The sequence below is a fragment of the Nocardioides sp. T5 genome (genome assembly GCF_048161455.1).
GTDB lineage: Bacteria > Actinomycetota > Actinomycetes > Propionibacteriales > Nocardioidaceae > Nocardioides.
This window is the reverse complement of the sequence record NZ_CP182415.1, coordinates 338,123-394,697: the sequence shown is the minus strand read 5'-3', so window position 1 is coordinate 394,697 and position 56,575 is coordinate 338,123. Positions and strand designations below refer to the sequence as shown.

Genomic DNA, 56,575 nt, shown 5'->3' with positions numbered 1-56,575 from the left:
CATCGCCCGGTCAGTCCTTGCGGTCGCCCTTTGCCTGCTCGTCGTCCTGCTTCGGGGCGTCCTCCTCGAGCTGGTGGTACTGCTCCGCGCTCAGGTAGCGCCGCATCGCGGACTCGATCGCCGCCGCGGAGGACCCGCGGGACGACCCAGCGGTCTCCCTGGCCTCGCGGGCAGCGCGCATCGACTCCGCCTTCGCCATGTCGTTCATGACGTCACCTCCTCCATGTCCCAGCACACCGCTGGCGGGGGCGCGCGAGAAGTGCCGTTGTGCCTTGGGCACAGGGACCTCGGGGCCGGTGGTCCCGGGACGGGTCTCACCCCACGAGCAGCACGTGAAGCGTCCGCGGACCGTGGACGCCCTCGACGCGGTCGAGCTCGATGTCGCTCGTGGCCGACGGCCCGCTGATCCAGGTCGTCGGACGCGCTGGGTCGAGGAGCGCGATCGCGTCGGGGACGTCGGGGACGACCTGGCTCACGTCGACGATGCACACGTGGAGGTCGGGCACGAGGCTGATCGCTCGGCGCCCCTGGTCGGGCGCGTGGTCGAGCACGATCGTGCCGGTCTCGGCGATGCCGACGCGGGCGCGGGTGACGACGGCGTCGATGCGGTCGAGCTCGGCGGCCGTGAGTCCGTCGTCGACGACCGCACCGTCGATCTCGAGATCGAGACCGGGAGGTACGACGACGCTGGCGCCGGCGAGCGCCCCCGCCACCGCGGCCGCCAGGTCGGCGGCGGCGCACCGCGTGACGACCGCGCGGTAGTCGGCCACCCGTTCGTCGAACAGCGCAACCAGGTCCCCGCGGTCGGGGACGCGGGGGGCGGCCGGGACGGCGACGGCGGGCGACGCCTCGGCGAGCGCGGCACGCACCCGGCCGAGGATCTCGTCGCGGGCGCTCATCGGGCGCTCCCGTCCCGGCCGCCGTCTGTGCGGTCCCACCACTCGCGGAAGGACTCGGGGGGCGGCGCTGGCAGGGCTCGTGCGCCCGTCCAGCCGGCGGCCGGCCCGGGCAGGCGACCGGCGGCGGTGCGGCCGCCGGGCAGCGTCGTACGGGAGAAGCGGCCGAGGACGCGGCCGGCCAGACCGGAGGCCTTCTCCGCCCACGCGAGCCGCCGGGAGTCGGAGAACGCCCAGGCTGCGGTCTTCATGGCGACGGCCTCGGCCTTGGGCACCCGGTCGCCGCGGTGCGAGTCGACGACGGCGGCGCGCTGGTCGACCAGCACCGACGGGATGTCGATGCGGACCGGGCAGACCTCGAAGCAGGCGCCGCACAGCGACGAGGCGTAGGGCAGGGACGCGGTCTGCTCGTCGGCGACGCCGTTGAGGAGGGGGTTGAGGATCGCGCCGATCGGGCCCGGGTAGACCGAGCCGTAGGCGTGGCCGCCGACCCGCTCGTAGACCGGGCAGACGTTGAGGCAGGCCGAGCAGCGGATGCAGCGCAGCGCCTGCCGCCCGACGTCGTCGGCCAGGGCGCGGGTGCGGCCGTTGTCGAGCAGGACGACGTGCACCTCCTGCGGACCGTCTCCGGGCGTCACGCCGGACCAGGTCGAGGTGTAGGGGTTCATCCGCTCCCCCGTCGACGAGCGCGGCAGGAGCCGCAGCATCGGGTCGAGGTCGGACCAGGTGGCGACGACCTTCTCGATGCCGACGACGCTGACCAGCACCTCGGGCAGGGTCAGGCACATGCGGCCGTTGCCCTCGGACTCCACCACGACCAGGGTGCCCGTGTCGGCGACAGCGAAGTTGGCGCCGCTGACCGCGACCTTGGCGCGCAGGAACTTCTCGCGCAGGTGCTCGCGGGCAGCACCGGCCAACACCGCCGGCTCGTCGGTCAGGTCGTCGGGCGCGGGCCGCCCGACGTCGCCCATCCGGCGGCGGAAGATCTCGCGCACCTCAGCGCGGTTGCGGTGGATCGCCGGCACCAGGATGTGCGAGGGCAGGTCGTCGCCGAGCTGGACGATCAGCTCGGCCAGATCGGTCTCCCACGCAGCGATGCCCTCGACCTCGAGGGCTTCGTTGAGGCCGATCTCCCCGGTGGCCATCGACTTCACCTTCACCACCTCGTCGACGCCGTGGCCGCGCGCGACCGACGCGACGATCGCGCACGCCTCCTCGGCGTCGCGGGCCCAGTGCACGGTCGCGCCGGCCCGGGTCAGCGACTCCTCCAGGGTCTCGAGGTGGGTGGCCAGGTCGCGGAGCGCCGCCTCCTTCACGGCCGCTCCCGCGAGCCGCAGCTCCTCCCAGTCCTCGACCTCGGCGACGACCGCGGCCCGCTTGTCGCGGATGGTGCGGGTGGCGTGGGCGAGGTTGCGGCGCAGCTGGGTGTCGCCCAGCGCCTCGCGGGCGGCGGTCGGGAAGGCCGGCATGCCGACGAACGTGCCACTCATGCGTCGTCCTCCTCGGTCGACGCCAGGACCTCAGCGAGGTGCATGACGCGTACGCCGGCGCGCTGGCGCGACAGCAGCCCGCCGACGTGCATCAGGCAGGAGTTGTCACCGGCGACCAGCACCTCGGCGCCCGTGTCGCGCACGTGGCGGGCCTTGTCGGCGCCCATCGCCACCGACGTGTCGGCGTTCTTGAGGGCGAAGGTGCCGCCGAAGCCGCAGCACTCGGTGGCCATCGGCAGCTCGACCAGCTCGATGCCACGCACCGCCTCCAGCAGCCGGGTCGGGCGGTCACCGACCCCGAGCATCCGCAGGCTGTGGCAGGTCGGGTGGTAGGTCACCCGGTGCGGGAAGTAGGCGCCGACGTCGGTCACCCCGAGCACGTCGACGAGGAACTCGCTCAGCTCGTAGGTCCGGGGCGCGGTCTCCGCGACCGCCGCCGCAAGCGCGGGGTCGCCGGACCGCTCGGCGACGATCGAGTGCTGGTGCCGCGCCGACCCGGCGCACGAGCCCGACGGCGTGACGATGGCGTCGTACCCCGCGAACGCGCCGACGAAGGTGCGGACCACCGGCACGGCCTCGTCGAGGTAGCCGGTGTTGACCATGGGCTGGCCGCAGCAGGTCTGTGCCTGCGGGAAGTCGACGTCCACCCCGAGACGGCGCAGCAGCCTCACGACGGCCTTCCCCGTGTCGGGGAACATGGCGTCGTTGACGCAGGTGACCTGGAAGGCGACCCTCACGCTGGCGATCCTTGCACGCGGGCTCGGCGCACCGACGTATCAGATCCCTCCGTCCGGCCTCCTGAACAGGTGGACGAGAAACCGACGGCACGAGCCTCGGCCGTGCTCGGGAGGGACCATGCAGGTGGTGTACCGCGTCGCCTACGCGCCGGGGCCGGACGACCCACCCGAGCGCGACCGGATCGTGCGGGACTTCGCCGGCCCGACCGGCCGCGAGGCCCAGGAAGAGGCACACCGGTGGGCGGCCAGCCGCAACCGGCAGCGGCCACCCGAGCTCCGGAGCCAGTGGCCCTGGGTGCTGGAGCGCTGGAACGCGCGGACGCGGGACTGGGAGCACGTCAGTCACCTCCGCTAGGTCACCGGCTTCCCTATCATCGGATCTCTGGCCCGCCTCGGGCTGCAACGGGCCCCGTGCGGGGAGAGAGGTTCGACATGACGGAGACCGGACCCGGGACGGACGTCGAGCCGTGGTGGAAGTCCGCGGTGGTCTACCAGATCTATCCCCGCAGCTTCGCTGACTCCAACGGTGACGGCGTCGGGGACATCCGCGGCATCATCGACCACCTCGACCACCTCGAGGAGCTCGGTGTCGACGTCATCTGGCTCTCACCGGTCTTCAGGTCGCCGCACGACGACAACGGCTACGACATCAGCGACTACCAGGACATCGATCCTGTCTTCGGCACCCTCTCCGACGTCGACGAGCTGATCGCCGACGTCCACGGCAGGGGAATGCGCCTCATCATGGACCTGGTCGTCAACCACACCTCCGACGAGCACCCCTGGTTCGTCGCCTCGCGCCAGTCCCGGTCCGTGCCCACCTCCGACTGGTACATCTGGCGGGACGCCCGACCCGGCACCGTGGGAGGTCAGCCGGGGGCCGAGCCCAACAACTGGGGGTCCTTCTTCTCGGGCTCGGCGTGGGAGTGGGTGCCGGCGCGCGAGCAGTACTACCTCCACCTCTTCAGCAAGAAGCAACCCGACCTCAACTGGGAGAACCCAGACCTGCGCGCGGCCGTCTTCGACATGATGAGCTGGTGGCTCGATCGTGGGGTCGACGGTTTCCGCATGGACGTCATCAACTTCATCTCCAAGGATCCGTCCCTCCCCGACGGGGAGCTGATGAGCACCGGCTACGGCGACGGCACACCGTCGTTCAGCTACGGGCCGCGGGTCCACGAGTACCTGGCCGAGATGCAGGCGGAGGTGTTCGCCCCGCGTCCCGGCGTCTACCTCACGGTCGGAGAGATGCCGGCCGTCACCCCGGAGCAGGCGCTCGCCTTCACCGACGAGACCTACGGCCAGCTGTCGATGGTCTTCCAGTTCGAGCACGTCGACCTCGACTCCGACGGCGAAAAATGGGCGCCGCGGCCGGTCACCGTCCTCGACGTGAAGGAGTCTCTCGGGCGCTGGCAGTCGGCCATGGGGAGCAGAGGTTGGAACAGCCTCTACTGGAACAACCACGACCAGCCTCGCGCGGTGTCGCGGTTCGGGGACGACCGCACGTACTGGTACGAGTCGGCCACGGCGCTCGCCACCGTCCTGCACCTGCACCGAGGCACCCCGTACGTCTACCAGGGCGAAGAGCTCGGCATGACGAACGTCCCCTTCGACACCATCGACGACTTCCGCGACATCGAGTCCCTGAACTACTACGACGCCGAGGTCCACGGTCGCGGACGCGCGCCTGACGACGTACTGGCCTCGCTGCGGCGCAAGAGCCGTGACAACGCCCGCACGCCCATGCAGTGGACCGCCGACGAGCACGCAGGCTTCACCCACGGCACTCCGTGGATGCCGGTCAACCCGAACGCCCGGCACATCAACGCCGACGCGCAGCGGCACGACGACAGGTCTGTCTACGCCCACTACCGTCGCCTCATCGCCCTGCGCCACCAGGAACCGGTCGTCGTCGACGGGGACTTCGAGATGATCCTCGCTCGCCACCCGCAGCTGTACGCGTTCCGGCGCACGAGCCCGGAGAGCCAGCTCACCGTCTACGCGAACCTCAGCTCACAGCCGGTCACAGTCCCGTCGGCTGAGCCCGGTGCCACCCTTCTCCTGGGCAACTACCACGACGGCGCCGACGGCTCGGACCTGCGGCCGTGGGAGGCCCGCGTCCTCATCCGGCGCACCAGCTCGACGTAGAAGACTCCCCCAGGGTCTCGGGTCCCCGGGGGAGTCAGAGCCGCCTGTCGGAATCGAACCGACGACCTAGTCATTACGAGTGACTCGCTCTACCGACTGAGCTAAGGCGGCGTGGCCTGCCGAGCGTGCTCGGTGGACCGCGGGCGAGTATACGGAGGCGGTCGGGCCGGACTGAAATCACGGCCCACCGACTAGGTTCGAAGACGACCGCACAACCTTTGTCTCAGGAGGCACGATGCCCACTCGCACCGCACGCACTGCTTGGAACGGCGGACTCCAGGACGGCTCCGGCCAGGTCGAGCTGACCAGCTCCGGCGTCGGGACGTACGACGTCAGCTTCCCCAAGCGCGCCGCGGAGGACGCCGGCGGGACAACGAGCCCCGAGGAGCTCGTCGCCGCGGCCCACTCGTCCTGCTATGCCATGCAGCTGTCCAACCTCGTCGCCGAGGCCGGCGGCACTCCGCAGGCCCTCGACGTGACGGCCGACGTGACCCTGGGCGAGGACAAGGAGGCCGGCGGCTTCAAGATCACCGGCATCAAGCTCACCGTCCGCGGAGAGGTCGACGGTCTCGACGAGGCCGGCTTCAAGGACGCCGCCGAGAAGGCCAAGGCCGGCTGCCCGATCAGCAAGGCGCTCGCTGCCGTCGACATCACGCTCGACGCCGCCCTCGAGGGCTGAGCACCGCCGCTGTCGAGGGCCCGTTCCGTCACCGCGAGGCGACGGGGCGGGCCTTCGTCGTGTCGAGAGCCTCGCGCCGCAGCTCGGCGAGCCGTTCGCGCAACGCCGGGTCGCGCATCACCTCGGCGACGGTCGGGCAGTCCTGCGGCCCGGTGGCCCCGGGCACGCACAGGCTGCACATGTCACCCGGTCGCAGCGGGCACCGCGCGTCGACGTACGCCATGCCTCGACGGTAGGCAGCCGCTGGCGGGGCGCCACAGGGCCGAAGGTCCCGCGGAGGGTCATACGAACCCGCACCGGTGGGTCTCGACCCGTATGACGCTGGGCCGAGCCAGGCCCAGCGTCATGCGAAAGCGCACCTATGAACGCCGATCGGGATGACGCAGCCGGGCGGCGACCCGAGGAACGGTGCGGGCACTCAGCAGGAGGTGCCGTCGGCGGGCACGGTGCCGTCGAGGAGGTAGTCCTCGACCAGGGTGTCGATGCACGCGTTGCCCGCGTTGTACGCCGTGTGGCCGTCGCCGTCGCGCTCGACGAGCACGCCGGAGTCGAGCTGGGTCGACAGGGCCTGCGCCCACTTCAGCGGCGTCGCCGGGTCGCGGCTGGTGCCGAGCACGACGATCGGCGCCGCGCCCTCGCCGCGGATGGTCAGCGGCTCCTCGCTCGACGTGACGTCGATGCCGCGGCAGGTCGTCATCCCCCAGGCGAAGATCCGGCCGAAGGTCGGCGACGCCTCCTCGAACTCGGGGAACAGCGACGGCACCTGGCCGAACGGCACTGACGACGGGTCGTCGAGGCAGTTGATCGAGTAGTTGGCCTCGACCGAGTTGTCGGCGTAGCTGCCGTCGGTGTTGCGCGAGGCGTAGGCGTCGGCGAGCGACATCAGCGCCGAGCCCTTGCCATCCAGCGCCGAGGCGAGGGCCGTGCTGAGCAGGAACCAGTAGTCCCGGTTGTAGAGCGGCGTGATGATCCCGTAGAACGCGTTGCCGACCGTCAGCTCGCGATCGCCCGCGGGCAGCGGCTCCTCCTCGATCGAGTCGAGCAGGTCGCTGATGGTGGCCATGCCCTCGTCGAGGGTGTCGCCCAGGAAGCAGTTGTCGGTGGAGTCGAGGCAGTTCTGCACGTAGGCGCGCAGCGCGGTCTCGAAGCCGGTGGCCTGCTCGAGCGCCAGCGACTTGGCGTCGAGGGAGACGTCGACCGCACCGTCGAGGACGAACCGGCCGACCTCGTCGGGGAAGAGCTCGGCATAGGTCGCTCCGAGCTTGGTGCCGTAGGAGGCGCCGAAGTAGCTCAGCTTCTCCTCCCCCAGCGCCGCGCGCAGCACGTCCATGTCGCGGGCCGCCTCGGTCGTGGTCACGTGGCCGACGACCGGCCCGGAGCCGGCGACGCACCCCGGGCCGAAGGACAGCACCGAGTCCTCGAAGTAGTCGACCTCCAGCGCGGTGTCGGGCGTCGGGTCGCCGGCGAGGTAGGCGTCGAGCTTGCCGTCGCTGAGGCAGTCGACCGGCGCCGAGGCCCCGACGCCGCGGGGGTCGAAGCCGACGATGTCGAAGCCGTCGAGCAACGGCTCGCGGAACACCTGCGCACCCGCGGCGGCGTACGTCGTCCCGCGGGCGCCGGGGCCGCCGGGGTTCACCACCAGGGAGCCGACGCGCGACCCCTTGGCCGGGATCCGAAGGAGCGCCAGGTCGATCGTCTCCCCCTGCGGGTCGGCGTAGTCGACCGGGACGGTGAGGAAGCCGCAATCGTGGTCGTCGTTGCTCTCGCAGGGCTGCCAGTCGATGCGCTGGGAGTAGACCTCCTCGAGCTCCTCCGACGGCGCCTCGGTGACGGCCGCCGGCGGCGGTGTCGTCGGCGAGGGCGTCGGCTCCACGACCGGGGAGCCGGAAGTGGATCCCTGGAGGGCGAGCCCGACCGCGACGAAGGCGGTGAGCGCCAGTGCGAGCACGGCGACCACCGCGACGACCTTCTTCATCCACGTCCTCCGGGCAGTCGCAGCGCGACCGTCATCGACTCCAGGGCCAGCTGGGGCGGCACGTTGAACTCGAGCATCTGCTCGCGGGCGGTGAAGATCGAGTCGATCATCCGCAACAGCTCCTCCGGGGAGGCGGCGCGGGCGACGACCGTGACGTCGCCACGCAGCTCCTCGTTGACGAGCAGGCCGGGAGCGCCCACGGACAGCGCGATGGCGTCTCGGTAGACCGAGACCAGGTCCATCAGCGCGCGGTCGATCACGTCGAGCACGCGGCGCTTGGCCTTCTGCTTCTGCAGCTTCTCCAGCCCCGCGAGGGCGGCGCGGTAGGAGCGGCTGGCGGTGTCCTTGCGCTCGCTGCCGAAGATCGACTGCAGCTCGGCCAGCTCGCGCCGCTCGGCGTCGGCCGTGATCGCCTCGGTCTCCTGCTTGGCGAGCTCGGCGAGGGTGGTCGCCGCAGTCATGCAGGAGCCCAGCGACGTCAGGCGGGCCGGGATGCTGACCACCTCGCGGCGGCGGTTGCGGGTCTCCTCGTCGAGCGCCAGCGCGCGGGCGCGGCCGATGTGTCCCTGGCTGGCCCGCGCAGCGAAGCCGGCCATCGCCTCGGAGATGTCGTCGTTGCCGGTCAGGAAGGCGGCGACGTCACGGGTGCCGGGCGTCGCCAGGGTCAGCGTGCGGCAACGCGAGCGGATCGTCGGCAGCACGTCCTGCACGGTCGGCGCGCACAGCAGCCACAGCGTCTTGGGAGTCGGCTCCTCGATCGCCTTGAGGAGGGCGTTGCCGGTGCGGGGGTTCTCCGGGGTGCCGAGCCGGTCGGCGTCCTCGATGACGACGATCTGCCAGCGCCCGATCGCGGGGAACTTCGCCGCCGACAGCACCAGGTCGCGCATGTCGTCGACGTAGAGGACCGACGTCTCCGACTTCACCCACGTGATGTCGGGGTGCGATCCGCTCATGCCGAGCCGGCACGCCTCGCACTCGCCGCAGCCGGTCTGCCGCTCGCACTGGAGCGCCGCGGCGAAGGCACGCGCCACGTTGGAGCGGCCCGAGCCGGGCGGGCCGGTGAACAGCCACGCGTGGGTCATGCCCACCCCCGCGGCCGCGTGCTGGAGCACCTCGATCGTCGGACGCTGGCCGACGAGGTCGGACCAGACGGTCCGGGTCGCTGGACTGGTCGGGGTGGTCACGGGCGCTCCAGGAGGGGGGCGACCCGCTGCTGGATCGCCTCGGCGATGTCCTCGATCGGCGCCCGCGCGTCCAGTACGACGTAGTGGTCGGGGTCGGCGGCCGCGAGCCCGAGGAAGCCCTGCCGCACCCGCTGGTGGAACTCCAGTGACTGCCCCTCGATCCGGTCGCGGCCGGTGAACCGGCCGAACCCGGCCTCCGGCTCGAGGTCGAGGACGACGGTCAGGTGGGGGCGCAGGTCGCCGGTGGCCCACCGCGCGACGGCCTCGACCTCCGCGACGTCGAGGGTGCGGCCGGCCCCCTGGTAGGCCAGCGTCGAGTCGACGTAGCGGTCGGTGATCACGACCTCGCCGCGCGCGAGCGCAGGCAGGACGACGTGGTCGACGTGCTCGGCCTTGTCGGCGGCGTAGAGCAGGGCCTCGGTGCGGTCGGAGAGGTCGCCGGTCGCCGGGTCGAGCACGATGCGCCGCAGCTCCTTGCCGACCGAGGTGTCACCGGGCTCGAAGGTGAGCAGGACGGTCTCGCCGCGCTCGCCTAGCCAGTCGCGCAGCAGGCGCGACTGCGTGGACTTGCCCGCCCCCTCGCCGCCCTCGAAGCACACGAAGAGCCCGGTCTCCGAATACACGCCTGCGCTCACGGGATCACCCTACGGGCGGGGTGGGACACCAGGACCGGTGACATCGGTCCGATCGAACGTCTAGGCTCCGACCAGCCGAGGGGGTGGGCGTGACGACCGAGCTGGTCTCGTCCGAGCCTGCGCGCCTAGCGACGCAACCGCCGCCCCGCCTCGACCGCATCGCCGCCTGGGTCCTGCTCGCCGGTGTCCTCGTGATGTATGCCGCCGCCGCTGTGGTCGGTGAGCGTGAGACCGACCTCCGGCACCTGCGCGAGGCCATCGCCTCGGGCGAGGTCACCGAGGTCCGGCTGTCGGAGGGCCTGGAGGACAGCTCCCGCGGCTACGTCGGCGTGCAGATCGCCTGGGAGCAGCACGGTATCTCCTACTCGACGACCGTCACCCAGGCCTCCGACGAGCGCCAGGCACGCCAGGCACGGCGCGGGAACGCGTCGACCCCTGTCGCGGTGGGTGATGTCGCGGAATTCCTCACCACCGACGGGCAGCAGGTGCGGGTCACCGGTGCGACGGACCCTCCCTACGGGACGTCCACCGAGGTGCTGGGGTTCACCGTCCCGGGCGGGTTCTTCGTCGCGCAGCTCGTCATCACCTGCGCGACCCTGCTGCTGATCGGCGCCCGCGAGCCGTGGCGCGCCACACGGTGGGCGTGGGCCTGGCTCGTGCTCCTGACGCCGGTCGGCGTACCCGCGTTCCTCGTTCTCGGCGGGAGCACAGGCCTGCTGCGCCCCCGGAAGCCGCACCGGCGGCTGACCGCCGGCTGGGCCTTCCTCCTGGCGCTGCTGATCTTCACGCCTGGGTCCTGAGCCGACAGTGGAGCCGGGGGCCCGACCTAAGGGCTCCCGGCTCCACTGTCGCGTCAGGACTTCTTGGCGGTCTTCTTCGCAGCCGTCTTCTTGGCCGTGGTCTTCTTCGCGGCGGTCTTCTTGGCAGCCGTCTTCTTGGCGGGGGCCTTCTTAGCGCCCTTCTTGGCCGCCTTCTTGGCCGGGCCGCGCTCGCGGCGCTCGGCGAGCAGCTCGGCCGCGCGCTCGAGGGTGATCGACTCGACGGTGTCGTCCTTGCGGAGGGTGGCGTTGTACTCGCCGTCGGTGACGTACTCGCCGAAGCGACCCGCCTTGACGATCACCGGCTGGCCGGAGACGGGGTCGTTGCCGAGCTCCTTGAGCGGCGGGGTGGCCGCACCGCGACCGCGCTGCTTGGGCTGGGCGTAGATCGCCTTGGCCTGGTCGAGGGTGATGTCGAAGATCTGGTCCTCGGACGTCAGGCTGCGGGAGTCGGTGCCCTTCTTGAGGTAGGGCCCGTAGCGACCGTTCTGCGCGGTGATCTCGGTGCCGTCCTCGTCGACGCCGACGATGCGCGGCAGGTCGAGCAGCCGGACCGCCTGCTCGAGCGTGACGGTGTCGAGCGTCATCGACTTGAAGAGCGAGCCGGTGCGCGGCTTGGCGCTCTTCGGGGCGTCCTCGGGCAGCAGCTCGGTGACGTAGGGGCCGAAGCGGCCGTTCTTGGCCACGATCTGCAGGCCGGTGTCGGGATGGTTGCCGACCACCTGCTCCTCGCCGGCCGGGTTGGCCAGCAGCTCCTTGGCCTTGGCCACGGTCAGCTCGTCGGGCGGCAGGTCGTCGGGGACGTTGGCGCGCACCGGGGCACCGTCGCCGTCCTCGGGCGCGGGGCCCTCGACGTAGGGGCCGTAGCGACCCACGCGGAGGTCGATGCCCTCGCCGATCGGGAAGGTCGCCATCTCCTTGGCGTCGATCTCGCCGAGCTCGGTGACGAGCGTCTTGAGGCCGACGACGTCACCGGCACCGTAGTAGAACTCGCCGAGCTCGGTGGCCCGGTCCTTCCGACCGCCGGCGATCTCGTCGAGGACGTCCTCCATGTCGGCGGTGAACTCGTAGGACACCTGCCGCGGGAAGTGCGCCTCCAGCAGGCGGATCACCGAGAAGGCCAGCCACGCCGGCACCAGCGCGGTGCCCTTCTTGTAGACGTAGCCGCGGTTGAGGATCGTGCCGATGATCGAGGCGTACGTCGACGGGCGGCCGATCTCGCGGTCCTCGAGCTCCTTGATCAGCGTCGCCTCGGTGTAGCGCGACGGCGGCTTGGTCTCGTGGCCCTCGGGGCTCAGCGTCGCAGCCGACACGGCCGCACCCTGGGTGAGGTTGGGCAGGCGGGTCTCGGCGTCGTCGCGGCGCTTGGACGCGTCGTCGATGTCCTCGACGTAGGCCTTGAGGAAGCCGTGGAAGGTGATGGTGCGACCGCTCGCGCTGAAGACGACGTCGCGACCGTCGGCGGCCGCGCCGCCGATGCGGATCGTCACCGAGTTGCCGGTGGCGTCCTTCATCTGCGAGGCGACGGTGCGCATCCAGATCAGCTCGTAGAGACGGAACTGCTCGCCGGACAGGCCCGTCTGGGCCGGGGTGCGGAACGTGTCACCGGCCGGTCGGATCGCCTCGTGCGCCTCCTGGGCGTTCTTCACCTTGGAGGCATAGGTCCGCGGGGAGTCGGGCAGGTACTCGGCGCCGTACAGCTCACGCACCTGGTCGCGCGCGGCACCCACCGCGGCGTCCGAGAGCGTCGTGGAGTCCGTACGCATGTAGGTGATGAAGCCGTTCTCGTAGAGCCGCTGCGCGACCGACATCGTCACGCTGGCGCTCATCCCGAGCTTGCGGCTGGCCTCCTGCTGCAGCGTGGTCGTGCGGAAGGGGGCGTACGGCGAGCGGCGGTAGGGCTTGGACTCGACCGAGCGGACGTCGTACGCCGTCTCGCCCAGGCCGGCGGCGAGCGCCTCGGCGTCGGCGCGGCTGAGGTGGACGCGCTCGCTCTTGCCCTTGAGCTCGCCGGTGTCGTCGAAGTCGGCACCGCGCGCGACGCGGACGTCGTCGAGGCTGTAGAGCTTGGCCGGGAACATCCGCGGGTCGTGGCCGGTGCCGGCGTCGAAGGTGGCGTCGAGGTCCCAGTAGGAGGCGACGCGGAACTTCATCCGCGCCCGCTCACGGTCGACCACCAGGCGGGTGGCCACCGACTGCACGCGGCCGGCGGAGAGGCCGGACATGACCTTCTTCCACAGCACCGGGGAGACCTCGTAGCCGTAGAGGCGGTCGAGGATGCGACGCGCCTCCTGGGCCTCGACGAGGTCGTCGTTGATCTCGCGGGGGTTCTCGACCGCGGCGAGGATCGCGGGCTTGGTGATCTCGTGGAAGACCATCCGGTGGACCGGCAGGCCCTTCGGCGGCTTGAGCTCGTCGAGGAGGTGCCAGGCGATCGCCTCGCCCTCGCGGTCCTCATCGGTGGCGAGGTAGAGGGCGTCGGCGTCCTTGACCAGCTTCTTCAGCTTGGCGATGTGGCTCTTCTTGTCGCGCGGCACGACGTAGTAGGGCTCGAACCCGTTGTCGACGTCGACCGCGAGCCGGCCCCACGGCTTGTCCTTGATCTTGGCCGGGGTGTCCGCGGCGTTGTTGGGCAGGTCGCGGATGTGACCGATCGACGACTCGACGACGTAGTCCGCGCCGAGGTAGCCGCCGATGGTGCGGGCCTTGGCCGGCGACTCGACGATGACGAGCTTTGCCACGTGTGTTTGCTCCCTCAACTTGTGCGCTGCAATGTTGCTCAGCGCCGCAACGGTAGCGCCAGTTCCCGAGATCGCCACTCCTCGCCGTCCACAGGAGCCGCCGGACGGCCCCCGGCACGGCTCGGGCCCCACGTCACGAGGACGTGGGGCCCGAGCGGGTCAGGCTGCCGGACGGGTCAGAAGTCGAGACCCTCGAGGTAGCGGAACCCCGTGTTGGCGGTCGCCGCCGGCTGGAAGTCCGGGGTGTCGTTCTCGACGATGTACTCCTCGGCCTGGTGGGCCTTGAAGATCGCCGGGAAGTCGATGACACCGAGGCCGAGGTCGGCCATGTCGCCGGGCTGCTGGTTGTAGAGCGCGACGGCGTCGTCACCGTGACGGTCCTTGACGTGGTACTGCCGGACCTCGAGCGGGGAGGACCGGACCACGTCGATGGCGAACTGGAGCGGGTCGGCCGCACCCGTGTTCACGCCACCGGTGTAGGCCCAGTAGAGGTCGATCTCGAAGTGGACCAGCTTGGGGTCGAGCTCGCTGGTGAGGACGTCCCACGGGGTCTCCCCGCCACCGAGGTCGATCGTGAACTCGTGGGCGTGGTTGTGGTAGCCGTAGCGCAGTCCGCGCTTGCGGGCGGCGGCCGCCTCGGTGTTCATCTCCTCGGCCCACCGCTGCCAGTCGCTCTTGTTGGGCGAGTTGAGGTAGGCGACGTTGATGTACTTCTGGCGGAAGGTCTGGGCGTCGTCGAGCTTCTTGTTCAGGCCGGCCTCGTCGGAGGCGATGCCGTCGTGGCTCGAGGATGCCCAGATGCCCCGGGCGTCGAGCGCGGCCTTGAACTGGGCGGCGGTGTAGCTGTAGAGACCGGCCCGCTCCACACGCTCGTAGCCGTACTTGGCCAGCTGGTCCAGCATCAGCTGGATCTCGGCGTCGTTCCGCATCCTCGAACGCAGGGTGTAGAGCTGGATGCTGATCAGGTCGGTCGGCACGCCCTTGTGGCGCCCGTGGGCGTGGCCGTGGCCCTTGCCGGGGTGCTGGTTGGGCTTGCCCGCCATGGCGGGGGCGCCGGCGGCGAGCACGGTCGCGCCGGCCGCACCGGCGACGGCGCCGCGCAGCAGGCCGCGGCGGCTGGCGCCCTTCCTCTCGAGCGACTCGCGCAGGGCGGCGTCGCCGTCATATCCGAAACACATGTGCTGCCTTCTTCCTTGTTTCTCGGGGGATTCTCGGGGGGCGGGTGGTGCTGGGGGCCTGAGGCGGGCCCGGGGTGACCGGGCCCGCCTCAGGTCGGGGTGGTGCGGTGATCAGCCGGCCGGCTCGAGGCGAACCTCGGCGGAGCCGCTCAGCGGGGGCTCCGAACCGGCGTCGGTGTACTGCGCGACGAAGACGGCCGAGAGGTCGTCGGTCGCCGGGTCGTGGCCTCCGGGCACCGAGGTCGTGAGCGAACCGGTGCAGCCGGTCGCCGTGGACTGCGGGTGGCCGTGGGTGTCGTGACCGAGCACGTAGGTCACGGTGACCTTGCTGCAGTCGACCGGCTGGTCGTCGGTGACCCTGACCTCGTACGTCACGGTGTCGCCGAAGGTGAACGACTGGCCCGCCACCGGGGTGACGAACTCGACGACCGGGGCCTCGTTGCCCACGACGACGTCGACGTCGGCGGAGGCGCGGCGGCCACCCTTGTCGGTCACCGTCAGCGTGGCGCGGTAGGTGCCGTCCTCGTCGTAGGTGTAGGTCGCGTCGGCCTTGCGGCTGTCGATCTTGCCGTCACCGTCGAAGTCCCAGGCGTACTTCAGCTTGGTGTCACCGTCCGGGTCGGTGGTGCCGGCGCTGGAGAAGTCGACCGTCAGCGGGGACTTGCCGGCCGTCGGCTCGGCCTCGATCGCCGGGACCGGGCTGCGGTTGCCGCCCTCGCCGATGAAGTCGATGCGCGAGAGCTGGGCGTCGGGGTTCTCGGCGAAGTAGCCGTCGCCGTACTCGAGGACGTACAGCGCACCGTCGGGGCCGAACTCCATGTCCATCGGGTTGTCGGTGACGATGTCGTCGACGACGTCCTCGATCGCGACGTCGTCGCCGTCGACGTGGAAGCCCTTGATGTAGTCGCGGGTCCACTCGTAGAACAGCGGGGTGTCGTCGTAGCGCTTGGGCCAGGCGACGGGGTTGCGGCCCTTCGTGGCCTTCTTGTCCCACTGGTAGGCCGGTCCGGCCATCGGGCCGATGCCGCCGGTCTCGAGCTCGGGGAACTCCTCGGAGAGGCCGTAGCTGTACCAGATCTCCGGCTGCTCCACGGCCGGCAGCTCGCGCAGGCCGGTGTTGTGGACGGAGTCGTTGACCGGGGCGTCACAGTCGAACTTCGCGCCACTCGTGCCGGTGGCGAAGTCGTAGTCGTTGTAGGGCAGCTCGGCGGTGGCGCAGTAGGGCCAGCCGTAGTTGGACGGCTCGTCCACGACGGCCCACTTGCCGTGGCCGGCGGGGCCGCGGTTGGGGTTCGCGTTGCGCGCGTCGGGCGAGTAGTCGGCGACCCAGATGTCGTCGGTGTCGGGGTCGATCTCGATGCGGAACGGGTTGCGCCAGCCCATCGAGTAGATCTCCGGACGCGTCTTCGGCGTCCCGGGGGCGAACAGGTTGCCCTCCGGGATCGTGTAGCCGCCGCCGGCCTTGGGCGTGATCCGGAGGATCTTGCCGCGCAGGTCGTTGGTGTTGGCCGAGGTGCGCTGGGCGTCGAACGCGGGGTTGCGGTCCGCCCGCTCGTCGAGCGGCGCGTAGCCGTTGGACTGGAACGGGTTGGTGTCGTCGCCCGTGGACAGGATCAGGTTGCCCTGGGAGTCGAAGACGATGTCGCCGCCGACGTGGCAGCAGATGCCGCGGTCGACCGGGACGTCGAGGACCTTCTGCTCCGACCCGAGGTCCACCTGGCCGCCGGAGTACTGGAACCGGGCGACGGTCAGGTGGCCCTTGTAGGGCGCGAAGTCGGCCGCGGTGCCGGTCTCGGGAGCGTCGCCCTCGTTGATCGAGGTCGTCGCCGGGTCGTCGACCGGGGTGTCGAGCGGCGGGGAGTAGTAGAGGTAGATCCACTTGTTCTTCTTGCCGTCGTAGCCCGGGTCGAGGGCGATGCTCTGCAGGCCCTCCTCGTCGTGGAGGTAGACCGGGATACGGCCGGCGATGCTGTTGACGCCCGTCTTCGAGTCGTTGTGCCAGATGACGCCCGCACGCGTGGTGTGCAGGACGTCGCCGTCCGGCAGAACGGCGAGGTCGATGGCCTCACCCGGGCGGTCGTTGAGCGTGACCTTCTGGAACGCGCCGGCAGGCGGCGGTGGGGCCGTGTCGTCGTGGCCCTCGTGAGCGGTGGCCGCGGTGGTCGCGGCCAGCATGGGCAGGCAGAGGGCGGCGCCGACGGCGGCCGTGAGCCCTGTGCGGAAAGGATGCTTCATTGGGGGGGTCTCCTGTTCCCGAGGTGGCTGGGGAGCCGACAAGCAACGTAGGCACGTGACCGGCGTCACGTCAACGAGCACACGACTTTTGTTCGCCTGTCGACACAAGTGCCACGCTCATGGCCCCACCCGCAGCGGTGAACCAGCGCGGCTGTCGGTCGCCCGCCGCGACGTCCCACCCCGCGGGGCGGTCAGCCAGCCCGGGAGCTCAGTCGAGGACCAGGAAGCCCTCGCCCACGAGCTCGCGCACGACGGGCAGGTAGGTCGTACGCAGCTCGGTCCCGTCGCGCTGCAGCAGCGCGCCGATGGCGCCGAGCAGCTGCCCGAGCGACAGGTCACCGTCGCTGGCACCCACGAGGGCCGCCTCGACCGTGTCGGCCGTCCGGGCGCGGCGGAAGCCGCGCTGCTGGCGCAGCACGATCGCCTCCGGGTCCTCGGCGCCCGGTCGGCCGACCGTCTCCTGCTGGACGTCGTCCCGCGCGCGCAGCACGGTGCCGAGCAGGGCGTCGTCGGTGAGCCCGCGCAGGCCCGTCGCCGCCTCGCCCCACGCCTGGATCGCCGGCCCGATCGGCTGCTCGACGTCGTACGGCCACTCGAGGAGCTCGTGGCGTCCTCCCCCGCCCAGCCGGACGTTGATCCAGCCGAACCCGACGCCCTCGATGCCGGTCTCCTCCAGCCAGGACAGCCAGGTGTCGTAGCGCTGGGCGTAGTCCGGGCGACCGTGGTGGCCGCTGTCCTTAAGCCAGAGCTCGACGTACGCCGACGGGTCCAGCGTCTCGCGCTGCACCACCAGCGCGTCGCAGTCGTCACGCAGCCACGAGCCGAGCCGCTCGTCCCAGGGGCGGCCGTCGACGATCGCCCAGTTGGCGAGGACCTGCAGCCAGCCGCCCTCGGTGAGGTGGTCGGGACCGCTGCGCACGATGTGCTCGACGACGCGGTCGCCCGGCAGGCCGGAGTCGCGGTAGACGAGGCGCTCGCCGGTCGCCGGGGAGATGACGAACGGCGGGTTGGTCGCGATCAGGTCGAAGCGCTCACCTGCCACCGGCTCGAAGAACGACCCGTCCCGGACGTCGACCTCGACCTCGTTGAGCGCCGCGTTGAGCCGGGTCATCCAGAGCGCCCGCACGTTGACATCGGTCGCCACCACGACGTCCGCGTGGGCGGCGAGGTGCAGCGCCTGCACGCCGCAGCCGGTGCCGAGGTCGAGGGCGCGGCCCACCGGCTCGCGCATGGTCAGCTGCGCCAGGCTCGTCGAGGCGCTGGAGATGCCGAGGACGTGGTCGCGGCCGACCGCGACGGGCGCGCCGTCGAGCCCTGGGGTCAGGTCGGAGACGACCCACAGGTCGCGCTCGTCGGTCGCGTAGGGCCGGCAGTCGGTCCGGGCCGCGACCTCGGCGACGCTCTGCTCGAGGAGCCCGGCGTTGCAGAGCCGGTCGACCAGGCCGGGGAGTGCTCGCTCCGCCTCGGCGCGCGCCACGGGCGTCTGCAGCAGGAAGAGCCGGACGAGGGTGTCGAGCGGCGCGCCAGACGTCGTACGCCGCAGCGCGGGGAGGGTCTCGTTGCGTCCGAGCGCGCGGTGCGCCTCCTCCCCGATCGCCTCGGCCACGCGGTCGTAGGTGAAGTCGGCGGCGAGCAGGGCCTCGCGCAGCGGGCCGGTGAAGTCGAGGTCGGACGGCATGGCCCCAGCCTCGCAGACCGGCAGCGGCCCGCCACTCCGCTGGGAGTGACGGGCCGCAGGGTGGAGCGGGTCAGGCGTGGTGCGTGAAGGACGACGAGCCGGTGTTGTCACCGTCGTCGGCGATGGCGACCTCGCGGCGCTTGGAGATGATCACCGCGCCGGCGATGATCGCGACCGCGACGAGCGCGATGACGATGCGCAGGACGTCACTCTGGTCCTCGCCCACGCTCAGGGAGACGACGGCGCTCGCGATGAGCAGCGAGACGAGGTTCATCACCTTGATGAGCGGGTTGATGGCCGGGCCGGCGGTGTCCTTGAACGGGTCCCCGACGGTGTCGCCGATGATCGTGGCCTCGTGGGCGCCCGAACCCTTGCCGCCGTGGTGCCCGTCCTCGACGAGCTTCTTGGCGTTGTCCCACGCCCCACCGGCGTTGGCCAGGAAGACGGCCATGAGGGTGCCGGTGCCGATGGCGCCGGCGAGGAAGCCGGCCAGGGCGGTCGCACCGAGGCCGAAGCCCACGGCGATCGGCGCCAGGACGGCCAGGATGCCGGGCGTCACGAGCTCGCGCAGCGAGTCCTTGGTGACGATGTCGACGACCTTGCCGTACTCCGGACGGCCGGTGCCCTCCATGATGCCGGGGATCTCGCGGAACTGGCGGCGCACCTCCATCACGACCGCACCGGCAGCGCGGGCGACCGCGTTGATGGCGAGGCCGGAGAAGAGGAACACCACGGCCGCACCGAGCAGCACGCCGACGATGACCGCCGGGTTGAAGACGCTGAAGTCCAGCAGGTAGGCCTCGTCGGGGCCCACGTTGGCCTCGCGGAGCGACTCGAACACCGAGGTGGCGTAGGAGCCGAACAGCGCGGTCGCGGCGAGCACCGCGGTGGCGATCGCGATCCCCTTGGTGATGGCCTTCGTGGTGTTGCCGACCGCGTCGAGCTCGGTGAGGATCTGCGCGCCCTCCTCGCTGACGTCGCCCGACATCTCGGCGATGCCCTGGGCGTTGTCGGAGACCGGGCCGAAGGTGTCCATGGCGACGATGACACCGACGGTGGTGAGCAGACCGCAGCCGGCGAGCGCCACCGCGAACAGCGACACCGTGAGAGCCGCGCCGCCGAGGAGGTAGGCGCCGAAGACGGCGGCACCGATGACCAGCGTGGTGTAGACGGCCGACTCGAATCCGACCGAGAGTCCGGACAGGATGACCGTGGCCGGGCCGGTCAGGGAGGTCTTGCCGACGTCCTTGACCGGGCGGTGCTCCGTGCCGGTGTAGTAGCCGGTCAGGGCCAGGATGCCGGCCGACATCACGATGCCGATGACCACGGCGGAGGCGGCGATGAAGCGGGGGTCGCCGTCGGCGCCGGCGAGGTCGCCGGCGATGTTGGTGAACTCCGCGAAGCTGCTCGGCAGGTAGACGTACGACAGCACGACGCTCGCGACGGCGGCGATGCCGGAGGAGAGGTAGAACGACTTGTTGATCGTGGTCAGGCCGTTCTCGCCTGCCTTGGGCTTGGTCAGGTAGACGCCCGCGACCGCGGTGAGGGCCCCGATGGCGGGGATCAGCAGCGGGAAGACCAGGCCCTTGTCGCCGAAGGCCTGCGAGCCGAGGATCAGCGCGGCGACCAGCGTGACGGCGTACGACTCGAAGAGGTCGGCGGCCATGCCGGCGCAGTCGCCGACGTTGTCACCGACGTTGTCGGCGATCGTCGCGGCGTTTCGCGGGTCGTCCTCGGGGATGCCCTGCTCGACCTTGCCGACGAGGTCGGCGCCGACGTCGGCGGCCTTGGTGAAGATGCCGCCGCCGACTCGCATGAACATGGCGAGGAGCGCCGCACCGAAGCCGAAGCCCTCGAGGACGACGGGCGCGTCGTCCTGGAAGAACAGCACGACGAGGCTGGCTCCGAGCAGGCCGAGGCCGACGGTCAGCATGCCGACCATCGCGCCGGTGCGCAGGCCGATCGTCATGGCCGGCTCGCGACCGGTGCTCTCTGCGGCAGCGGCGACGCGCAGGTTCGCGCGCACCGCGAGGTTCATGCCGAGATAGCCCACAGCAGCCGAGAAGCCCGCTCCGACGATGAAGAACACCGAGCGGAAGATGCGAACGGTGGCGTCGTCGGCCGGCAGCACGAGCAGCGCGAAGAACGCGATCGCCGCGAAGATGGCCAGGGTCCGGAACTGCCGCTGCAGGTAGGCGTTGGCGCCTTCCTGCACGGCCTGGGCGATCGTCTTCATGTTGTCGGTGCCCTCGCCCGCGGCGAGCACCTGCGACCTGAACATCGCGGCCATCCCGAGCGCGCCGAGCGCGATCAGGGCGACGACGACGACCAGGACGAGGTTGCTGCCTTCGAGCTCGGGAGTCGCGACGACCGCGGGCAAGATCCCCGTCATGCGTGTCCTCCTCGGACTTCATCAAGCGCTGGAAAAGATCCGTGAACGCGCCGGAGTCTACGCAGACGTGATCCAGATCACGGTGCGGCGTGACACACACCACACCGGCTATCTGGACCGGGTCGGGTTGGAACGTGACAAAACCCCTCCGGGCACGTCCGGAGGGGTGAAAGGGGTGCGGATCAGGCGCCGGGCGCCAGGCCGACGGAGTCGTGGATCACGAACACCTTGGCGAGTCCGGTGATGCGGAAGATCTTGAGCAGCCGCTCCTGGGTGCAGACCAGGTCGAGCGAACCGTCGTGGGCGCGGACCTTCTTGAGGCCGCCGACCAGCACGCCGAGGCCCGTGGAGTCGAGAAACTCGACCGCTTCGAGGTCGATGACGATGTCGTAGGTGCCGGCACCGACGAGCTCGGTGATGCAGTCACGCAGCTTGGGGGCGGTGTAGACGTCGATCTCGCCGCCGACGGCAACGACGGCACGGCCGTCCACCTCGCGTGTCGCAAGGGTGAGATCCACGACTGCTCCCCGGTCCCCGAACTCGTTCGGACAGTGCGCCTTCGGGCACACTCGTGCCCCTTCGTTCTTCCGGGTGGTATCAAACCACGAGTCACAAGGGTTCCGCAGGACTCCTCTCCACATCACACCCGCCGCACCCCCGCCACCGCCGCGGGCGACGTCCCCGGCCTTTGCCAGACTGCGTGGGTGAACCCCTCCCGCCCCGGTGTCGTGCCGCCGGTCGACGTGCTCGTACGTCGGCTCACCGGCGTCCCCGGACGCGAGGACCGGCTGCGACACCTGGAGGTGCTGCCGGCCCGCGAGGCGGTGCACGAGGACTGGCCCGCGTGGGTGCCCGACGACGTCCGCGGGGCCTTCGCCGCGCAGGGCGTGGCCCGGCCCTGGCGGCACCAGGTGGTGGCGGCCGACGCGGCCCACGCCGGCGACCACGTGATCATCGCCACGGGCACGGCATCGGGCAAGTCGCTGGCCTACCAGCTCCCCGCGCTGTCCGCGATCCGCGCCGCCCGCGGTCCGCGGGGCGAGCGGGGCGCGTCGGTGCTCTACCTCGCCCCGACCAAGGCGCTGGCCCACGACCAGCTCGCCGGACTGTCGTCGCTGGGGCTCGACGTACGCCTCGCGGCCCACGACGGCGACAGCTCGCGCGAGGAGCGCGACTGGACCCGCGACTTCGGCGAGTACGTCCTCACCAACCCCGACATGCTCCACCGCTCCCTGCTGCCCTCGCACCACCGGTGGTCGCGCCTGCTCGGGTCGCTGCAGTACGTCGTGGTCGACGAGTGCCACCACTACCGCGGCGTGTTCGGGGCGCACGTCTCCCACGTGCTGCGCCGGCTGCGACGGGTCTGCGCGATGTACGGCGCCCACCCGACCTTCGTGCTCGCCTCGGCGACGGTCGCGGAGCCGGAGGTCACCGCCGGCCGGCTGACCGGCCTCGACGTGGTCGCACTGACCCGTGACGACTCCCCGCGCGGGGAGGTCTCGCTGCTGCTGTGGGAGCCCCCCTTCACCTCCCACGCCGGCGAGAACGGCGCGCCGGTGCGACGGGCCGCGTCGTCCGAGGTCGCCGACCTCCTCGCCGACCTGGTGGCCGAGGACGTGCGCACCCTGGCGTTCATCCGGTCCAGGCGGGGCGCGGAGCAGGTCGCCCTGTCGGCCGCCGAGCTGCTGGCCGAGGTCGACCCGTCGTTGCCCGGACGGATCGCGGCCTACCGCGGCGGCTACCTCCCCGAGGAGAGGCGGGCGCTGGAGGCCGCGCTGCGCCGCGGTGACCTGGTCGGGCTGGCCGCGACCAACGCGCTCGAGCTGGGCATCGACATCAGCGGGCTCGACGCAGTGCTCATCGCCGGCTTCCCCGGGACCCGTGCGGCGTTCTGGCAGCAGGTCGGCCGGGCCGGTCGCGGCGCCCAGGACGCGCTCGGCGTGCTGGTCGCCAAGGACGACCCGCTCGACACCTATCTGGTGACCCACCCCGACAAGCTGATCGGCGCACCCGTCGAGGCCTCGGTCTTCGACCCGTCGAACCCCCACGTGATGGGACCGCACCTCTGCGCGGCAGCGCAGGAGCAGCCGCTCACCGAGGCCGACCTTCCGCTCTTCGGGCCCACCGCCCGCGAGGTCGTCGACGACCTGACGACCCTCGGCCTGCTGCGGCGGCGCCCGCGCGGCTGGTTCTGGACCGACCGGAGCAGGGCGGCCGACCTGGCTGACATCCGGTCGGCGGGCGGGTCGCCCGTCCAGCTGGTCGAGGCCGGCACGGGCCGGGTCGTCGGCACGGTCGACGCCGGCGGTGCCCACAACCAGGCCCACCCCGGCGCGGTCTACGTGCACCAGGGCGAGACGTGGCTGGTCGAGGACCTCGACCTCGAGCACCACGTGGCGACCATGCGCCGCGACGAACCGTCGTACTCCACGACCGCCCGCGAGGTCACCGACATCAGCATCGTCGAGACCCGCGAGCGCCGGTCGTGGGCCGGTTGCGAGCTGGCCCTCGGCGAGGTCGACGTCTCCCACCAGGTGGTCTCCTTCCTCAGGCGGCGCCAGCCCGGGGGCGAGGTGCTGTCGGAGGACCCGCTCGACCTGCCGGAGCGGACCCTGCGCACGACGGCGGTGTGGTGGACGGTCCCCGACGACGTCGTGGCCGAGGCCGGGCTCGCCGCGCTCGACGTGCCGGGCGCGGCCCACGCCGCCGAGCACTGCTCGATCGGCCTGCTCCCGCTCTTCGCGACCTGCGACCGCTGGGACATCGGCGGCGTCTCCACGGCCCGCCACTCCGACACCGGCGTGCTCACCGTGTTCGTGTACGACGGCCACCCGGGCGGGGCCGGCTTCTCCGAGCGTGGCTTCCGCACCGCCGTCGCCTGGCTCACCGCGACCCGCGAGGCGATCGCCAGCTGTGAGTGCGCCAGCGGCTGCCCGTCGTGCATCCAGTCGCCCAAGTGCGGCAACCAGAACAACCCGCTCGACAAGGCCGGCGCCATCTCCCTCCTCGACGCCCTCCTCTCGGGGGCACCGCACCAGGGTGCATAGGACTAGATTCAGACCATGGTGATCCTCGGTCTTGGCCTCATGATCCTCGGCGGCATCGCCGTGCTGTCCGCGCTCTTCGTCAGCGAGCCCGGCTCGGGCGGCGAGCTCCTCGGCTTCAGTGTCACCACCCTCGAGTCCTTCCTGGTCGGCGTGGCCGCGGGTGCGGCCATTCTGTGGGGCTTCGCGATCCTCAAGTGGGGCACCAGGCGGAGCCTGGCCCACCGCCGCGAGCGCAAGGAGCTCACCGAGCTCAACCAGAAGCTCGAGCGGGTCGAGGCGGAGCGCCGCACCGACGACCCCGAGAACCGCGACACCGTCTGACCTGCTGGTCACCCGGGCCCCGCTCGGGCCTCGGCGGTCACCCTCGCCTCCCGCCACGGGACGTCCGGGCCGTCCACGGAGACGGTGACCCGGACCGTCCGGCCGTCGGGGGAGCACGCGTCGAGCGCGGCCGCGTTGGACCCGGCGACCCGGGCAGCGGCCGCGCACGCGTCGGCCGAGCCACGGACGCCCGCCAGCGCGGACGCTCCCGCGAGCGCGGCGAGGTCTGCCGCGGCCTGGGCCCGGCGCTGGGCCGTCACCAGGCCACCGACGGCAGCCAGGCCGACCATCACGAACATGAGCACGCCCGCCATCGCCACCACGAGCACCGTCGCCGCGCCGCTCTCACCGCGGGCCTCCCGGAACGTCACGACTCCTCCACCACCGCCACCGCGTCGGCCGTCACCGTCACGCCGGGCAGCGCGCCGAGCAGACCGCCCGGACCCCTGACCCGGGCGGTGGTCGTGACCACCACCTCGGTCTCGCCGACCTCCACCCGGACCCGCGCCCCCTCAGGGGCGATGCGCGTGGCCAGGCCCTGGGCCGAGGTGGCGTCGTCGCCGCGGGCGACCGCGCGTGCGGCCTCGCGGGAGGCGTCGATGACGCGCACCTGTGCGGCCCCGACGGCCAGCATCCACACCAGGCCGGCGGTGAGCGCGACGAGGAGCGGGATGCCGATCGCGAGCTCGGCGGTCGCCGCACCGCCCTCGCCCCGGGACCGTCCCCCGCGAGGCCGCACAGACATCAGCCGATGCCGAGCAGGCTCATGACGTGCTTGAACATCCGCTCCAGCAGCTGGTCGCCGAAGGCGCCGGTGAGCAGCGTGTAGAGCAGCCCGGCGAACCCGGCCCCGGCGGCGGTCCCCACGGCGTACTCCGCCGTCGTGATGCCGGCCTCCAGCTCCGACCGGCTGGACCTGCCGCCGGACCTGCCCGACCTGCTGCGTGAGAGGTGGTGCGTGAGCTTCATCAGTTCCCCTGTCGTCGTGGGGCTCCCGATGAACCCCGACTGGCCTCCAGCCTGCGAGGGCCGCGGCCCGCCCGCACGACCGCGACGACGCGCCTGTGGAGGACACCCCGACCGACGGCCCTGTGGACGCCCGGCGGCCCGTCACGGGGTCACCGAACCGAAGAGCGACGCCACGGTGGGCACGACGCCGAGCAGCATGAAGGCCGGGAGCAGGCAGGCGCCGAGCGGGACCGCAGCGGCCACCCCGACGCGGCGGGCGGCATCCTCGGCGCGCGCGAGCGACTCCCGCTGCAGCTCGTCGGCGAGGCGTTCGACGCTCTGGACGACCGACGCCCCGGACACCTGCGAACGGACCATCGCCCGCGCCAGGGGCGCCAGCTCGGGATCGTCGACGACGGACGTCCACGCCTCGACGCCACCGGCTCCCCACCGGGACCGCTCCACGACCGGCACCAACCGGTCGGCGGCCGGACCCGGGAGCGCGCCGCAGACCTGCGCCAGGCCGGACACCGGCTCGGAGCCGGCACGCAGGGTGGCGGCGAACAGGCCCACGAGGTGCGGCAGGGTCCGCTCCACCTCGTCCCGCTCGCGGCGCGCCGACGGACCCTCGGCCGCGGCGAGCACCCTGCGGGCGACGAGGCCCGCCACCACCGCCACCACGGCGCCGACGACACCCCCGACGACGAGCCAGGCACCGATCGCGACGCCACCCACCGCGAGCGGGCGAAGACCGGGCGCCGACGACGAGCGCCGGCGCGACGTGCGGGGAGCCGACGGCAGCATGACCACGACCGCCAACATCGCGCACGCCACGGCCACCCAGGTCACGGCGCGGCCGCCCGGTCTGCGAGCCGCTCGATCCACCACAGGCCGAGGCCGACGAGGGCCAGGCCGACGACACCGCAGGCCCACCCGACGGGTGTCGTCAGGAGGAAGGACCACGGGTCGGAACCGGCGCCGGACCCCATGAGGAGCACGGCGACGGGCAGGCAGGCCACGAGCCGCGCGGTCGAGCGGGCCGACGCCAGCTCGGAGTCGACGAGACGTCGCGTGCGCCGTCTCGCACGGAGCCCGGCCGCCGTGCGTTCGAGTGCCGCGGCGAGACCGTGGCCGGAGTGCTGCGCCACCTGCCACGCTCCGGCCACCCAGCGGAGGTCGGCCGCTCCCCGCCTCTCGGCTGCCAGCCGGCGCATCGCCTCGGGGACGTCGGAGCCCAGCCGCATCGCCTCGACGACCGGGAGCAGCGGCGGCCACCTCTCGGCCCCGGCGGCGAGGGCGGCCTCGGGCGGTCGCCCCGCCGCGAGGTCCGCGGCCAGCAGGTCGCACACCTCCAGCACGGCCGCCTGGTCGGCCGCGGCACGCCTGCGCCGGGCCACGATCGGGACCGGCGGAGCCCACCGCCGTGGTGGCGGTCCTCCACGTCCTCTGACCAGCGGACCGCGAGCCGGCCTGACCCCCGGCACCACCACTGCGACAGCGCCACCGATCAGCAGCGCGGCGAGCCATCCGGTCACCAGGCCACGGACCCGAGCCGGGTGGCGAGAGCGCCGGCGGCAGGACCACGCACGACGCGGTCGGACTCGAACGTCGCGGCGGTGCGGAGGGCGACGTGGCCGGACCCGTCACGCTCGGGCACCCCGAGCTCCAGCACGCGACGGCGCCCATCCCTCCCGCGACCGAGGTGGATCACGACGTCGAGCGCCGAGGCGAGCTGGCTGTGCGCCGCCGACCGCGGCAGACCGGCGGCGAGGGACAGTGCCTCGACCCGCGCGGGGACGTCGGCGGCCGAGTTGGCGTGGAGGGTGCCGCACCCTCCCCCGTGCCCGGTGTTGAGCGCGGCCAGCAGGTCGACCACCTCGGCGCCGCGCACCTCGCCGACCACCAGCCGGTCGGGGCGCATCCGCAGCGCCTGTCGCACCAGCACCTGCAGCGAGATCTCCCCGGCACCCTCGATGTTGGCCGGGCGACCCTCGAGAGCGACGACGTGGGGGTGGTCGGGTCGGAGCTCACTGGCGTCCTCGACCAGGACGATGCGCTCGCCGGGGTCGACGAGCGACAACAGCGCCGAGAGCACCGACGTCTTGCCGGTGCCGGTGCCGCCGGTGACGAGGAAGGCGCAGCGCGAGTCGACGATCTCCTCCAGCAGGAACGCACCGTCCGGCGGCACCGCTCCTGCCGTCACCAGCTCGGGCAGCGTCCACACGCGGCCGCGCGGGACCCGCAAGGACAGCACGGTGCCCGACCTGGCCACCGGTGCCAGCACGGCGTGGAAGCGCGTGCCGTCGGGGAGGCGTACGTCGGCGTGCGGCGTCGCGTCGTCCAGGCGCCGCCCGGCCGAGGCGGCCAGCCGCTGGGCGAGGCGGCGCACCGCGGCGTCGTCGGGGAACGACACCGGTGCGCGCTCGAGCCCGCCGCCGCGGTCGATCCAGACCTCGTCGGGCCCGTTGACGAGCACGTCGGTGACGTCGGGCAGGCGGAGCAGGTCCTCGAGCGGTCCGGCCCCGAGCACGTCGCGGCGGAGCAGGTCGTGCACGGCGAGCACGGTCGCGTCGCCCACGGGGGACCCGGAGGCTCGCAGGGCCTCGGCCACCCGGTGCGGGGTCAGGCTCGCCGGCCGAGCCCGCCAGCCGGCGGCGTACGTCGTCGAGCACCGCGCTCGGGACCGGGGTGCTCATGCCGCGTCCGCCAGCAGGGCGCGGGCGACGCGGGCCAGCGGGCCCCGGGAGGCCAGCGGGCCGAGGCCACGGTCGACCGATGCCGCCACGCCGCGCTGGTCGGCCACCGCGGCCACGACCGGCAGGCCCGTCACCCGCTGGGCGTCGGCGTCGCTGAGGCTGCCCGGACGCAGCACCAGCCCGGCCCGGCCGTCGCGGCCGAGGTCGGCGACCAGCCTCGCGGCCGCCGCCAGGCCCGGCACCGTCGCGGGGGTCACCACCAGCAGGTCGTCGCACCGGTCGACCAGCTCGGCCAGCAGCGGGCCGCCCTGGCGCGCGAGGTCGACGACGACGAGGTCGTGGCCGAGCACCGCGGCCGGGAGGACCCGCCGAGCCGCCGTCAGGTCGAGCCGGCGGCGCAGGCCCGACCAGGTGAGGACGCCGAGGTGGTCGCGCCTCGGCACGCCCTCGCGCAGGGCGCGCGCGCCGAGGCGACCTGCGGTCTCGGCGAGCGCCTCCCACCTGACGCCGGGCAGGTCCTCCATGCCGAGCAACCGGTCGAGACCGGGCCCGAGCGGGTCGGCGTCGACGACGAGCGTCGACGCCCGCGCCGCGTGCCACTGCGCCAGGGCGCACGCGAGCGTCGTGGCACCGGCGCCCCCGGCCCCGCCCACCACGCCGACGAGGCGGCCCGGGGAGGCCCGCTCACCGACGTCGGCGAGCTCGTCGGAGAGCCAGCCCGCACCCGCGGGCAGGTCGACGACGGAGGCCGCGCCCAGCTCGACGGCGTGACGGAAGGCGGCGTCACCGACCCCGACCCCGACGACGTGGACACCCGCGCGCCTGGGCGGGGCCAGCTCGGCCAGGTCGGCTGCGAGGTCGTCGCCGACCAGCACGAGATCGGCCTCGCGCCAGGCGGCCAGGGAGAGGGACGGCTCGGCGCAGACCTCTGCCCCGACCCCCGCCGCCGCACAGAGGGGGACGACCGAGTCGTGGACGGACGGGGACCGGGTGATCAGGAGGACGGGCATGCCCCCGAGCGTCGACGCCGGCACCGACGCCTGGCAGCCCACCCGGGCGCAGCCTGTGGACGACGGCCGCCCGAGGCCGCCTGTGGACACCTGCTGGCCCGGCGGAGCACCGGGGTCCGCACGGTGGGGCCCCCTACGATGGCCGCATGCCCCGCCCCCAAGCGGCCTTCTTCGACCTCGACAAGACGATCATCGCCAAGTCGAGCACGTTGGCGTTCAGTCGCGAGTTCCAGGCAGGCGGGCTCATCTCGCGGCGCGCCATGCTGCGCTCGGCGTACGCCCAGTTCGTCTTCTTCACCGGCGGCGCCGACCACGACCAGATGGACAAGATGCGCGAGTTCATGTCGCAGCTGTGCGCCGGCTGGGACGTGGCGACCGTCCGCGACATCGTCCACGAGACCCTCACCACGATCGTCGAACCGCTGGTCTACGACGAGGCGGTCACCCTGATCGAGGAGCACCGTGCGGCCGGGCGCGACATCGTCATCGTCTCGGCCTCGGGCGTCGAGGTGGTCGAGCCGATCGGCGAGATGCTCGGCGCCGACCGGGTGATCGCGACGCGCATGGAGATCGCGGACGGGAAGTACACCGGCAACATCGACTACTACGCCTATGCCGAGGAGAAGGCCCGTGCGATCGAGCACCTCGCCGCGACCGTGGGCTACGACCTCGACGAGTGCTACGCCTACAGCGACTCGGTGACCGACGTGCACATGCTCGAGGTGGTGGGCCACCCGTTCGCGGTGAACCCCGACCGGGAGCTGAGGCGCGTCGCGACGGCCAACGGGTGGCCGGTCCTGCTCTTCGTACGACCGGTGGCGCTGCGGCGCCGGCTCGTGGTGCCGGCGGCCCGCCCGACCCTCGCCGCCCTGGCCGTCGGAGGCGCCGTCGCTGCGGGCGGAATCCTCTGGTCGAACCGTCGCAAGCGGATCACCGGCGCCTGAGCGGGACCCATCGACGGCCCCCAAAGTCAACCCTTGAAGGTGCCCGAGGACCGGGATAGAACTGAAGTAGAACTCCAGAGCAACACGTGATCCGGGTACCCACGCGGCGATCAACCCATCCGATGGGGTGCTGGCCGATCGGGATCTGCCCGAGGCAGCAATTAGACAATGCACGCTTGGTAGCCAGGCATCACGTGTCAGCGGCGGCACCCGATCCACGTGAGCGGGTGCCGCTCGCACGTGCTGGTGGCGGCTACCCCCGCAGCGGCGAGGCCTCGGCCCCGGCGCTGAAGGCCTCGGCCCCGTAGAGCGCCCAGGCGTGGACCCCGCTGGGCCCGCCGTCGCGGTAGGCGCGCAGGTTGGACTCGTACGCCGCCCGGTGGGCCAGGTGCCCGGCCTCCGGCACGACGAGCGACTTGGCGTCGACGCCGCGCGAGACCAGCACCAGGCGCTCGAGTGCCCTGGCCACGATGCCGTTGTGCGAGGCGAACGGCGCTGCGCTCGCGACGTCGGCGTGGGCGACCGCGGCGACCAGGAGGGCCGGCGCCTCGGTGCCGGAGAGCAGCAGCTCGGCCACCCCGCGCAGCCGGTCGGCCGAGGCGGCGTCGCGCGGGCGCCCGAGCTCGTCGGGGGCGAGCGCCGAAGCCCCCACGACGGCGTGCAGGCGCGCGATGGCCTGCAGGGGTGCGGTCTTGAGCAGCGGTGCGAGCGCGAGCATGGAGGCCGAGAGCCGGACCGCGTCGGCAGCGATCTCGTCGACCTCGCCCGCCCGCACCTGCTCCAGCGTGGCCGTCGACCCCTCGAGCACGGCGCTCGCGTGGGCGCCGCGCAGCAGGGACTCCGCAGTCAGCTCCGGCGACGTACGCCGCAGGCCGCGGTCGCGCAGCATCACGTCGATCCCGTCGCGGGTGCCGGCGTAGGCCGAGCGAACCCCTTCCAGGTCGGTGAGCCAGGCGAGCGGGTCGGTCATGGGGAGGACGGTAGTCGCGGCGACCGTCCCTCCCGCTCGCGGGATAGCCTGACGCCGATGAGCGACGACCGACCCGAGACCCCAGCCACCGCCGACCGCGCGCGGTCCTTCGGGACCGTCGCCGAGGCGTACGACCGGGGCCGGCCGACCTATCCCGCCGAGGCCGTGGCGTGGCTCGCCGGCGGCGAGGCGAAGGTCGTCCTCGAGCTGGCCGCAGGCACCGGCAAGCTGACGCGCGAGCTCGTCGACCAGGGCCACGCGGTCTTCGCGACCGAGCCCGACGAGGCGATGCTCGAGGTGCTTCGCCAGCGGGTGCCCGAGGTCAGCGCCAAGGTCGCGACCGCGGAGGAGATCCCGGCCAACGACCGCTCCGTCGACGTGGTGGTCGTCGCGCAGGCGTTCCACTGGTTCGACCACGACGTCGCGCTGGCCGAGATCGCCCGGGTGCTCAAGCCGGGCGGCCACGTCGCGCTCGTGTGGAACAGCCGCGACGAGCGCATCCCGTGGGTGCGCCGGATGGGCGACATCATGGGCCGTCAGGACCTCGACACCTCGTCCGCGGAGCAGCTCGTGCACAGCGACCTCTTCGGCTTCATGGAGGAGGCGAGCTTCAAGCACTGGCAGGAGGTCAACCGCGAGACGATCCTCGACATGGCGCGCTCGCGATCGAGCTTCACCGTGATGGGCGAGGACGAGCGCGAGCGCCACCTCGCCGAGGTGCGCGCCTTCTACGAGGACTACGGCCGCGGCATGGACGGCATGCAGATCCCCTACGTCACGCGGTGCTACCGCGCCGCCGTGGTCGACCGGGACGACACCGGCCCGGCCCCGGACGACCAGGAGCCGGACGGTCCGGTCGTGAGCGACGGCACCGACACCGACATGCTGCTCATCGACTTCCGCTGACCCGCAACCAACCGGCGTTCCGGCGCATCTCACCGGCGACCCATCCAACACCTTGCTCTCGGGGGAACACCATGCGCCGTACGACGCCGCCCACCGCACCGCTCACGACCGCCGGCCTGCTCGGGCTGGCGCTCCTCGCACCGGTCGCCTGGGCCGCGCCCGCCGCTGCCGTCGGCGAGACCTGCCGCGGGGAGGCCGCGACCATCGTCGGCACCGGCCCGGCCGTCACCGGCACCGAGGGCCGCGACGTGATCGTCAGCGGCTCGGCGACGTCGGTCGACGCGCTCGGCGGCGACGACCTCATCTGCATCGCGGTCATCGGCACGACCAACGCCAACGTCCTCGACGTGGACGCCGGCACCGGCGCGGACGTGGTCGACACCACGGCGATGGGCGGCGGTTACTACGTGGCCACCACCCTCGGCGCGGGCACCGACACCTTCGTCGGCGGCCGCACCGGCGACACCGTCTGGGCCGGTGACGGGTCGTACGACGGTGCGGGCACCGACACCGAGACCGACCAGATCGACACCGGCACCGGTCGGGACAGCGTGCTCAGCGGCACGCCCGGCACGCCCAACCACGACGTCGTACGCCTCGGGGACGGCGACGACGACCTGACGCTCGGCTCCCCCGCCCTCGCCGCGGACGCCGTGGTCGACGGCGGCGCTGGCGGGGACGGCCTGACCCTGCGGACCCAGGACGACGACGTCACCCTCGACGTTCCCAGCAGCACCTTCACCAGCGCGGCCGGCACGGCGGCGTTCAGCGGCTTCGAGCGCTCGAGCATCGTCGCGGGGTCGGGCACCGTGACCTACCGCGGGACCGACGGCGACGACACCTTCGACGTCCACCCGCAGGGCGGCACGCCGACCCTGCGCGTGACGACAGGCGCCGGTGACGACGGCGTGACCGTCGAGCCGGCCACGATCACCGCCGCCAGCAGCATCGACACCGGCGCGGGCGACGACCAGCTCGTGGCGGCGACCCAGACGGGCTCGCTCGCGATCGACCTGCCGCGCGACGTGCTCACGGTCGCCGGCGCCGAGGTGCCTGCCGTCGGGGTGGAGGGCGCCTGGCTCCTGGCACCGACCGTCGCCATGACCGGCGACGGCAAGGACAACGAGCTGACCTGGTCCGGCTGCGACGCCACGCTGCGCGGGGGCGAGGGCAACGACTCGCTCTACTGGAACTACGACTACCTCTTCGAGGCCTACGAGTTCGACTGCGCCAGCGGCAAGGCCACGATGAACGGCGGCGCGGGGCGCGACTACCTGCGCTCCTCCGGCGGGGACGACCGGCTCGTCGGCGGCGCAGGCCACGACAAGGTCTTCGGCCGCGGGGGCGACGACACCATCCGCGGTGGCCGTGGCAACGACACGCTCGACGGCGGTGAGGGCCGCGACGACGTCCGGGGCCAGCAGGGACGCGACAAGCTCCTCGGGCGCGGGGGCGGCGACACCCTCCTCGGCGGCCAGGGTCGCGGCGACACCGCGGACGGCGCCAAGGGGCGCGACCGCTGCGCCGCCGAGCGCGAGCGCCGCTGCGAGCGCTGACCACCCGACCGCCGACCCGACTTCTCCAGGAGCACCGATGCGTACGACGACCCTGACCGCCGCGGCCCTGCTCGGGTTCACCCTGCTGGCACCGACCCAGCCGGCGACCGCGGCCGCCGAGACCTGCCTGAGCCGGCCCGCCACTGTCGTGGGGACCGGGCCCACGGTCACCGGCACCGCGGGCGACGACGTGATCGTCAGCGGCACGGCCGCCACGATCGAGGCGCACGGCGGCGACGACATCGTGTGCGTGTCCGGGCCCGGGAACGCGTCGATCGTCCTCACGGTCGATGCCGGCAGCGGCGACGACATGGTCGTCGTCGAGCCCGCGGACGTCGTGGCGACCGGCAGCAGGGTCGACGGAGGGCGTGGCCGGGACCAGCTGATCGCAACACAGCCGGGGGGCAGGCTGGCGGTCAACCTCCGCCGCGACCGCTGGCTCCTCGACAGCAGGTCGGCCACCGTCACCGGGCTGGAGGACGTCACGCTGGTGGCGCCCTCCGTGCGGATCCTGGGCGACGACGAGGACAACACCTTCGGCTCCTCGGCGTGCTTCGCCAAGCTCGACGGCAACGGCGGGGACGACTACCTCGGCAACCGCCCCCGCCGCTACTTCGAGGACTACACCTTCGACTGCGACGGCTCGAGCCGGATGCACGGCGGCCCCGGAGCCGACCGGATCCAGGACTCGGACGGGGACGGCGCCCTCCACGGCGGGCCGGGCCACGACAAGATCGAGGGCCGCGACGGTGACGACCAGCTCGACGGCGGCACCGGCCGCGACGACCTGATCGGCGGGGCCGGCCGCGACCGCGCCGCTGGTGGCTCCGGACGCGACCGATGCCGGGCCGAGCGCGAGAAGCACTGCGAACGCTGAGCCCGCGACTAGTGTCACGCCATGGCGTGGAGATGGCGGCGTACGTCGCTGGGCGGCGAGGCCGACCGCGCCGCCTTCCGCGCCCTGCACAACGCCTCCCTCGCCAGCCCGGCGCTGCGGGAGGGACTGACCACCGCGAGCGCGGAGCGGTCCGTACGCCACCTCCGCGCGCTCCTCGGCACACCGGCGGCGGGCCTGGGTGACACCAGCGGGCTGCTGGCGTGGGACGGCCTCGGCGCCCACCACCGCTCGCAGCTGGCGGGCACGATCGCCCAGGTCGCGGAGACCGGGCGCACGATGATCGTCGACGAGCGCACGCTGGTGTGCGAGGACGGCGGGTGCCAGGTCCGGCAGGCGATCGTCAGCCCGCTGGTCGTCGAGGACACCCTCGTGGGCGCCCTCGTCGTCGGCGCCCCGCACACCACCGGCGGCCTGGTCCGCGCGGCGGACGAGGTGGCGTCGTGGGTCAGCGGTCAGCTCGAGCTCGCCGAGCTCGACCTCTCCCGCAACCGGTTGATGGAGGCCGAGGTGCGCGCCCTGCGCGCGCAGATCAGCCCGCACTTCATCTACAACTCCCTCGGCGCGATCGCCAGCTTCGTGCGCACCGACCCCGACCGGGCCCGCGAGCTGCTGCTCGAGTTCGCCGACTTCACCCGCTACTCCTTCCGCCGCCACGGCGAGTACACGACGCTCGCCGAGGAGCTCCGCTCGGTCGAGCGCTACCTCCTGCTCGAGCAGGCACGGTTCGGCGACCGGCTGCAGGTCACGCTCCAGGTCGCCCCGGAGGTGCTGCCCGTCGCGGTCCCGTTCCTGTGCATCCAGCCGCTCGTCGAGAACGCCGTACGCCACGGGCTCGAGGCCAGCGCCGACAAGGTCGACGGCGTCGGCCGGCTCTCGATCGTCGCGCGCGACCACGACCAGGAATGCATCCTGGAGGTCGAGGACGACGGCTCCGGCGAGGACCCCGAGCGGGTCCGACAGGCGCTCGCCGGCGACGCGTCGATGGACTCCGTCGGGCTCGGCAACGTGGACGCACGGCTGCGCAACGCCTTCGGAGACGACTACGGTCTGGTCGTCGAGACCGCACCCGGCGCGGGCACGAAGGTGATCGTCCGGGTGCCGAAGTTCGCCCCGGGAGTGCAGGTATGAACGCCTTGAAAGTGCTGGTCATCGACGACGAGCGCCCCGCGCTCGACGAGCTGACCTTCCTGCTGGGCCGCGACCCGCGCATCGGCGAGGTCATGGGCAGCGACTCCGCGACCGAGGCGCTGCGGGTGCTGCAGGCCGAGGAGGTCGACGCGGTCTTTCTCGACATCCAGATGCCCGGCCTCACCGGGCTCGACCTCGCGCAGGTCCTCTCCCGCTTCAAGTCCCCGCCGCCGGTGGTCTTCGTGACCGCCCACGAGGAGCACGCCGTCGCCGCCTTCGAGCTCCGCGCCGTCGACTACGTCCTCAAGCCGGTGCGCGAGGAGCGACTCGCCGAGGCCGTACGCCGCGTGGTCGAGGCCGGCGGCCCGACACCGTCCGGCGACGTGCAGATCCCGGTCGAGCGCGGCGGCGTCACCCGCTTCATCAGCCGCTCCGAGATCACCCACGTCGAGGCGCAGGGCGACTACGCGCGCCTCCACACCGCCGACGGCTCGCACCTGGTCCGCACCCCGCTCTCCTCCCTCGCCGAGCAGTGGGCGCCGGCCGGCTTCGTGCGGATCCACCGCTCCGTGCTCGTCGCGCTCCCCCACGTCGAGGAGGTGCGCAGCGAGGGCGGGCGCGTCAGCGTCGTCATCGGCGGCACCGAGCTGCCGGTGAGCCGGCGCCACACCCGCGAGCTCCGCTCGGTGCTGACCCGGCGCGAGACATGAGCGAGCAGCCTCCCCAGCGCGTCCGGGTGACCGGACCGCCGCGGCGGCGCGCGGACGTCGTACGCCCTGTCGGCACGCGGGAGATCGACGCGGAGACCGCCCTGGGCGAGGTCTTCATGCGCTCCCTGCTGCGCGAGCAGCTCTTCCTCGCGCTGCGGGTGCTGGCCGCGCTGGCGCTCACGCTCGGGATGCTGCCGCTGCTGTTCCACCTGTTCCCGTCACTCGGCGACGAGCGGGTGGGGCAGATGCCGCTGGCGTGGCTGCTGCTCGGGGTCCTGGCCTACCCGTGGCTCGTGGTGCTCGGCTGGTTCTACATCCGTCGCGCCGAGGACCACGAGCGCGACTTCGCCGACCTGGTGGGTTCGGTCGGGACCGACGAGGATCCGTCATGAGCACCGACGTCGTGCCGGGCGTCGTCGCCGTCGTCCTGGTCTCGCTGGCGACGCTGGTCATCGGCACGTGGGGGCTGCGGATCTCGCGCACGACGAGCGACTTCTTCGTCGCCTCGCGCACGGTGCGGCCGCGGCTCAACGCCAGCGCGATCGGCGGGGAGTACCTCTCCGCGGCGTCGTTCCTCGGGGTCGCCGGGCTGCTGCTGACCTTCGGCGCGGAGATGCTCTGGTACCCCATCGGCTGGACCGCGGGCTACCTCGTCCTTCTGGTGCTCGTCGCCGCTCCCCTGCGCCGCTCGGGCGCCTACACGCTGCCCGACTTCGCCGAGGCGCGGCTGGGGTCGCGGGGCGTGCGCAAGCTCTGCTCGGTGCTGGTCGTCGGGATCGGCTGGCTCTACCTGCTGCCGCAGTTCCAGGGGGCCGGGGTGACGCTGCGCTCGACGATAGGCGCGCCGACCTGGGCGGGCTCGCTCGTCGTCGCGGTCGTGGTGCTGGCGTCGGTGAGCCCGGGCGGGATGCGGTCGATCACCTTCGTGCAGGCCTTCCAGTACTGGCTCAAGCTCACCGCGCTGCTCGTGCCGGTCTTCGTGCTGCTGGCGGTGTGGATGGCCGACGGCGCGGCCGACCCCACCGCCGCGGCCCCACCCTCGTGGTCGATCCCGCTCGCCTCTCCGGGCGGCGGCATCGGGCTCTACACGACGTACTCCCTCATCGTCGCGACCTTCCTCGGCACGATGGGGCTGCCGCACGTGGTGGTGCGGTTCTACACCAACCCCGACGGCCGCGCCGCTCGTCGTACGACGCTCGCGGTGCTCGGGCTGCTGGGCATCTTCTACGTCCTGCCGCCGGTGTACGCCGCCCTCGGCCGGATCTACGCACCCGAGCTCGCCGGGGGCCGGTCCGACGTGCTCGTGCTGGAGCTGCCGTCGCTGATGGTCGGCGGTGCGCTGGGCGCCGTGCTCACCGGCCTCGTCACCGCCGGGGCCTTCGCCGCGTTCCTGTCGACGAGCTCGGGGCTCACCATCGCCGTGGCCGGGGTGCTGTCGCAGGACGTGACCGGGCGTCGCTGGGGCAGCTTCCGGCTCGGCGGAGTGGCGGCCTTCCGGGTCGCGGCCGCCATCGCGGTCGTCGTACCCCTCCTGCTGTCGCTGCCCGCCCAGGACGTGGGCGTGGCCCGGACCGTCGGCCTGGCCTTCGCGGTGACTGCCTCGACCTTCGCGCCCCTGCTCATGCTCGGCATCTGGTGGCGCGGGCTGACCCCTGCCGGCGCCGTCGCCGGGCTGCTGGTCGGTGGGCTGGGCTCGGGCTTCGCGGTCGCCTGGACGCTCGCCACCTCACCGTCGGACGGCTGGGCCTCGGCGATGCTCGGCCAGCCCGCCGCCTGGTCGGTGCCGGCGTCCTTCCTCACGATGGTCGTCGTCTCGCGGCTCACCCGGGCCTCGGTCCCCGCGCACGCCGGTCGCTTCATGGTCCGCCTCCACACCCCCGAAGCCGTCGAGCTCCAGCGCTGAGCCCGGCGCCGGTCGAGCAGCGAGGAACGAGGGTGTCGAAACCAAGGCCCCACGCGTCACGAGACCACGACGGCCGCGCCCCGTCAGCCGTTCTCGCAGGCAGTCCCGTCCCTGTCGCGGTCGAGGCTGCGGTAGTTCTGCCAGTAAACCTGGACCGCCAGCTTCGTCGTGGCCGGACGCGAGTAGCCGTCCCGGACCGCCTTGGCAGCCGCGACAGGACCCTTCGCAACGCCCTTGGGCCACTTGGCGGTCAGGGCGTCACACGAGCGGAAGGTGGGCGCTGCGGCCTCGGCCGGCGTCGTCATGATGAGCAGCGGAGCAGTGAGAGCGAGAGCCGCAACGGCTCCCCGGAAGGTCTTGGTCATGGGCGTGACGCTAGATCCGTTGTGCCGCCCCCGCAGACGAACGGACAATCCGGCACGACGGCAAACGAGACGCCGGCCATCCATACGTCACGTAGGGCCGTACTGCGTTCCGCCGCGTAGCTTCGTCGTGACCGACGGCTACCGGCGTGCTCGCTTGGCGTGCAGTTTCTCGACCTCGTTGATGAGGTGGGTCGCGGTCAAAGTCATCATCACGATGCGCGACAGATCGTTGGTGAACTTCACTGACAGCACATCGGGATTCGAGGTCGGGAAAGTCTCCCTCAGCCCCCACGACAAGGCCGCCCACTGCCTACCGTGCGCGAACCCTGAGCACATCCGCCACATGAGCAGGACCTTGACGTCGTTGCGTGTGTTCTGGTCAGCGTATTCAACCATCGCCGTGCTGTTGAGCCCTTTGGATAGGACTCTGGCGTCGACTTCACTATGTCCTGCGGCGACCTCGGCGAGCCGCTTCGTCTGAGCGTCCTTTTTCTGGTCGGCCGCGGGGTTGATCCCTGCGAGGGCGACGTACTCGTCGTGTGCATCTTTGGCTCGCCATTGGAGTGCTCTCGTGACCCGAACAGCGCGATCCCTTGGGTGAAGCATCCAGAAGGCTGCAGCGGCGTTCTCCAATGAGCCACGCACCAAGGATGCGGGTGCCGCGAGGTGCATTGCGCCAGCGTCGGCGACGAGAACCTTGCAGGCGTGCAGATGGTCTACGGCCGCGACGAGGCACTGCTTCACCGCATGAGAAACATGGAACGGATCAGCCCACGTGTCGTCCTCGCCCAACCACGACTGGGGATGCACCTGGAACTCTTCGAGGTCGTCGACTCGTGCCATCAACTTCTCGATGTCTGGACAGAGGTTGCGTTCCCAGATCATCTTGAACTGCGCGTCGGTAGGACCAGTTTCTCCAGCCACAGCGACATTCAACTGGACGGCACCGACTGAGACGTACGTATCACTTCCTTGCGGCCGCCAGGCCGCCCCACAGGCAGGCGCCGGCCTCATCGCCAAGGTCTACCAAGCGTCTCCATCGCCGCAGGTTGCGCTGGGCAGATAGATCGCACTCGCCTGCGTCATTGCGCCGCCTGTCGGAGACGCTCGCAGCATCGGGATCTGCCGATGAGTGTGGGCGTCGCTCGGCCTGATCGACCGGTGACGCGGCGCTGGCTCTGATGGCTTGTAGGAGCTACGGCTCGGTGGGCAGCACGGGCGCCCACCTCGACGACTCCAGCCTAGGCAACTTGGATCGATCTGGCTTCCGGCATCACGCCCGATCACTCGACGTGATACGTCGCGGGTCCGCACATAACGCTCGCGGCCAGGCCTATCCGGGTGTGACTGCTCTCCAGCGATACCCGTCGTAGGAGACGGAGATCGTCCGCATCCCGGTGCGGGCGATGATGACACCGCCAGAGGTGTCGATTCCCCCGGACCAGTAGGGACCCACCAAGCCCGGGGCGCCGGCTAGGGGCTCGGGCTTATTGCTTCCCGGGGCGTAGCGCCAGATCTCGCCGGGCGGCCCGCAGATCGGTTTGGTGCACGGGATGTCGGAAACGAAGAGGCGGCCGAACAGCAGAGCTCCATCGTCGGCGTACGCGATGCCGCCGAAGTACGGTCGGTGCCAGGGCAGCGGGACCTGACGGAATCGCTGCTCGTCGTCGGTCTGCCACAGCGCGTCCACGTACGACGGCAGGTCCTGCAGCCCGGTCGCCGACACCGTCGCCTGTAGATGTCCGTGCCCCACGGCAACGCGCGCTTGGCCGTACCCGAACCCTGGGCCGCCGGTGGACCTGCCTCCCGCCAGGTCGGCCTGGACGGTGGTCCACGTGCGTCCGCGGTCGTTGCTGGTCTCGAAGCGCCACTGCTGACCGCGACGCATGAAGCCTTGGACGCTCAGGATTGTGCCCGGACGGCCCGTTACGTGCTGCCATACCTCCCCGAACCTCGTGCCCTCGACCGGGTACATCTCTGCGGCATCGACATCGGCAGCCCATAGTCGCCGCATCTCGACGTCGCCGAGTTCGAAGAGGACGCTGCCATAGCGGTCGAGGTCGAGGAGCACGTCTCCGCGTTTGCGTGCCTGCGGCTCCAAGACCCGCAGGGGCTTCGTCTTGCCGTCGGGGTAGAGGACGAATGCCGGGTAGTTGATGTAGGGGTCCTGCTGCTGAGGCTTGACGGCCACCGCTCCATCGCCGAGCGGGTTGTACGACACGAGGTAGGCAAGAGAGTCGCTGATGTGGATCCGAGTGGCATGGGCCCAGTTGTCGTCGGTGGTTGCGATAACCGTGCCTTCGTGCCCCTTGCGCTGGTCGAGGAGCATGGCCACCGCGTCAGTACGAGAGGTGTACTCCACTTCGCGCAGCTCGAGGTGCGGGGCGGCGCGGTCCAGAAACTGAACTCGGTCTAGGAACCTGTCGAGCTTCTCTCTTCGCTTCCGAGAGATCGGTCCCTTCGTGGCCGGGGACATTGGCTCCTCCGATGCACTCTCGGCGGGCCTCTCGCTGTCCGTGCTCGCGGGGGAAGGGCTTCTGCTGTCCTGGCCCGCAGAGCGTGACGCACCGCGCTCGCGGCCCTCCTCGCTGCATCCAGCGAAGACGGCGACCATCGCCACTAGAGCGACGCATAACCCAACTGAGCGCATGCCCCTCCGACAAGGACGTGGCGGGTGTCCACCTCACCTCAGAGTGCACACGCACCCCGCGTCTCGCAAGTGTGAGGGCAATTTGCTCAGCAGCTATACCGGAAGAAGGCCAAGTGTAAGAACGGGTGTTTGTGCGTCGAGCGTGCGCGGAAACGCGGGCGAGGCGACCCAGTGGCCAGTGTGCTGACGGATGGCGACTACCTACCCGGTCGACTGCTGGTGGGGGGTGTTGGTGACACCGTCCGGGTCTGCCGCAATTGCCGGAGCGCGACATTGCGCCGCCCATGCCGTGCAGAGAGGCGCTCAACCACCCGGAGCGACCTCGGACCATGTGTACCCGTCGGTCGAGATGGCGAGCGTGTCGTATCCGGTGCGCGCGACGATGACGCCCCCACTTGCGTCGAGCAAGTCCGTCCCGTGGTGGCCGAACAGGTCGGGTCCGCCTTCAAGGGGGACGGGCTCGCTCCCGTCCGGCGGCAGACGCCAGATCTTTCCTCCTCGAGTACATACAGGCGTCGAGATGAGGCACTCGGTGTCGTCGACCTCGGCAAGGAGGAGCGATCCATCGGGAGCGAACGCCATGCCAGCGAAGGGCATCTGGTCTCGGTGGAGCCGCACGCGACGGAACTGCTCCTCGTCATCGGTCCGCCACAGTTGCCGGAGGTGGTGAGGCGTGTCGATTCCGTAGTCAGCCAGGGCGAGGGCCTGGGAGGCCCCGGGTCCGATGGCGTAGGGAGATGCCGGGGCGTCGGGCAGGATTCGCTGCCGACCGAGGGGAAGCCTTACGTCTGTTCGTTGCCACGTCTGGCCACGGTCCGTGCTGGTGTGGAACCGCCAGGCCTCGTCGCTGCCGCGGTACCCGTCAATGATCAACGCTGCGTCGTCGCGCCCGGGCACTGACCTCTGAACGTCACCGGGAGGGGGGCCAGCGAGTGGGAAGATCTCTCCGGCCTCGACGTCGGTCGCCCACAGGCTCTCCAACATCATGCTGTCATCCGGGGCAAGGGTGCGCACTGGTGCATCGATGGCCCAGAAGAAGTCGTAGCCGTCGATCTCGAGGAGGTCGCTGTCGGTGTCGGGTGCCCGCGGCTCCCCGATCCGCAACGGCTCCGCTTCGCCGCTTGCATGCAGGACGAATGGTGGAGCCGCCCCGCGGGAAGAACCACCTTGGGGCTTGATCGCGACAGCCCCGCGTCCCAGAGGAAGGTACGAAAGGTTCTGCGCAAGGCCGTACCGGATGAGGAGATGGGATGCGTTGACCCAGTTGTCGTCGGTGGTCGAGACGACCGTGTCGCCAGACTTTCGGCCGTCGAACCATGCCACCGCATCGGTGGGCGAGGTGTACTGGACATCTCTCAGCTCGAACTGAGCACCGACGCGGTCGACGAGCTCGGCCTTCTTCATGAACGCGTCGAGATCGTCGCGATCGACCGTCGGTACGGGGTCTCGTGTCACAGACTCGGAGGCTGCCGTCTCGTTTGCTGATGGCCCCCGCTCCACAGGCAAGGCACGGTCATCGGCGCTGCATCCCACGGCGAACACAGCCAGCGAGATCAGCGACAGCAGCTCGATGCGTCCGGACACCTCTCCCTCCCCGTCGTGGTAACAGACCCTGTCACGATCCCGCGGGGCGTCTGTTCAGGCAAGCGCCGGCCACGTGCCAAGAGGCCGCGTCAATCCGCCGCGTGTTGGCTCCAACTGCGTCCGTGCCTCGCGGACCGCGCTGACGCTGCACCCATCAGACCTTCGGCGCGACGACTCACCTCTTGATCGTGCGAACTCGCACCGCCCCGTCGCGACGTTCGATCTCAAACAAGCCGATCGCGGTGACGAGGTCGACGAGCTTGGCGTACTTCCAGTTTCGCGAATCGAAGTCCGGCTCCTGCTTCGCAATGAACGCGCCGACCTGGGCCAGATGTGCCCAGCCGTCTGCGTCTGATCCGGCCTGGATCGCGGAACGAAGTAGGTTCAGCAGCTTGGTGTCCTGACGCAGGGTTCCAGCGGTGGGGCGCTGCTCGCCATCCGGAGTTCCGGGATCGTCTGTCGGCGCGCTCAGGACATCCATATGGAAGAAGCGATCGCAGGCCTTCACGAAGGCTTGAGGCGTCTTGCGCTCACCGAACCCGTAGACCGTGACGCCCGACTCGCGTAGCCGCGACGCGAGCTTGGTGAAGTCGCTATCTGACGAAACGAGGCAGAAGCCGTCGAAGCGCCCGGTGTACAGCAGGTCCATCGCGTCGATGATCATCGCGCTGTCAGTGGCGTTCTTCCCGGTGGTATAGGCGAACTGTTGGATCGGCTGGATGGAGTGCTCGTTCGCAGCGTCCTTCCATCCGCGGTTCTTATCCTCGGTCCAGTCCGCGTACATACGCCGAACCGTTGCCCGCCCCAATGTCGCGACCTCTCCCAGGAGCGCGGGCACGCGTGCGTATGAGACGTTGTCGGCGTCGATGAGAACTGCGAGGTGCGCACTGCCAGGTTCATCGACCATTACGTCAGCGTAGGAGGCGGCCAGCGTGCGAACCGACGAATGGGGGAACTCGCAAGTGACGACGTCACTCCGCCGCGATCCGCGTCGGCCATGCTCCCCATCCCATCGGGCAGATCGCGGAGGAGTCCATGACGTAGGGCGAGGCGAACGGGTTCGGCTCGAGGCGGGCGCGGACCTCCCTCATTCCTGCGGCGCATTCGGCCACGTCACGAGTTTGCGGTCGGCCAGGCGGTCGAGGTCAACGTCGTCGAGCGTCGTGACGACGAGGTCTGCTCCGGCCGTGGTGAGGAGCTCGGCATCGTCGGCCCGGGCAATGCCGAGCGCCGCCATGCCGCCGGCCTTGGCGGCCTCGATCCCGACCGCGGCGTCCTCCACCACGAAGCATTCCGAGGGGCTGAGACCCAGGGACTCTGAGGCAGCCACGAAGATGTCCGGGGCCGGCTTGCCCCTCCCGAAGTCCTGCCCAGACAGGTCGGCGGTGAAGACCTCGCTGAGCCGGCGGTTCGACTGGACGGTGATCTGCTCGAGCATCAGCCGGGCGTTCTTCGAGGAGGACGCGGCCGCGAGGGTCAGACCGAGGCCGGACAGCGCCTGCACGAACCGCAGGGCGTCGGGGAATGCCTGGAACTCGCCGGCGCGGATGAGCTCCAGGACCCGCTCCTGCTTGCGTTCGGCGTACTCGATGGCTCGGGACTCGGCGTCAGGCACGTGGAAGTGGTCGAGCGCGGCTCGTGCACCGCTCAATCTCGGCTTGCCCGACACGACGTCCTGGTAGACGCGGGGGGTGAACGCGGAGGGCGAGTACGTGCACCTCGGGCGGATGTCGCGCCAACGTGACTCCATCAGCTCGTCCAGCGTGTCCCGCCAGGCGCGCTCGTGCGGCGAGTCGACCAGCACGCCGTCGACGTCGAAGACGGCTCCGCAGAAACCCGTCTGCGTCGACATGCCGCGAAGCTACGCGATCTCCACCGTTGACCCGAGGGTGAAGCTGCACTGCTGGCCGGCGCCGAGCTCGCAGACGACTTTCCCGACCCCGACGCTGACGGGTTGGCTGAACCCTTCCTCCAGCGCCTCCACGCTCAGCTCCTGGCCCTGGACCAGGACGCGGATCGGGGTGCCGCGGAACTGCATGAGCAGCGAGAGCCCATCGAGCCTCCCGAGCAGCCTCGGCTTGAAGAACACCACACCGTCGTGGATCTCCGCGCCGAGGTAGATGCGCTGGACGAGGTCCAGCGTCCCTGCCATCACGCCCGTGTGGATGCCTTCGGCGGTCGTTCCGCCCTGGATGTCGTCCACGTCGCTGTGCAGAGCCGAGAGAAATCGTTCGTAGGAGCTGGCAGGATCGATGCTCGCGAGGACGCCGGCGTGGACGATGAGGCTCAGCGTCGAGCCGTGGGAAGTCCTCCGGTCGTAGTAGTCGATGGTCCTGCCCACGACGTCGTCCCGGAGGTCGTACCCCAGCTGCTCGAAGAGCCGCTTCAGCTCGATGTCGGGGAACAGGTAGAAGAGCATGAGGGTGTCTGCCTGCTTGGCGGCCTTGTAGCGATTGGGGTCGTCGCCCTCTGCGCGCAGGATCCGGTCGAGCCGCTGGATGTTCCCGTGCCTGGCGCGGAGGCCTTCCCAGTCCAGCTCCTCCAGGTCCTCGTAGCCCTCGAACTGGCTGATCACTCCATCGGCATGGAAGGGGACGTACATCCGGCGGCTCATCGCCCGCCACGTGTCGACCTCTTCGTCGGTGAGGCCGATCCTCGCCCGCAACGCCGCGCGACGGCTCGCCGGGAGCAGGTCGAGCACCCGCTGCGCCGTCTCGGCGATCCACGCCGCCATGACGTTCGTGTACGCGTTGTTGCGCAGCCCACCCTGGGCGCTCCCGGGGTACTTCTCGTGGAACTCGTCGGGACCCATCACGCCATGGATCTCCCAGCGGTCGCGTTGACGGTCGTAGTGCGCGATCGAGGCCCAGAACCGGGCGATCTCCAACATCATCTCCGCGCCCCAGTCGCGCAGGAAGTCGAAGTCGTTCGTGGCCAGGTGGTAGTGCCATGCGGCGTAGAAGATCGCCGCGCCGACGTGGCGCTGGTTGCGACTGAGGTCCGGCTCCCACTTCCGCGAGATCGGGTTCAGGTGGGTCGTCGGGGTCTCTTCCTGGCCGTCGCTGCCGCTCTGCCACGGGTACATCGCGCCGCGGTACCCGGCGGCTCGTGCCGCTTCGCGGGCTTCGCCGATCCTGCGGTAGCGGTAGAGGAGGAGCCCGCGTGAGATCAGCGGCAACCGGAGGTTCAGGAACGGGTAGACGAAGAGCTCGTCCCAGAACACGTGTCCGCGGTATGCCTCGCCGTTGAGGCCCCGCGCGAGGACGCCGGCGTCGTGGTGCGACGTCAGTCGCGAGCACACCTGGAGCAGGTGGGCGGTGTGGAAACGGAGCAGGAACTGGACCGACTCCTCGTGGGGGAGCGCAACGTCGCAGGCCTCCCACAGCTCGTTCCAGGCCTCCAGGTGGCCCTGGAATGCCTCGGCGAAGCGCGGATAGCGGGCAGCGCCCTTGACGGCCGCCTCCAACGGCTCGCTGATGCCTCGGTCGCGCGAGCTGTAGAACGCCAGGCTCTTCTCCACCCGGGTGGTCACCGCCTCCCCCACCGGGAACGCCAGCACCTGCTGGACGTAGTCCTCGGTCTGGTAGGTGGTGCGGACGACCTGAACCTCCTCGTCTCCGCGGAAGACCCGGGTGCGCGCGGCCAGCGCGACCTCGATGCGGGACTGGCGGGTGCGCGCCTTCAGCGCGATGACGTCGTTCCCCTCGATCCGTGGGCCCTGAGGGTCGAGGTGCCGACCCTCCAGCTGCCGGTAACGCGCCACTCCCTGGTTCACCACACGGCCATCCACCGCTGAGACCACCTCGACGTTGCCCGACCAGTTCAGGGGCGTGAGGTCCCAGGCGATGGCTGCCTGGTGCATCCGGTGCATGCTCACAAATCGTCGGGTGTGCAGGCTGGTCTCCCGGCCCTGGTCGTCGCGGAAGGTCAGCTCGCGCAGCAGCAACGCGTTGCGGAAGTCGTAGGCGTGCCGGTAGTGAAGCAGCTGCACGTCCTGGAGGGCGAACGGCTCGTCTCCCTCGATCCGGAGCTTCAGGACGAGTCCGTTGGGCAGGTTGACCAGGTCCTCGTTCGGCAGCGGTTGGACGCCCAGGACGCTCGTCCGCCTGTCGTAGACCCCGTGGGCGTAGGTGCCCGGGTAGTGGGTGCCGTCCGCGTCCTCCCACTCCGCGAACCCCCGCGCACAGAAGTAGCCGTTGCCGGTCGAGGTGAGTGCCTCCCGCAGCCCCTCCTGGCCAGGGTCGAAGTCCTCGTACACAAGCTGGAAGTCGCTCATATGTCCCCCGTGCCGGGCCGACCCGACGCCGTACCGCGCCGCCAAGCACGAGGCTCGCACATCACTGCGGGGGCCTGCCAGATAGGGCCGTTCTCCAGGTCTGCCCACGAGATGACGAGGGCGCCCTGCTCGCAGTCATGACCTCTCGGCGGTGACGACCGCGCACTCAGGTCTGAGTTCTGAAGTCTCCTGGCTCGAGGACCACGTCGACGCGCCCAAGGTGCAGGCCTTTGTGACCCCAAGATGGGGGCGATGTTCGACGTCACCCGGCGCCGGGAGCCCAGTTGCCGTGGAAGCCGGTGGGCACCCGGCCGGGGAGGTGCACGGCGGCGACGTGCTCGAGGGTCTGTGCGTCCAGCAGCACCAGATCGCTGCGATCGGTGGCCCGGTCGTGGACGTAGCCCATCAGCACGCCGTGGTCCTCACCGTCGGAGCCCGGGTCCGGAACGAAGCAGAACTCGCCGGCCTCGCGGCCGGCACCGAGCCTGCGGCTCTGGGTGGTGCCGGCGACCACATCGTGCTTGAGCACGGTGTCGCCGAATCCGGCCCCGACCATCCCGATGGCATAGCCGAAGCGGTGCGGCCTCCCGGTCAGCCGCTCGTCGTAGCGCGGGAACTCCTGGGCGTGCTCGTCGAAGCGGTGCTCTCGGGCCTTGCCCGAATTGAGGTCCAGGGTGAATCGCACCAGCGACGCGAGGCCCTCGTTGGGTCCGGTGTAGTCAGTGGCGAACATCCGCGGGTGGCGCACCGCGTCCAGGACGACCTCTGGGCTGCCCGGCGTTCCGCTCTCGAAGGCGTTGAGGGTGTGGAAGATGTAGCAGGGGTCGATCTCGAACCAGCGCACGTCGGATCCGTCGCCGTCGCGCGGCACCAGACCGATTCGCGCCACATGGTCGGGGTCCCACGAGTAGGGCAGCGGCGCCGCCGGGTTGGTGACGGACTCGCCGCGGGCCACGGCGTCGACGATCCACTCGGGCATCGGGTTGCCCCCCAGTGCGTCGCGCTGCTGCCCGGGTGTGAGCCGAGCCAGGCGTGGGACGCCGTCGGTCACCATGCCCATGTCGAAGGTGACCGGTAGGTCGTAGACCACCACGTAGTGCTCGGTCAGGGCGCAGTCGTGGATCATCGGCATTCCGCCGGTCTCGATCTCCGCGTGCTTGACGACGGTGCCGTCGGCGCCGACCACGGTGTAGTCGACCTTGGTACCCCGCACCCAGTTGTACGAGATCGCATGCAGGTCGCCGGTGACGGGGTCTGCATGGGGATGAGCGGTGTAACCCTGCGACCCGCCGAAGTCGAGGGTGCCGCCGAAGTCGCAACGACCGACAGTGTCGAGGTCGAAGGTCAGCTCGTACGGCGTGGGGCCGGACTCGACGATCGCCAGGGTCTTGCCGGCGTGCTGGACCACGTTGGTGTTCGGTCCGTGGTCCTCGCCCTGGGGCTTGACCCACCTGTTGCGGTACCACTCGGCGCGTCCGCCGGCGATCCGGACGCCGTGCACCATGCCCTGGCCGAGGAACCAGTGGTGCTGCGGGCCCAGGTCCTCGGCCGGGTTGGGGCCGTTCCGCAGGTAGCGGCCGTCGAGGTGCTCAGGCAGGTTGCCCGTCACGGGCAGGTCGAAGGCCGTCAGCTCCGTGTGGACCGGCGCGAAGTTGTCGGCGAGGTATCGGTTCGGCATGGCACTGCACTTCCCATCCATAACACCGTTATGATCGGACCATAACCCCGTGATGTGAGGCTGGCAAGGTGGCAGGGAGTCCGGACCAGACAGGTGCAGGCAGGAGCGCGTCCTCCGCGGAGGTGCGCCGACGGCTGCTCGAGGTCGCCGCCCACATGGTGCGCGAGCAGGGCGCTCCAGCGCTGTCCGCACGCAAGCTGGCCGCGGCCACCGGCACGTCGACCATGGCGGTCTACACGCACTTCGGGGGCATGCCCGGCCTGGTCCGCGCCATGGTGGCCGAAGGCTTCAGCAGGCTCTTCGCGCGAGTGGCGGCGGTCCCGATCACCGAGGACCCACTGCTCGACCTGCGCAACGCAGCCGCTGCCTATCGCGCGCACGCCCGAGCGGACCCCGACCTCTACGCGGTGATGTTCGGCTCGGCCACGCTCGGCGACTACCGCCTCCACTACGAGGACCGGATCGTGGGGCTGGACGCGTTCGTGCAGATCAAGCAGTTCATGGAACGTGGCATGGCGGCGGGAGTGTTGCGGGAGGCAGACCCTGCGGCCGTGGCAGCACAGTGGTGGACCGCCCTGCACGGCTTCGTGATGCTCGAGCTGACCAGGTTCATCGACGTCGTCGACGACGCCGAGGACACCGTGTTGTGGCCCCTGATGGACCACCTGCTCAGCTCCCTCATGGTGACGCCCGAGCCACCGCGGTAGGACGACTAGCCACGGGCGCCCCGTCACGCCCTGAGTCGCGTTGTAGTTTCAGTGACACCGACGAGGAGACCGCATGCCCGGACCACCGCACGACCCGAGCGCCCCAACCGGTGACGACGGCGCTGCCGCCGGTCCCGGGACCAACTGGGCAGGCAACCACGCCTACACGGCCGCGCGCTACGTCCGCGCGGGCTCGCTCGACGAGGCCCAGGAGGTCGTCCGCTCGTCCCGCAAGGTGCGACTGCTCGGCACCCGCCACTCCTTCAACGCCCTGTGCGACACCGAGGGGACGCTGCTGGACCTGACGGGCCTCGCCACCGAGCCGGTCCTCGACCTGGAGCGCGGAACGGTCCGGGTCGCCGGCGGTACGCCGTACAACGACGTCGCGGCCCACCTGCAGTCCCGCGGCCACGCGCTGGCCAACATGGGTTCGCTCCCCCACATCTCGGTGGCCGGTGCCACGTCGACCGGGACGCACGGGTCGGGCGCGGCCAACCGCATCCTCGGCGCGGGCGTCAGCCGCCTCGAGCTGATCGGCGCCGACGGCGAGCTGCGCACGATCTCCCGCGGCGAGCCGGACTTCGACGGCTCCGTCGTCGCGCTGGGCGCCCTCGGCGCCGTCGTGTCGCTCGACCTGGACGTCGAGCCGACCTACGACGTGCGCCAGGACCTCTACGCGCACCTGCCCTGGAGCGAGGTGATCGAGCAGATCGACGAGGTGCTGGGGTCGGCCTACAGCGTCAGCGTCTTCGGGCGGTGGAACGACGACGATCCCACCGAGGTGCTGGCGAAGACCCGCCTTCCCGACGGCGGGGCACCGGCCGACTGGATCGGCGGGACGGAGGCCGTCCCGGCCGCCACCGCGTCGCTCACCCTCGGCGGGGGTGACCACATCACGCTGCGCGGCACCCCCGGGCCGTGGTCGGAGCGACTGCCCCACTTCCGTGGGGACCGGCAGCCCAGCTTCGGCGAGGAGATCCAGTCGGAGTGGTTCGTCGCCGCCGCCGACGCCGCAGCCGCCCTGCGCGCCGTCACGGACCTCGCGGCCGCGACCGGCGGGGAGCTGGCCGCGCTGCTCATCGTGAGCGAGATCCGCGCCATCCGCTCGGACGACCTGTGGCTCTCACCTGCCCAGGGGCGCGAGACCGTCGCACTGCACTTCACCTGGAAGCGCGAGCCGGAGGCGGTGCTGGCCATGGTGCGGCGCGTCGAGGACGCCCTCGAGCCGTACGCCGCCCGACCGCACTGGGGCAAGGTCTACGTCCGCGTCGAGCCCACGCACCACCCCCGCCTCGCCGACTTCCGCGCGCTGGCGGAGCGGGTGGACCCCCGAGGAACCTTCCGCAATCCGATGGTCGAGCACGTGCTCGGCATGGGGTGACACCGCTACCTCAGGCACACTGCACGAGTGTCCGACCCGCTGCGAAACCTGCTCGCCGCGCCGCCCGACCTCCCGGTCACCGCAGGTCTCGCCGCTCTCGGCGAGGCGCTTCGCACGCGCGGCGTCGCGGTGGTCCAGGCACCGCCGGGCACCGGCAAGACGACGTTGATCCCACCCGCGGTCGCCGAGGTCGTCACCGGACGGGTCGTGGTCACGCAGCCCAGCCGCATCGCTGCCCGCGCTGCTGCGCGACGGCTGGCGCACCTGCTGGGTGAACCGGTCGGTGAGACGGTCGGGTACGCCGTACGCGGGGACCGACGCAGCAGTCGACGTACGCGCGTCGAGGTCGTCACGACCGGTCTGCTGCTCCGGCGGATCCAGCACGATCCCGAGCTGGCCGGCGTCGGGGCCGTCGTGCTCGACGAGGTGCACGAGCGCCACCTCGACGCCGACCTGACCCTGGCGCTGCTCGTCGACATCCGGGCCAACCTGCGTGAGGACCTGTCCCTCGTGGCGATGTCGGCCACCATCGAGGCGGACCGGACGGCCGCCCTGCTCGGTGGTGGCGGCGCTCCGGTGGTCCGCGTCCCGGGTGCGCTGCACCCGGTCCGAGAGGTCTGGTGTCCGCCGCCTGCGGGGGTGCGCCGTACCGACGACCGCGGGATCACCCCGGCGTTCCACGACCACGTCGCAGCGACCGTGCGTCGTGCGCTGGTCGAGCACGAGGGGGACGTGCTGGTCTTCGTGCCGGGCGTCGCGGAGGTCGAGGCGACCGTACGTCGCCTCGCCGGCGTGGACGCGTCCGTGCACGCCCTGCACGGACGTCTGCCCGGCGCCGCGCAGGACCGTGCGCTCAGCGAGGGCCCGCGCCGACGGGTGATCGTCTCGACCGCGGTCGCCGAGTCGTCGCTGACGGTGCCCGGCGTACGCGTCGTGGTGGACGCCGGATTCTCCCGCGAGCCGCGCACCGACCACCGTCGCGGACTGGCTTCCCTGGTCACCGTCGCAGTGAGCCGGGCAGCGGCCGAGCAGCGGGCGGGACGGGCCGGACGCTTGGGCCCGGGCGCCGTGCTGCGTTGTTGGTCCGAGGCGGAGCACGCGCACCTGGCCGCTCACCCGGAGCCCGAGATCGCCACCGCCGACCTGACGGCCTTCGCCCTGGAGGTGGCCTGCTGGGGCAGCCACGACGTCCGCGACCTGGCGCTGCTCGACCAGCCACCGGCGCACGCACTGGCGGCGGCCCAGGAGGTGCTCGTGGGTCTGGGGGCCATGACCGAGGACGGAAGAGCCACCCCGCGGGGCCGGGTGATCGCGGGCGTGCCGGCCGACCCCCGGCTGGCGCGTGCCCTCATCGACGGGGCTGGTCTCGTCGGGGCGAAGCGGGCCGCGGAGGTGGTCGCCATGTTGAGCGAGGACGTACGCGCTCCCGGCGGGGACCTGGTTGCTGCGCTCCGATCGCTGCGCAGCGACCAGCGGGCCGGGTCGTGGCGCAGCCAGGTCGCCCGGCTGGAGGAGGTCGTGGCGAAGCAGGGCGACCGGCCAGCGGCGTCGGGCGACGCCCGCGCCCTCACCGACGACGTGGCGGTCGGTCTGGTGGTGGCCCTGGCGCATCCGGACCGGATCGCACGCAAGCGCTCCGGCACGTCGAGCTACCTGATGGCGTCCGGGACAGGCGCGGCGCTCGACCCTCGCGACCCGGGGCCGCTGGCCGGCCTCGAGTGGCTCGCGGTCGGTGACGCACAACGACGGCCCGGGGACCGTGAGGCCCGGATCCGCGCGGCGGCGCCGCTCACCGAGGACCTTGCGTTGGAGGCAGCGGGATCGATGTGGACCGAGGTGGACGAGGTCACCTGGACCGGTGGGCGGGTGGTGGCTCGCCGACGGACGTTGCTGGGCGCCATCGAGCTCAGCTCGACCCCGCTCAGCGATCCACCCGCGCAGGCCGTGAGCGACGCGATCGGAGAGGCGGTCGCGAGCGAGGGGATCACCCTCCTCACCTGGACGGAGGCGGCCACGGCGCTGCGCGCCCGCCTCGACTTCCTGCACCGCGCGCTCGGTGACCCGTGGCCCGACGTCAGCGACGCGGCGCTGACGCAGAACCTCGACTCCTGGCTCGGGCCGCAGCTGGCGCGGGTCCGCTCGGCGCAGGACCTTCGTCGTATCGACGTGACGGCCGCCCTGCGAGCGATGGTGCCGTGGCAGGAGGCGGGCCGGCTCGACGACCTGGCCCCCGAGCGCGTCCAGGTGCCCAGCGGGTCGAGCGTGCGGATCGACTACTCCCAGGACCAGCCGGTGCTCGCCGTGCGACTGCAGGAGGTCTTCGGCTGGACCGCCGCACCGGTCCTGGCCGACGGCCGGGTCCCGCTCCTGCTGCACCTGCTCTCCCCCGCCCGACGCCCGGCCGCCATCACCGCGGACCTCGAGTCCTTCTGGGACAACGGCTACCCGGGCGTGCGTGCCGACCTGCGGGGGCGCTATCCCAAGCACGCCTGGCCGGAGGATCCCCGCAGCGCACCGGCCACCGCTCGGACGAACAGGGCTCGTCGAGGCTGAGCGACTCGCTGACGGTCTGCTCGTAGTACCGGCGGGCGCTCAGAACCCGCCGAAGTCGAACCCGCCGCCGTCGAACCCGCCGCCGTCGCCCCCGCCGTCGTACCCACCGCCGTCGCCGCCGTCGGATCCGCCGCCGTCGTCACCACCGCCTCCGTCGGAGCCGCCACCGAAGTCGCCGAACATCATCCCGCCCATGAACATCCAGGTCATGGGTCCGAAGGCACCGAAGTAGCCCGCGGCGTACGGCTCGTAGGCGCGCCCACCCTGCCAGTAGGGGACCCGCTGCGCGCCGACCATGACCTTGCGGACGTCCGGCTCGGCGCCGGCGTTGACGCGCTCGACGTCGAGGGCGCACGCGGGCACGTCACGTTCGACGCCGTCCGGCGGGACGAAGAGGACGTCGGCGACCGACGGTCCGTGGCGCGGGTCGAAGAAGCACGGCGGCCGGCGGGTGGGGAGCGGCCGTCCCTCGACCCGGGCACGCACGCACGCGATGGCGTAGCGACCGTCCTCGACGATCGAGGTGATGTGCCGGATGTCCTCCGGCTTCGTGATGGAGTCGCCGGCGGTCTTGGCCGACTCGTAGGTGTCGAGCGCACGCTGGTAGTCGGCGTTGGCGCCGGCGTCCAGGACGTGACCGCTCATCTCGTAGTCGAGCTCCTGGAGGTCGACACCGAACGCGGTGATGTCCTCGAAGGCCAGCTTCTTCACCGGGGCGAGCTCGTCCTCGCGCCGCTGGAGCTCACGCTCCCTGTTGCGACGGGCCAGGGCGACCGCGCCGACGCCCACCACGGCGAGGACCACCAGCAGCAGGATCACATCCATGCCGAGAGCGTACGTCGCCTGCCGCAGCGGGCGGTCGGTCACGACGTGCGCAAGATCATGGCGTCGCCCTATTGGATCGATCCAATCGCTGCTCCAGACTGGAGGTCACAGCCGGGCCACATCGCGACTCCAAGGGGTTGTCCATGACGAACCAGACCAGCCTGACCGACGAGCTCAACGCCCTCTACGCCAACTACGTCGAGTCGATCAACGATGCCGTCGCGGCCGACGACCTGGCCCTCGCGGCCGAGCTCGCTGACTCCTACGACCGGGACGCCATCATGCTGATGGCCGAGCGCGAGGGCCGCCAGGACCTGCTGGCCCACTTCGGCCTGACGCCGGACGGTGGCCGCCTCAAGGTGCAGCGCGACACCCCGCTGCGTCGTCTCGTCAAGAGCGTCACGGCACTGCGCTCCGCCTGAGCGGTCGGGCGGCTACCCCACCGCGAGCCGGTACCCACGCTTCACGACGGTGACCACGGCCTTCGTCCCGATGGCCGCTCGGAGGCGCGCGACGGCCATCTCGACCGCGTGCTCCGACCCCGCCTGCCCGGACGGCAACGCGGCCAGCAGCGCGCGCCGCGAGACCACGTGCCCCGGGTTGACCAGCAGCGAGTTGAGCACCGACAGCGGCGCGGGCGACAGCTCGACCGGCACCCCGTCGAGCAGGAGGGAGTCGGTGTGCACGATGAGCGTCCGCCCGTCGGCCAGACGTACGTCGATCCCGTCCCGCCGCGTCGGGAGCTCGGTCTCCAGCTGCTTGACCATCCCGGCCAGTCGCGAGCGGTCGGGGAAGATCGTCGGGACGCCCCACATCTCGAAGGCGGCCGCGGTCACCGGGCCGACGCACGAGGCGACGACGTCGGACTGGAAGGCGCTGATCAGGTCGTCGCGCCGGCCGACGCTGTACGCCGCCTCCATCAGCGCCGCGACCGCAGGGGCGGACGTGAAGGTGACCGCGTCGAGCTCGCGGTCGGCGATCAGGTCGATCAGGCCGAACATCGGCGCCGGGTCGTCGGCCGAGGCCACGCGGTAGATCGGCACCGTCACCACCGACGCGCCTTGGCGACGCAGGGCGTGGGCGGCCATCGACAGCGACTGGCCGTGCTCCTGCACGACGATCCGCTTGCCGGTGAGGTCGCGGCCGCGGAGGTGGGCGAGCACGTCCTCGAAGCACTCCGACTCCGGCGCCCACAGCTCGCGCAGGCCGTTGGCCCGGAGCACGCCGACGCTCTTCGGGCCGCGGGCCAGGATCTCCGCGGAGCCGAGCGCGGCGACCAGGTCGTCGTACAACCCGGCGTCGGCGGCGGCCGCGAGCCAGGTCTTCATGCCGATCCCCGTGGTGGCGAGGAAGAGGTCGACCGGTCCGAGGATGACCTCCTTCGTCGCGGCCAGCAGCTCGCCGAGGTCGACGTGGTTGGGCTCGAGCGACAGCGCGGCGGCCCACTCGACCGTGGCCCCGCGACGCTCCAGCAGGGCCACCTGCTCCTCGGCCTTGCGAGCAGCGGTGACCCCGATCCGGAACCCCGAGAGCGGCAGGCTCACGCGACCTCCCGAATCGGCCGGACCGACCCGACGTGCACGACGCCGTCGACCACCGAGACGTCGAACGACGGAACGGACACCGTCTCGTCGTCGAGGCAGGCGCCGGTGCGGAGGTCGAAGGCCTGCTTGTACATCGGCGAGCTCACCACCGGCGCGTCGCCGCGGGAGCCGACGATGCCGCGCGAGAGCACCGACGCGCCGCTGAACGGGTCGACGTTGGAGAGGGCGAAGACCTCGCCGGAGTGCGTACGGAAGACCGCGACCGCCTCACCGGACACCAGGGCGGCGACCCCACCCTCGAGCGGGACGGCGGAGACGGCGCACACGGGGGTCAGGGACACGGCGACGGTGCTCATGCGGGCGCTCCAATGGGGATGAGGGCCGGCGCGATCGGCTGGATCTGGTCGCGCTCGGTGGTGAACGCGATCGACGGGTCGGGGGTGTCGGGGGCGTTGACGAAGGACACGAACCGCTCCAGCTTGGTCGGGTCCTCGAGCGTCGCGCGCCACTCGTCCTCGTAGCCGCCGACGTGGCGCGCCATCTCCGCCTCGAGCTCCGCGCCGAGGCCGAGCGAGTCGTCGACGACGACCTCGCGCACCCGGTCGAGCCCGCCCTCGAGCTGCTCGATCCAGGTCGAGGTGCGCTGGAGCCGGTCGGCGGTGCGGACGTAGTACATGAGGAACCGGTCGAGGTACGACACCAGCGTGGCGGTGTCGAGGTCGCCGGCGAGCAGCCGCGCGTGGGCCGGCGTGGCGCCGCCGTTGCCGCCGACGTAGAGGTTCCACCCCTTCTCCGTCGCGATGACGCCGAAGTCCTTGCCGCGCGCCTCCGCGCACTCACGGGCGCAGCCGCTGACCCCGCCCTTGAGCTTGTGGGGGCTGCGCAGGCCGCGGTAGCGCAGCTCCAGTGCGATCGCGAGACCGACCGAGTCCTGCACGCCGAACCGGCACCAGGTCGAGCCGACGCACGACTTCACCGTGCGCAGCGACTTGCCGTAGGCGTGGCCCGACTCGAAGCCGGCGTCGACGAGCCGGCGCCAGATCGCGGGGAGCTGCTCCATCCGGGCGCCGAAGAGGTCGATCCGCTGGCCGCCGGTGATCTTGGTGTAGAGCCCGTAGTCCTTGGCGACCTCGCCGATCACGATGAGCTTGTCGGGCGTGATCTCGCCGCCGGGGATGCGCGGCACGAC

The 56,575-nt window shown here is 71.5% G+C and carries 52 protein-coding genes and 1 tRNA gene (1 of these 53 only partly in view); 18 read left to right on the top strand and 35 right to left on the bottom strand.

The genetic code is table 11. The features are described 5' to 3' along the window. Positions 1-10: 10 nt before the first annotated feature. From ACNKF0_RS01855 to ACNKF0_RS01840, 4 genes are all read right to left on the bottom strand, one after another. The gene (locus ACNKF0_RS01855; protein WP_416955276.1) at positions 11-208 is read right to left on the bottom strand and encodes a hypothetical protein; all 198 of its coding nucleotides are present in this window, start codon (positions 206-208) and stop codon (positions 11-13) included. Positions 209-314: 106 nt separating this feature from the next. After that, entirely contained in the window at positions 315-899 is a 585-nt protein-coding gene (locus ACNKF0_RS01850; RefSeq protein ID WP_416955274.1) for a LutC/YkgG family protein, read from the bottom strand. Next, a complete protein-coding gene (locus ACNKF0_RS01845; RefSeq protein ID WP_416955272.1) occupies positions 896-2,386 on the bottom strand; it encodes a lactate utilization protein B in 1,491 nt (496 codons plus the stop codon). Before ACNKF0_RS01845 ends, ACNKF0_RS01850 begins: the two co-directional genes overlap by 4 nt. Next, the gene (locus ACNKF0_RS01840) at positions 2,383-3,123 is read right to left on the bottom strand and encodes a (Fe-S)-binding protein (RefSeq protein ID WP_416955270.1); all 741 of its coding nucleotides are present in this window, start codon (positions 3,121-3,123) and stop codon (positions 2,383-2,385) included. The genes ACNKF0_RS01845 and ACNKF0_RS01840 overlap by 4 nt, the downstream gene beginning before the upstream one ends. Positions 3,124-3,250: 127 nt before the next feature. Between ACNKF0_RS01840 and ACNKF0_RS01835 the strand changes: the two genes are divergently transcribed. Further along, the gene (locus ACNKF0_RS01835) at positions 3,251-3,478 is read left to right on the top strand and encodes a hypothetical protein (RefSeq protein ID WP_416955268.1); all 228 of its coding nucleotides are present in this window, start codon (positions 3,251-3,253) and stop codon (positions 3,476-3,478) included. A 77-nt stretch (positions 3,479-3,555) separates the two neighbouring features. Continuing rightward, positions 3,556-5,271: an alpha-glucosidase gene (locus ACNKF0_RS01830; protein WP_416955266.1), complete on the top strand. Its 1,716-nt coding sequence runs from the start codon at positions 3,556-3,558 to the stop codon at positions 5,269-5,271. A gap of 38 nt (positions 5,272-5,309) precedes the next feature. Here the strand turns inward: ACNKF0_RS01830 and ACNKF0_RS01825 are convergent. After that, positions 5,310-5,382, bottom strand: a tRNA-Thr gene (locus ACNKF0_RS01825). A 124-nt stretch (positions 5,383-5,506) separates the two neighbouring features. Here ACNKF0_RS01825 and ACNKF0_RS01820 point away from each other — a divergent pair. Next, positions 5,507-5,950, top strand: a complete 444-nt coding sequence (locus tag ACNKF0_RS01820) for an OsmC family protein (protein ID WP_299932964.1) — start codon at positions 5,507-5,509, stop codon at positions 5,948-5,950. Between the two features lie 28 nt (positions 5,951-5,978). On the opposite strand, the gene ACNKF0_RS01815 is transcribed toward ACNKF0_RS01820, so the two are convergent. The 4 genes from ACNKF0_RS01815 to tmk form a co-directional block, all read right to left on the bottom strand. After that, a complete protein-coding gene (locus ACNKF0_RS01815) occupies positions 5,979-6,173 on the bottom strand; it encodes a DUF6767 domain-containing protein (RefSeq protein WP_416955264.1) in 195 nt (64 codons plus the stop codon). Positions 6,174-6,368: 195 nt separating this feature from the next. Beyond that, positions 6,369-7,925, bottom strand: coding sequence for an alpha/beta hydrolase (locus ACNKF0_RS01810; RefSeq protein WP_416955262.1), 1,557 nt, complete (start codon positions 7,923-7,925; stop codon positions 6,369-6,371). Beyond that, positions 7,922-9,109, bottom strand: coding sequence for a DNA polymerase III subunit delta' (locus ACNKF0_RS01805; RefSeq protein ID WP_416955260.1), 1,188 nt, complete (start codon positions 9,107-9,109; stop codon positions 7,922-7,924). Before ACNKF0_RS01805 ends, ACNKF0_RS01810 begins: the two co-directional genes overlap by 4 nt. Beyond that, on the bottom strand, positions 9,106-9,744 hold the full coding sequence (tmk, locus tag ACNKF0_RS01800; protein WP_416955258.1) for a dTMP kinase: 639 nt from the start codon (positions 9,742-9,744) through the stop codon (positions 9,106-9,108). Before tmk ends, ACNKF0_RS01805 begins: the two co-directional genes overlap by 4 nt. An 89-nt stretch (positions 9,745-9,833) precedes the next feature. Between tmk and ACNKF0_RS01795 the strand changes: the two genes are divergently transcribed. Next, a complete protein-coding gene (locus ACNKF0_RS01795; protein WP_416955256.1) occupies positions 9,834-10,544 on the top strand; it encodes a hypothetical protein in 711 nt (236 codons plus the stop codon). Between the two features lie 53 nt (positions 10,545-10,597). Here ACNKF0_RS01795 and topA read toward each other — a convergent pair whose 3' ends face one another. The 6 genes from topA to ACNKF0_RS01765 form a co-directional block, all read right to left on the bottom strand. After that, positions 10,598-13,303: a type I DNA topoisomerase gene (gene topA / locus ACNKF0_RS01790; protein ID WP_416955254.1), complete on the bottom strand. Its 2,706-nt coding sequence runs from the start codon at positions 13,301-13,303 to the stop codon at positions 10,598-10,600. Positions 13,304-13,479: 176 nt separating this feature from the next. After that, positions 13,480-14,481, bottom strand: coding sequence for a sugar phosphate isomerase/epimerase family protein (locus tag ACNKF0_RS01785; protein ID WP_416955252.1), 1,002 nt, complete (start codon positions 14,479-14,481; stop codon positions 13,480-13,482). Positions 14,482-14,592: 111 nt separating this feature from the next. Then, the gene (locus ACNKF0_RS01780) at positions 14,593-16,716 is read right to left on the bottom strand and encodes a PQQ-dependent sugar dehydrogenase (RefSeq protein ID WP_416955250.1); all 2,124 of its coding nucleotides are present in this window, start codon (positions 16,714-16,716) and stop codon (positions 14,593-14,595) included. A gap of 208 nt (positions 16,717-16,924) precedes the next feature. Beyond that, positions 16,925-18,394, bottom strand: coding sequence for a methyltransferase (locus ACNKF0_RS01775; RefSeq protein WP_416955248.1), 1,470 nt, complete (start codon positions 18,392-18,394; stop codon positions 16,925-16,927). Positions 18,395-18,464: 70 nt separating this feature from the next. Beyond that, the gene (locus ACNKF0_RS01770; RefSeq protein WP_416955246.1) at positions 18,465-20,786 is read right to left on the bottom strand and encodes a sodium-translocating pyrophosphatase; all 2,322 of its coding nucleotides are present in this window, start codon (positions 20,784-20,786) and stop codon (positions 18,465-18,467) included. A gap of 182 nt (positions 20,787-20,968) precedes the next feature. Then, entirely contained in the window at positions 20,969-21,304 is a 336-nt protein-coding gene (locus ACNKF0_RS01765; protein WP_129427178.1) for an anti-sigma factor antagonist, read from the bottom strand. 186 nt (positions 21,305-21,490) lie between these two features. Here ACNKF0_RS01765 and ACNKF0_RS01760 point away from each other — a divergent pair, with 186 nt between their 5' ends. Beyond that, on the top strand, positions 21,491-23,833 hold the full coding sequence (locus ACNKF0_RS01760) for a DEAD/DEAH box helicase (protein WP_416955244.1): 2,343 nt from the start codon (positions 21,491-21,493) through the stop codon (positions 23,831-23,833). A gap of 15 nt (positions 23,834-23,848) precedes the next feature. After that, positions 23,849-24,154, top strand: coding sequence for a hypothetical protein (locus ACNKF0_RS01755; RefSeq protein ID WP_299931157.1), 306 nt, complete (start codon positions 23,849-23,851; stop codon positions 24,152-24,154). Between the two features lie 8 nt (positions 24,155-24,162). On the opposite strand, the gene ACNKF0_RS01750 is transcribed toward ACNKF0_RS01755, so the two are convergent. The 7 genes from ACNKF0_RS01750 to ssd all read right to left on the bottom strand — a co-directional run bounded on the left by ACNKF0_RS01750 (position 24,163) and on the right by ssd (position 28,808). Next, positions 24,163-24,525 carry an Rv3654c family TadE-like protein gene (locus ACNKF0_RS01750; RefSeq protein WP_416955242.1) on the bottom strand — a complete coding sequence of 121 codons (363 nt, stop codon included), beginning with the start codon at positions 24,523-24,525 and terminating at the stop codon, positions 24,163-24,165. Further along, positions 24,522-24,899: a TadE family type IV pilus minor pilin gene (locus ACNKF0_RS01745; RefSeq protein ID WP_416955240.1), complete on the bottom strand. Its 378-nt coding sequence runs from the start codon at positions 24,897-24,899 to the stop codon at positions 24,522-24,524. Before ACNKF0_RS01745 ends, ACNKF0_RS01750 begins: the two co-directional genes overlap by 4 nt. Continuing rightward, entirely contained in the window at positions 24,899-25,123 is a 225-nt protein-coding gene (locus tag ACNKF0_RS01740; protein WP_416955238.1) for a DUF4244 domain-containing protein, read from the bottom strand. Before ACNKF0_RS01740 ends, ACNKF0_RS01745 begins: the two co-directional genes overlap by 1 nt. A 141-nt stretch (positions 25,124-25,264) precedes the next feature. Then, the gene (locus ACNKF0_RS01735; protein ID WP_416955236.1) at positions 25,265-25,951 is read right to left on the bottom strand and encodes a type II secretion system F family protein; all 687 of its coding nucleotides are present in this window, start codon (positions 25,949-25,951) and stop codon (positions 25,265-25,267) included. Continuing rightward, on the bottom strand, positions 25,948-26,499 hold the full coding sequence (locus tag ACNKF0_RS01730; protein ID WP_299931162.1) for a type II secretion system F family protein: 552 nt from the start codon (positions 26,497-26,499) through the stop codon (positions 25,948-25,950). The genes ACNKF0_RS01735 and ACNKF0_RS01730 overlap by 4 nt, the downstream gene beginning before the upstream one ends. 134 nt (positions 26,500-26,633) lie before the next feature. Beyond that, positions 26,634-27,680, bottom strand: a complete 1,047-nt coding sequence (locus tag ACNKF0_RS01725; protein WP_416955233.1) for a TadA family conjugal transfer-associated ATPase — start codon at positions 27,678-27,680, stop codon at positions 26,634-26,636. A gap of 114 nt (positions 27,681-27,794) precedes the next feature. Then, on the bottom strand, positions 27,795-28,808 hold the full coding sequence (gene ssd, locus ACNKF0_RS01720) for a septum site-determining protein Ssd (RefSeq protein WP_416955231.1): 1,014 nt from the start codon (positions 28,806-28,808) through the stop codon (positions 27,795-27,797). Positions 28,809-28,954: 146 nt separating this feature from the next. Here ssd and ACNKF0_RS01715 point away from each other — a divergent pair, with 146 nt between their 5' ends. After that, entirely contained in the window at positions 28,955-29,752 is a 798-nt protein-coding gene (locus ACNKF0_RS01715; RefSeq protein WP_416955228.1) for an HAD family hydrolase, read from the top strand. 253 nt (positions 29,753-30,005) lie between these two features. Here the strand turns inward: ACNKF0_RS01715 and ACNKF0_RS01710 are convergent, their stop codons facing one another. Further along, positions 30,006-30,722 carry an oxidoreductase gene (locus ACNKF0_RS01710; RefSeq protein WP_416955227.1) on the bottom strand — a complete coding sequence of 239 codons (717 nt, stop codon included), beginning with the start codon at positions 30,720-30,722 and terminating at the stop codon, positions 30,006-30,008. A 57-nt stretch (positions 30,723-30,779) separates the two neighbouring features. Here ACNKF0_RS01710 and ACNKF0_RS01705 point away from each other — a divergent pair, with 57 nt between their 5' ends. From ACNKF0_RS01705 to ACNKF0_RS01675, 7 genes are all read left to right on the top strand, one after another. Further along, positions 30,780-31,628 (top strand): class I SAM-dependent methyltransferase, encoded by an 849-nt coding sequence (locus ACNKF0_RS01705; RefSeq protein WP_416955224.1) that lies wholly within the window; start codon positions 30,780-30,782, stop codon positions 31,626-31,628. Between the two features lie 71 nt (positions 31,629-31,699). Further along, the gene (locus tag ACNKF0_RS01700; protein ID WP_416955222.1) at positions 31,700-33,184 is read left to right on the top strand and encodes a hypothetical protein; all 1,485 of its coding nucleotides are present in this window, start codon (positions 31,700-31,702) and stop codon (positions 33,182-33,184) included. 37 nt (positions 33,185-33,221) lie between these two features. Further along, on the top strand, positions 33,222-34,061 hold the full coding sequence (locus ACNKF0_RS01695) for a calcium-binding protein (protein WP_416955220.1): 840 nt from the start codon (positions 33,222-33,224) through the stop codon (positions 34,059-34,061). A gap of 21 nt (positions 34,062-34,082) precedes the next feature. After that, entirely contained in the window at positions 34,083-35,210 is a 1,128-nt protein-coding gene (locus tag ACNKF0_RS01690) for a sensor histidine kinase (protein ID WP_416955218.1), read from the top strand. Then, the gene (locus tag ACNKF0_RS01685) at positions 35,207-35,920 is read left to right on the top strand and encodes a LytR/AlgR family response regulator transcription factor (RefSeq protein ID WP_416955216.1); all 714 of its coding nucleotides are present in this window, start codon (positions 35,207-35,209) and stop codon (positions 35,918-35,920) included. Before ACNKF0_RS01690 ends, ACNKF0_RS01685 begins: the two co-directional genes overlap by 4 nt. Next, on the top strand, positions 35,917-36,312 hold the full coding sequence (locus tag ACNKF0_RS01680) for a hypothetical protein (protein ID WP_416955214.1): 396 nt from the start codon (positions 35,917-35,919) through the stop codon (positions 36,310-36,312). The genes ACNKF0_RS01685 and ACNKF0_RS01680 overlap by 4 nt, the downstream gene beginning before the upstream one ends. After that, a complete protein-coding gene (locus ACNKF0_RS01675; protein WP_416955211.1) occupies positions 36,309-37,823 on the top strand; it encodes a cation acetate symporter in 1,515 nt (504 codons plus the stop codon). The genes ACNKF0_RS01680 and ACNKF0_RS01675 overlap by 4 nt, the downstream gene beginning before the upstream one ends. An 83-nt stretch (positions 37,824-37,906) precedes the next feature. Here ACNKF0_RS01675 and ACNKF0_RS01670 read toward each other — a convergent pair whose 3' ends face one another. From ACNKF0_RS01670 to ACNKF0_RS01635, 8 genes are all read right to left on the bottom strand, one after another. Then, complete coding sequence (locus tag ACNKF0_RS01670) at positions 37,907-38,188, bottom strand: excalibur calcium-binding domain-containing protein (protein ID WP_416955210.1); 282 nt, start codon at positions 38,186-38,188, stop codon at positions 37,907-37,909. 138 nt (positions 38,189-38,326) lie between these two features. After that, positions 38,327-39,112 (bottom strand): hypothetical protein, encoded by a 786-nt coding sequence (locus tag ACNKF0_RS01665; RefSeq protein WP_416955209.1) that lies wholly within the window; start codon positions 39,110-39,112, stop codon positions 38,327-38,329. 409 nt (positions 39,113-39,521) lie between these two features. Next, on the bottom strand, positions 39,522-40,517 hold the full coding sequence (locus ACNKF0_RS01660) for a hypothetical protein (RefSeq protein ID WP_416955208.1): 996 nt from the start codon (positions 40,515-40,517) through the stop codon (positions 39,522-39,524). Positions 40,518-41,141: 624 nt separating this feature from the next. After that, entirely contained in the window at positions 41,142-42,422 is a 1,281-nt protein-coding gene (locus ACNKF0_RS01655) for a hypothetical protein (protein WP_416955207.1), read from the bottom strand. Positions 42,423-42,597: 175 nt separating this feature from the next. After that, positions 42,598-43,329, bottom strand: a complete 732-nt coding sequence (locus tag ACNKF0_RS01650) for an NYN domain-containing protein (RefSeq protein ID WP_416955205.1) — start codon at positions 43,327-43,329, stop codon at positions 42,598-42,600. 180 nt (positions 43,330-43,509) lie between these two features. Beyond that, positions 43,510-44,274 (bottom strand): HAD family hydrolase, encoded by a 765-nt coding sequence (locus ACNKF0_RS01645; RefSeq protein ID WP_416955204.1) that lies wholly within the window; start codon positions 44,272-44,274, stop codon positions 43,510-43,512. Positions 44,275-44,283: 9 nt separating this feature from the next. Then, a complete protein-coding gene (locus ACNKF0_RS01640; RefSeq protein WP_416955203.1) occupies positions 44,284-46,698 on the bottom strand; it encodes a glycoside hydrolase family 65 protein in 2,415 nt (804 codons plus the stop codon). Positions 46,699-46,960: 262 nt separating this feature from the next. After that, entirely contained in the window at positions 46,961-48,376 is a 1,416-nt protein-coding gene (locus tag ACNKF0_RS01635) for a carotenoid oxygenase family protein (protein WP_416955202.1), read from the bottom strand. Positions 48,377-48,444: 68 nt separating this feature from the next. Here ACNKF0_RS01635 and ACNKF0_RS01630 point away from each other — a divergent pair, with 68 nt between their 5' ends. From ACNKF0_RS01630 to hrpB, 3 genes are all read left to right on the top strand, one after another. Beyond that, positions 48,445-49,083, top strand: coding sequence for a TetR/AcrR family transcriptional regulator (locus ACNKF0_RS01630; protein WP_416955201.1), 639 nt, complete (start codon positions 48,445-48,447; stop codon positions 49,081-49,083). Positions 49,084-49,156: 73 nt separating this feature from the next. Further along, the gene (locus ACNKF0_RS01625; RefSeq protein WP_416955200.1) at positions 49,157-50,464 is read left to right on the top strand and encodes an FAD-binding protein; all 1,308 of its coding nucleotides are present in this window, start codon (positions 49,157-49,159) and stop codon (positions 50,462-50,464) included. Between the two features lie 27 nt (positions 50,465-50,491). Beyond that, a complete protein-coding gene (hrpB, locus tag ACNKF0_RS01620; RefSeq protein ID WP_416955199.1) occupies positions 50,492-53,017 on the top strand; it encodes an ATP-dependent helicase HrpB in 2,526 nt (841 codons plus the stop codon). Between the two features lie 39 nt (positions 53,018-53,056). Here the strand turns inward: hrpB and ACNKF0_RS01615 are convergent, their stop codons facing one another. After that, a complete protein-coding gene (locus ACNKF0_RS01615) occupies positions 53,057-53,842 on the bottom strand; it encodes a hypothetical protein (protein WP_416955198.1) in 786 nt (261 codons plus the stop codon). A gap of 143 nt (positions 53,843-53,985) precedes the next feature. Between ACNKF0_RS01615 and ACNKF0_RS01610 the strand changes: the two genes are divergently transcribed. After that, the gene (locus ACNKF0_RS01610; protein WP_416955197.1) at positions 53,986-54,264 is read left to right on the top strand and encodes a hypothetical protein; all 279 of its coding nucleotides are present in this window, start codon (positions 53,986-53,988) and stop codon (positions 54,262-54,264) included. A gap of 12 nt (positions 54,265-54,276) precedes the next feature. Here ACNKF0_RS01610 and ACNKF0_RS01605 read toward each other — a convergent pair whose 3' ends face one another. The 3 genes in view from ACNKF0_RS01605 to nirB are tightly spaced (each overlapping or abutting the next) and all read right to left on the bottom strand, a layout consistent with a single transcriptional unit that may run on beyond the window. Beyond that, on the bottom strand, positions 54,277-55,386 hold the full coding sequence (locus tag ACNKF0_RS01605; RefSeq protein WP_416955196.1) for a uroporphyrinogen-III synthase: 1,110 nt from the start codon (positions 55,384-55,386) through the stop codon (positions 54,277-54,279). Beyond that, a complete protein-coding gene (gene nirD / locus ACNKF0_RS01600; protein ID WP_416955195.1) occupies positions 55,383-55,742 on the bottom strand; it encodes a nitrite reductase small subunit NirD in 360 nt (119 codons plus the stop codon). The genes ACNKF0_RS01605 and nirD overlap by 4 nt, the downstream gene beginning before the upstream one ends. Then, positions 55,739-56,575, bottom strand: partial view of a nitrite reductase large subunit NirB gene (gene nirB / locus ACNKF0_RS01595; RefSeq protein WP_416955194.1) — the end only. The gene runs 1,764 nt beyond the window's last position; the window shows 837 of its 2,601 coding nt (coding positions 1,765-2,601); its start codon lies off the right edge, out of view; it ends in the stop codon at positions 55,739-55,741. Before nirB ends, nirD begins: the two co-directional genes overlap by 4 nt.

Bases quoted from the DNA above. Each gene is read 5' to 3' on its own strand.
- ACNKF0_RS01715 (WP_416955228.1), top strand. From the start codon at position 28,955: ATGCCCCGCCCCCAAGCGGCCTTCTTCGACCTCGACAAGACGATCATC.
- ACNKF0_RS01705 (WP_416955224.1), top strand. From the start codon at position 30,780: ATGAGCGACGACCGACCCGAGACCCCAGCCACCGCCGACCGCGCGCGG.
- ACNKF0_RS01745 (WP_416955240.1), bottom strand. From the start codon at position 24,899: ATGTCTGTGCGGCCTCGCGGGGGACGGTCCCGGGGCGAGGGCGGTGCG.
- ACNKF0_RS01785 (WP_416955252.1), bottom strand. From the start codon at position 14,481: ATGTGTTTCGGATATGACGGCGACGCCGCCCTGCGCGAGTCGCTCGAG.
- ACNKF0_RS01855 (WP_416955276.1), bottom strand. From the start codon at position 208: ATGAACGACATGGCGAAGGCGGAGTCGATGCGCGCTGCCCGCGAGGCC.
- ACNKF0_RS01815 (WP_416955264.1), bottom strand. From the start codon at position 6,173: ATGGCGTACGTCGACGCGCGGTGCCCGCTGCGACCGGGTGACATGTGC.
- ACNKF0_RS01685 (WP_416955216.1), top strand. From the start codon at position 35,207: ATGAACGCCTTGAAAGTGCTGGTCATCGACGACGAGCGCCCCGCGCTC.
- ACNKF0_RS01820 (WP_299932964.1), top strand. From the start codon at position 5,507: ATGCCCACTCGCACCGCACGCACTGCTTGGAACGGCGGACTCCAGGAC.
- ACNKF0_RS01640 (WP_416955203.1), bottom strand. From the start codon at position 46,698: ATGAGCGACTTCCAGCTTGTGTACGAGGACTTCGACCCTGGCCAGGAG.
- ACNKF0_RS01625 (WP_416955200.1), top strand. From the start codon at position 49,157: ATGCCCGGACCACCGCACGACCCGAGCGCCCCAACCGGTGACGACGGC.
- ACNKF0_RS01710 (WP_416955227.1), bottom strand. From the start codon at position 30,722: ATGACCGACCCGCTCGCCTGGCTCACCGACCTGGAAGGGGTTCGCTCG.
- nirD (WP_416955195.1), bottom strand. From the start codon at position 55,742: ATGAGCACCGTCGCCGTGTCCCTGACCCCCGTGTGCGCCGTCTCCGCC.
- ACNKF0_RS01845 (WP_416955272.1), bottom strand. From the start codon at position 2,386: ATGAGTGGCACGTTCGTCGGCATGCCGGCCTTCCCGACCGCCGCCCGC.
- ACNKF0_RS01780 (WP_416955250.1), bottom strand. From the start codon at position 16,716: ATGAAGCATCCTTTCCGCACAGGGCTCACGGCCGCCGTCGGCGCCGCC.
- ACNKF0_RS01675 (WP_416955211.1), top strand. From the start codon at position 36,309: ATGAGCACCGACGTCGTGCCGGGCGTCGTCGCCGTCGTCCTGGTCTCG.
- ACNKF0_RS01680 (WP_416955214.1), top strand. From the start codon at position 35,917: ATGAGCGAGCAGCCTCCCCAGCGCGTCCGGGTGACCGGACCGCCGCGG.
- ACNKF0_RS01755 (WP_299931157.1), top strand. From the start codon at position 23,849: ATGGTGATCCTCGGTCTTGGCCTCATGATCCTCGGCGGCATCGCCGTG.
- ACNKF0_RS01810 (WP_416955262.1), bottom strand. From the start codon at position 7,925: ATGAAGAAGGTCGTCGCGGTGGTCGCCGTGCTCGCACTGGCGCTCACC.
- ACNKF0_RS01635 (WP_416955202.1), bottom strand. From the start codon at position 48,376: ATGCCGAACCGATACCTCGCCGACAACTTCGCGCCGGTCCACACGGAG.
- ACNKF0_RS01700 (WP_416955222.1), top strand. From the start codon at position 31,700: ATGCGCCGTACGACGCCGCCCACCGCACCGCTCACGACCGCCGGCCTG.
- ACNKF0_RS01670 (WP_416955210.1), bottom strand. From the start codon at position 38,188: ATGACCAAGACCTTCCGGGGAGCCGTTGCGGCTCTCGCTCTCACTGCT.
- ssd (WP_416955231.1), bottom strand. From the start codon at position 28,808: ATGCCCGTCCTCCTGATCACCCGGTCCCCGTCCGTCCACGACTCGGTC.
- ACNKF0_RS01660 (WP_416955208.1), bottom strand. From the start codon at position 40,517: ATGCTCCTCGACCAGCGCAAGGGGCACGAAGGCACGGTTATCGCAACC.
- ACNKF0_RS01650 (WP_416955205.1), bottom strand. From the start codon at position 43,329: ATGGTCGATGAACCTGGCAGTGCGCACCTCGCAGTTCTCATCGACGCC.
- ACNKF0_RS01740 (WP_416955238.1), bottom strand. From the start codon at position 25,123: ATGAAGCTCACGCACCACCTCTCACGCAGCAGGTCGGGCAGGTCCGGC.
- ACNKF0_RS01690 (WP_416955218.1), top strand. From the start codon at position 34,083: ATGGCGTGGAGATGGCGGCGTACGTCGCTGGGCGGCGAGGCCGACCGC.
- ACNKF0_RS01615 (WP_416955198.1), bottom strand. From the start codon at position 53,842: ATGGATGTGATCCTGCTGCTGGTGGTCCTCGCCGTGGTGGGCGTCGGC.
- ACNKF0_RS01695 (WP_416955220.1), top strand. From the start codon at position 33,222: ATGCGTACGACGACCCTGACCGCCGCGGCCCTGCTCGGGTTCACCCTG.
- ACNKF0_RS01830 (WP_416955266.1), top strand. From the start codon at position 3,556: ATGACGGAGACCGGACCCGGGACGGACGTCGAGCCGTGGTGGAAGTCC.
- ACNKF0_RS01850 (WP_416955274.1), bottom strand. From the start codon at position 899: ATGAGCGCCCGCGACGAGATCCTCGGCCGGGTGCGTGCCGCGCTCGCC.
- ACNKF0_RS01645 (WP_416955204.1), bottom strand. From the start codon at position 44,274: ATGTCGACGCAGACGGGTTTCTGCGGAGCCGTCTTCGACGTCGACGGC.
- ACNKF0_RS01775 (WP_416955248.1), bottom strand. From the start codon at position 18,394: ATGCCGTCCGACCTCGACTTCACCGGCCCGCTGCGCGAGGCCCTGCTC.
- ACNKF0_RS01610 (WP_416955197.1), top strand. From the start codon at position 53,986: ATGACGAACCAGACCAGCCTGACCGACGAGCTCAACGCCCTCTACGCC.
- ACNKF0_RS01770 (WP_416955246.1), bottom strand. From the start codon at position 20,786: ATGACGGGGATCTTGCCCGCGGTCGTCGCGACTCCCGAGCTCGAAGGC.